Source organism: Enterobacter cloacae complex sp. IR53041 (assembly GCF_049238285.1).
In the GTDB taxonomy this organism is placed as follows: Bacteria; Pseudomonadota; Gammaproteobacteria; order Enterobacterales; family Enterobacteriaceae; genus Enterobacter; species Enterobacter roggenkampii.
Window position 1 is genome coordinate 1 of record NZ_JBMKHB010000012.1, and the last position, 56683, is coordinate 56683.

Consider the following 56683-nt stretch of genomic DNA (forward strand, 5'->3'; position numbering starts at 1 on the left):
GTCACTGTCGTTCTCAAAATCGGTGGAGCTGCATGACAAAGTCATCGGGCATTATCTGAACATAAAACACTATCAGTAAGTTGGAGTCATTACCGACGATCGCGTCATATTCCCCCTCTTTGCTCAGCCTGATAATTTCATCGCGGACGTTGCCAAAGCGAACCAGGCTGTCAATTTTCTCCGGCGAGATGTCGAACAGCCTTTTTAACGCGTTCATTTTCTTCCCGGATTCCTCAGTCATATATTCTTCGAACTTTTTAATATCGGCGTTAAAACCGCGCAGCAGGGATCGGCTGCTGGTCGGCAGAATATTGACCAGGGTAATCGACGCGCCCTCGGCCTTCGCGAGGTTAGCCGCGTGGCGAACCGCTTTGTCACTCAAATCCATTTCAAATACATCAACAGGCATCAAAATCTTCTTATACATAAGCCTGGCTCCTTATTCCGATGAAAGGGTTATTTCCTGTACCCAGAATGGCACCGGGAAAATAAACCAACCCTCAACGCTTCCCTGATGAAACTATCAGTTAATGAAAATAACGGTCTGCTTTGTCAATTGCTGTCGTGAACCGTCAGCACCCGACGCAATAAAGAAAAAAGTGTGAGTTTGATCAAAAACAAAAACATCTGATGCAGACAGGCGTATTTATATGCCCCGTGAACGGCAACCCTGAAATAACGCCGTAACGAACAGGTTAGAGAGGAGAAAATACCATGATGACATACGACCGTAACCGCAATGCAATCACCACCGGCAGCCGCGTCATGATTAGCGGCACAGGCAAAACTGGCGTGATTAAAGCGATCCACAGCGACGGGCTGGATGCCGCGCAGGTGCGCCGCAGCAAAACGGTTGAAGTGGAAGGATGCGAAGGTAAGTTCGAACCGATTGAGCTGATTCGCCTGGGTATGCACTAAACGGTGCGCAGACATGCCGCCGCGAACGGCGGCATGTGCTGAATTACCGTTGAGACACGTACTGCGCCACGGTCGCTTTCGCGCCCTTTTGCAGCAGCGTCTGGTATGCCTTCATCACCGCATCAACAAAGACGGCTTCACGCGGTAGCTCCTTGCCAAAGATGGCTTCAATGCCAAGCAGCGCCCTGACCCGGCTTTCCCCTTCCGCACTGCTCTTCACCGCCGCCTGAATCACTGCCAGCTGCGGATCGCTCACGTCAATCGCGTTACCCTGCTCGTCCACGCCGCCGACATAGCGCATCCACCCTGCCACGCCCAGCGCCAGCAGCGGGAAAGGCTTCTGATACACCAGGTGCCAGCGCACGGAATCCAGCATGCGCTGCGGAAGCTTCTGGCTGCCGTCCATTGCAATCTGCCAGGTCCGATGGCGCAGGGCCGGGTTGCTGTAGCGGGCAATCAGGAGATCGGCATAGCGTCCTAAATCGACGCCTTTGACCTTCAGCGTAGGCGCCTGCTCGTTAAGCATCAGCGCGTGCGCGGAGACGCGGTAGTTTTCATCTTCCATACAGTCGTTAATATGCTGATAGCCCGCCAGATAGCCCAGGTACGCCAGGAATGAGTGGCTGCCGTTAAGCATGCGCAGCTTCATCTCTTCAAACGGGATAACATCTGACACCAGCTCGGCTCCGGCTTTTTCCCACGCTGGACGGCCGGCCACAAAGTTATCTTCGATCACCCACTGACGGAACGGTTCACAGGCCACCGCCGCCGGATCGCGCACGCCGGTAAGCTGTTCAATTTTATCCAGCGTGTCTGGGGTGACCGCAGGCACGATGCGATCCACCATCGTTGACGGGAAAGTAACGTGGGATTCGATCCAGTCCGCCAGTTCACCGTCTACCGCACGGGCGTACGCGCAGGTGACATTCCGCATCACATGACCGTTCTCCGGCATGTTATCGCAGGACATCACGCTAAACGCAGGCAGACCCGCCGCCTTACGCCGCGCCAGCGCTTCCACGATCACACCCGGCGCAGATTTCGGCTGGTGCGGGTTTTGCAGGTCTGCGACGATAAAAGGGTGATCGAGCATCAGTTGCCCGGTCGCCGGGGAATGGCAGTACCCTTTCTCGGTGATGGTCAGCGAGACAATCGCCACCTGCGGTTCGCACATCGCGGCCAGCACGGTCTCGAGCCCGTCAACCTGCGCATGCAGCGCCTTTTTTACCACGCCAACCACGCGGGAGGTCCACGCATCGGCAGACATTTCCGCCACGGTATAGAGATTATCCTGCGCGTTCAGATCGGCAATCTGCTGTTCGCCGCCAATCAGGTTAACCTCACAGTATCCCCAGTCGCTACCGTGTTCCGCGGCGAGGATGTCGGCGTACACTGCCTGATGCGCACGGTGAAATGCGCCAAACCCTAAATGAACGATGCGTGCTTTAAGGCTGTCGCGATCGTACTGTGGCAGCGTCGCGTTGACCTGTAATAAGGTATTTTCCATGATTAAGACTCGTTAATTAGAAAGCTGTGGATCGCTGCCGCCCATGCTGAAGCGGCAGCGCCTGCTGACTACACCAACTAGAATGGTAGCTGGAGTAAAAAAAGTGAACTGCCATCAACCATACTGATACTGCCGTTTGAGTTTTTGATTTATATTAACTTTTCTTCATGTGGTGTGACACAAAATCAAAGTTGTGTGACAGGTAACGCAAGTTATAAACCATCAGCGTCGCGAGGAGACGGCACCGTAACCGACCGTCTCTCTCGGCGCAGACTCGGCTGCGTCTTGCACCGCGCTTAAATCACGGTCGCGCACTTCCGGCATCAGGATCGCCGAGATCAGTCCAATCACGGAATAGGCCACCAGCATGGCGACAATCGGCCACCAGGAGCCGGTCATATTGCAGAAAATCCCTGCCAGTACCGGACCAAAGCCCACCGCTACGAGACCGCCCGCCTCTTTGGAGATCGCCATACGGGTAAAGCGATTTCGCGAGCCAAACATCTCCGCCATGGTGATATTTTCCAGCGCAAACAGCCCCAGCACGGCGAAGTTATGGATAACGATGATGCAGAGCATGATCGTCCCCGGCGCATAGCTCTTATCGACGATGATCGACAGCATCGGATAGGCCAGAATAATGGCGGAGATATTGAGGATAATGTACGGCAGACGGCGCCCCACTTTATCGGAAAGCCAGCCCAGCAGCGGAATGGAGATAAACCCGAGAATGGAGCTGATCATCAGCGCATCGGTCGGGATGGCCTTATCGAACAGCAGCGTCTGGACCAGATAACCCGCGAGGAAGGTCTGGATGAGCCCCGAGTTGCCCGCCTGGCCGAAACGCAGGCCGGTCGCCAGCCAGAAGGATTTGCTTTTCACCATGGAACCCAGTGAGGTGTCCGGCTGCGCAGCTTGCACATCGTTCACTTTCTCAAAGACCGGGCTCTCCTTGAGGTTCATACGCAGCCAGATGGCGAAGATCATCACCACGACGCTGGCGAGGAACGGCACGCGCCAGCCCCTGGCGAGCAGCTGTTCACGATCGAGGGCAAAGAACATGATGGCCCAGATCGCCGTTGCGCTCAGCGTCCCGCAGTTAGTCCCCATCGCCACCAGCGAGGAGATGATGCCGCGTTTACCTTTCGGCGCGTACTCCGCCAGCATGGTCCCGGCCCCGGAGATCTCGGCCCCGGCACCGAGGCCCTGAATAATGCGCAGCATCACCAGCAGCACGGGGGCAAAAATCCCGATCTGCGCGTAGGTCGGCAGGACGCCAATCAGCGTGGTGCAGATCCCCATCATGGTGATAGTAATGAACAGCACCTTCTTACGACCAATGCTGTCGCCCATTCTGCCGAAGATAAAGGCGCCGACGATGCGCGCAATATAGCCTGCGCCGTAGGTGCCCATCGCGAGGATCAGCGCCATCGCGGCAGACTGTTCCGGGAAGAAGATCTCATGGAAGACCAGAGCGGCGCCCAGCGAGTAAAGCTGGAAGTCCATAAATTCCAGGGCGGTGCCCAGCCAGCCGGAAACGGCGGCTTTTACCAGATCGGATGTGGTTCTTTGAGGTTGTACTTGCGTCATAATGGCTATCTCTGAAAGGTAAGATGCGTACCACATAGCGCCTGTCTGCGCAGGCGCTTAACCGCGTAAATGATTATTGGCCAAACGTGAGCAAAACTTTGCAGCACTGCCGCTGGTCTTTCTCAAACAGTTCAATAGCGTCTTTAACGTGGTGATAGTCAAAGGTATGGGTGATCAGTTTTTCCGGGTCGATCAGCCCCCTCTTCAGCCAGTCGATAACGACCGGGAATTTGTTGGCGTTCAGGCGCGAGGAGAAGATCGCCAGCTCTTTGCCGGTGATGCCCTGCTGAACAATCTGGCTCGGCTCGCTGGAGAACCCCATCAGCACGATGCGCGCCGCCGGTGAGGCCAGGGTTATCGCTTCCTGCAAAATGGAGGGATGGCAGGCGGCATCAATGATTAACGTCGGTTTGATGCCTTTTTCCTCCAGCGCGGCCTGCAGCGACTGCTCGCCGTTATTAAAGACCCAATCCGCGCCGCTGCGCCGGGCCATCGCCAGACGCTCGTCTATGCGATCAACCACGATAACCTGCTTCACCTGATAGACGCCTTTCAGGGCCTGAACCGTAACCAGCCCCATCGGCCCGGCGCCATATATCAGCGCGACGTCCTGTTCAGTCGGTTTCGCCTGCCCCGTTACGTTGGCGGCGATGGTGAAGGGCTCAACCATGACGGCGTGCTTATCAGGAATGTCATCCGGAATGGGCCAGGCGTTTTGTGCGGGCACGACCGCATATTCGCTAAAGCCGCCGTCACGGTGAACGCCCAGCACCACCAGCGAGGTGCAGACGTTCGGTTTTCCCACGGAGCACGGGTAGCAGTGCCCGCAGCTGATTACCGGATCGACCGAAACGCGCTGGCCCAGGCGCGCGCTGTCAACGCCCTCGCCCACGGCGTCAATCACGCCAAAAAACTCATGGCCGATGACGCGCGGATACTTCGCAAACGGGTTATGGCCGCGGTAGATGTGGCTATCCGACCCGCATATCCCGGCCAGCTTGATACTGACGCGGACGTCACCTGCGCCAGGTACCGGGAGTTGACGCTCTTCAATTACCAGTTCGTTCGGCTGTTGAATCACTACGCTTTTCATCGTTTGCTCCTCGCTTACCAGTTCCACAGCGTGCCGTCTTCAAGACGGGCCACCGGCAGATAGGCCGGATCGTACGGGTATTTCGCCGCCAGCTTCTCATCAAATTCGATGCCCAGCCCCGGCTTGTCGCCCGGATGCATATAGCCGTTATCAAAGCGCCAGCTGTGCGGGAAGACCTCCAGCATCTGTTCGGAGTAGCCCATATATTCCTGCACGCCGAAGTTCGGCACCCACAGGTCGAAATGCAGCGCCGCGGCATGGCACACGGGCGACAGATCCGACGGACCGTGCGAGCCGGTGCGCACCTGATAGAGCGACGCGAAGTCCGCGATGCGGCGCATCCCGGTGATGCCGCCCGCGTGGGTAATGGTGGTGCGGATATAGTCGATCAGCTGCTCTTCGATGAGCTGCTTGCAGTCCCAGATGCTGTTAAACACTTCGCCTACCGCAATGGGCGTAACGGTGTGCTGGCGGATCAGGCGGAAGCAGGCCTGGTTTTCCGCAGGGGTGGGATCCTCCATCCAGAACATGCGGAACGCTTCGATACTCTTGCCGAAGCGCGCCGCTTCGATGGGCGTCAGGCGGTGGTGCATGTCGTGCAGGAGGTGCTCATTGAAGCCGAATTTACTGCGCACCGCGTCGAACAGCTTCGGCGTGAAGTCGAGGTATTTTTCGGTGGACCAGAGCTGCTCTTCCGGCCAGTCGCCTTTGGTCGCAGGCTCGTAGGCCAGCCCCTTCCCTTTGGCCATGCCGTAGGTGGTTTTCATGCCCGGCACGCCGCACTGCACGCGGATCGCCTTAAAGCCCATCTCTTTGTGACGGGCGTAATCTTCCAGCACGTCGTCAATGGTGTGGCCGGTGGTGTGACAGTAGACCATCACCCCTTCCCGGGAGGCGCCGCCCAGCAGCTGGTAGAGCGGCATGTTGGCCGCTTTGGCTTTGATATCCCACAGCGCCATATCCACGGCAGAGATGGCCGACATGTTAACCGGACCGCGACGCCAGTAAGCACCTTTGTAGAAGAACTGCCAGATGTCTTCGATGCGGTGCGCATCGCGGCCAATGAGCTGGGGGCAAAGGTGATCCTTCAGGTATGAGGCCACGGAGAGCTCGCGTCCGTTTAGCGTGGCGTCACCGAGACCGACAATCCCCTCATCGGTGGTGATTTTAAGGGTGACAAAGTTCCTCCCCGGGCAGGTAACAAACACGTCAGCCGCGACAATCTTCATAATTCCTTTCCTTACATCGTTCGTTGTGATGCCGGAAATTTACGCAACTACACTACTACCATACAAGTATAATGATCGTAAAATAAGCTAACGATCACAAAACCGGGGGCTCATGCGCGGCCCCATCCCGCCACAATAATCAGCATACCGCACAGGGCAATCAGCGCGCCGGCCCAGTCATAGACGCTGAGTTTGACGCCGTCCACCACGCGCAGCCACAGCAGCGCCGTGCAGACATAGACGCCGCCGTAAGCCGCATAAACGCGCCCGCTGGCCGCCGGATGCAGCGTTAACAGCCAGACAAACAGGGCCAGCGCAACGCTTGCCGGAATGAGCAGCAATACGGATCCACCCTTTTTGAGCCAGAGCCAGGGCAGGAAGCAACCGATGATTTCACACAGCGCAGTCGCAAAAAAAAGCAGCGTCGTTTTAAGCATATTTCACGTCAGGTGAGGATTTATTTAACCATCATACCTGATGATGCCCTTTACTTTTCCATACTTGCTCCGCGGGTATGCCGTCATTTCGCTTTAGTGTAGAATCTGTACGGGGTAACTTGATTATCTGCACCCATTTAAAAGGAAACGCTATGACCACATTAAGCAAACGCCTTTGTCTGACAGCCCTGCTGGCGCTGTCATCGTTCGCCTTTGCCGCCTCTGCGACAGCGGAAACCAGCAAGCTCATTATTGAGTCTGGTGACAGCGCGCAAAGCCGCCAGAACGCCGCGATGGACAAAGAACAATGGAATGACACCCGTAGCCTTCGCCAGAAGGTCAACAAACGTGCCGAAAAAGAGTGGGACAAAGAAGATGTCGCTTTTGACGCGCGCGATAAGTGTCAGCAAAGTGCAAACGTCAATGCCTACTGGGAGCCTAACACCCTGCGATGCCTGGATCGCCGCACTGGCCGCACGGTAGCCCCATAATGTCGGCGCCCTGCGACGTTAAACTCCGTCCGCTGGAGCGTGAAGACCTGCGCTTTGTCCACCAGCTCGACAACAATGCCAGCGTGATGCGCTACTGGTTCGAAGAGCCTTATGAGGCCTTTGTCGAGCTGTCCGATCTCTACGATAAGCACATTCACGATCAGAGTGAACGTCGTTTTGTGGTGGAGTGTGAAGGTGAAAAAGCCGGGCTGGTGGAGCTGGTTGAGATCAACCACGTTCACCGTCGGGCGGAGTTCCAGATCATCATCTCCCCTGAGCATCAGGGAAAAGGCCTTGCGTCACGCGCGGCCAGGCTGGCAATGGATTACGGATTCAACGTTCTGAATCTCTACAAGCTTTACCTGATTGTGGACAAAGAGAACGAAAAAGCGATCCATATCTATCGCAAGCTGGGCTTTATGATGGAAGGCGAGCTGATTCACGAGTTCTTTATCAACGGTGAATACCGCAACACCATCCGCATGTGCATTTTCCAGCATCAGCACCTGGCCGGACATAAACCGTCAGGCGCCAGCCTGCTGAAACCTACCGCGCAGTAAGATTGATGACAAACCGTGTCATAAACCATTGAGCTGCCTTTCTTGCCGGGTGGCGCTGTGCTTACCCGGCCTACAGGGTGCTTCATTGTAGGCCCGTGCAAGCGTAGCGCCGCCGGGCGAAACGCACAAAATGCACTTTACGCTCAGTAATATTCAATCGTGTTCTTGATGGTGTACTTGTGCTCAACGGCGGGTTTGACGCTGTCGTCCGTGATGGTCAGATCGCAGCTCACCGGGTTATTGTGGCGATCGTAGTCGCAGCTCTGCGTCACGTTGCCCAGCGGCTTGTCATTCAACATGCTGACTGCCGAGTAATCCATTCTTTTGCGCAGGTCTTTCGACGGCGTCGACTGGACGGACAGATGCTGATCCCCTGATACGGTGGTTTTGCCCAGCGGATAGCCATCCGCATCGTAGCGGTACTTCACTTCCATCTCTTTACCGTGCGCCGCCACCACAAATCCGTTGTCGTCGGTATCCCACGTTACCCCGGCTGACGGCAGTTCGGCCAGCTGGCATTTGCCCTGCAGCTTCACTTTGCGCTGCTGGGTTTCCGCATCAAGATAGTAATTGGCATCCAACACCAGCGCCACGCTGGTGTTGGCCTCCAGGTCGTGTAGCTCCAGCGTATCGAAACACCCTTCCGTCGAGACGGTGCCGGTGACCCGTTTGGACACTTCGCCCTTCTCGTTGAACAGCGTCTGGGTAAAGTCTTTGACCGGGCCGCGCAGCGGATCAAAATCAAATTCGTTTGAAAAACTCGCCATCTCGGGCGTAAACGACAGCGGCGCGGAGCTGTTGTCGCACCCCACCAGTGTTGCTGCCAGGAGCGTTATCGCTGCATATTTCTTCACATTCATTTCCGTACAGGGAGATTATTCCCAATCATATTAGCAAATACAGATGTTTACACGAAGCCTGCTAAAATTAATCTCTACACAGAGAAAAGGAGCTACAGATGAAACGGTTACCCTGGATTACCGCCCTGCTGTTAATGAGTGCCTCAACGGCCGCGCTTGCGGCACCGGATTCCTGCGAGCGCGTGAAAAGCGACATTCAGCAGAAGATCGTCAACAACGGCGTGCCTGAGTCAGGTTTTACGCTGAACATTGTGCCGAACGACCAGGCCGATCAGCCGGGCACGCAGGTTGTAGGCCACTGCGCTAACGACACCTTTAAAATTCTGTACACCCGCACAGGCAGCGGTGCGGCAGCTGAACCTCAGTAATTGAGCGTCAATTCCCTTTGATTTGATAAGGATTAAGATCTAATACCCCCAAATAAGTAACACTCACCCCATCATTAGCCCGGATATCATTTCGGGAGAAATAATACGCAATAATAATGATGGGGTGAGCCATGTCCGATGCTGAACATTACGACGGCGGAATTAGCCGTCGAACTCTCGTGAAATCTACGGCGATAGGTTCTCTGGCGCTTGCCGCTGGTGGGATCTCGCTTCCCTTTGGCCTTAAAAGCGCTGCCGCTGCGGTGAAGCACGCCGTCCAGCCTCCTGAAGATACCGTGGTGTGGGGCGCCTGCTCGGTCAACTGCGGCAGCCGCTGTGCGCTGCGTCTGCACGTCCGCGACAACGAAGTGTACTGGGTCGAAACGGATAACACCGGCGAGGATGTGTATGGCGATCACCAGGTGCGCGCCTGCCTGCGCGGACGTTCTATTCGTCGCCGCATCAATCACCCTGACCGTCTGAACTACCCGATGAAGCGCGTGGGCAAACGCGGCGAAGGCAAGTTCGAGCGCATCACGTGGGATGAAGCGCTCGACACGATCGCCGCCAGCCTGAAAGACGTGGTGGCCAACTACGGCAACGAAGCGGTGTATATCAACTACTCTTCCGGGATTGTAGGGGGCAATATCACCCGCTCCTCCCCTTACGCTTCTCTGGTGGCGCGCCTGATGAACTGCTACGGCGGCTTCCTGAGCCACTACGGCACCTACAGCACGGCGCAAATTGCCTGCGCGATGCCCTACACCTACGGCAGCAACGACGGCAACAGTACCTCGGACATCGAAAACACCAAACTGGTAGTGATGTTCGGCAATAACCCGGCGGAAACGCGCATGAGCGGCGGCGGGATTACGTACTATCTGGAACAGGCTCGCGAGCGGTCCAACGCGCGCATGATTGTTATCGACCCGCGCTACACCGACACGGCAGCCGGTCGCGAAGATGAATGGATCCCGATCCGTCCGGGAACCGATGCCGCGCTGGTGGCGGGTATTGCCTGGGTATTAATCGACGAAAACCTGGTCGACCAGCCGTTCCTCGACAAATACTGCGTCGGCTATGACGAAAAAACGCTGCCGGAAGGCGCACCCGCTAACGGTCACTACAAAGCGTATATTCTCGGCCAGGGCGATGACCACACGGCGAAAACGCCGGAGTGGGCCTCCCGCATCACCGGTATTCCCGCCGATCGCATCGTTAAGCTTGCCCGGGAAATCGGCTCCGCTAAACCGGCTTATATCTGCCAGGGCTGGGGACCTCAGCGTCAGGCGAACGGCGAGCTGACCTCCCGCGCTATCGCGATGCTACCGATCCTCACCGGAAACGTCGGGATCAACGGCGGGAACAGCGGCGCGCGTGAGTCCACATACACCATCACCATCGAACGTATGCCGCTGCCGGATAACCCGGTCAAAACGCAAATTTCCTGCTTCAGCTGGACGGACGCCATCGCCCGTGGGCCGGAGATGACCGCCCTGCGCGACGGCGTGCGCGGCAAGGATAAGCTGGACGTGCCGATTAAGTTCATCTGGAACTACAAGGACTTGAAGCGGTTACTCGTTAGAGTCACGAGAGACCTTAGTAGGCCTGAGGTCCTGCATTGAGTCAAGACCTTGTGTCATTCTTTGTGCCAGACTTGTGTCATTAGACGGGATGTCTAGACGGCTGGTCAGGACCCCCGGTGGCCTCTTTGTCAGGACTCAGGGTGGCACCGGGGAACATTGGTGTCTTAATTGTATTGAATGAGGTCTCTAACTTTTGGTCCAAAACTCATCGTTAGCTGCTCGCCAGCTCACAGCCGAACCCGAACTGTAAGCACGACCACCAGCACCAGCTTCAGCAGGAAGACGACAAGATAGACTTTATGCAGGTCCATGCGTCCTCCTGTGTCTATTGTACCACTGCACTAGATAGCTAGTACAAAATAAAGTCCAGACCGAAGGCCCAGACCATAGTTAATTAATCACATTGATAATCCACCACCTGAAGTCCTGCCAACATTCAGTCCAGCCTTACCCATGCTAGGAGTCTTAACCGGGGTGTCGTTCTGTGTCTCCACCACTGGTGCCGCATCAGGCTCTACAGGAAGCTCCACAGCAGGCGCAGGGACCGGAGGTGATACGGATGTACCACCACCAGCGGAGAAGCCCTTAGCGATGGACCGGAGGCCTTTACTAATGCTCTTACCCATTGCTGTTACGCTTCGGTCTTGGTGAACTTCAGGCGTTTGACTACAGGCAGGACTGCGGTTGCAGCGCCAGTGTCCAGCTTAACTGTCGTAGCAGCTTCAGCGACAACGAAGACCTTACCGAGGATTTCCAGAGAGTGAGACTGGGTGTCACCATCACGAGATAGGACGACCGTAATATTTTCACCGTCGTGACGGAAGCAGCCGAAGCTCAGGGCCGTGAAGCGCTTAGCCAGCATGAACACGCCTTTGTCTTCACCGTTGTAATACGCGATGTCGGTACCCAGCATATCAACGATAGCGTCTTCACCAGAGAAGCCCTGTTTAGCAGCCAGACGTGACAGTGCTTTCAGTTGGGACTCATGGGCGATGATGCCGTAATCAGACACTTCAGCGCCAAAGGATGACTCGGTGCTCTCGTACAGAGCGTCCATGATAGTGTCTGCCTTAGCGGTCAGGCTACCAGTCAGGACTGGCAGCTCTACGGTCTTCAGCAGCTTGGAGGACTCCAGAACGTCAACCATGCGAGCGTTGATGGTACGGACCACATTCTCACAGATGTTCATAGCGTCCTGCTGGAGTGTGCCCTGAGTGAAACCGGTGGATGCCTTCGCGTCCCACAGTTTAGTCTGCTCCGAGATGAGGATAGCTTGTTCGATAGGCTCGACGACAATCTCCTGACCAGACGGAACGGTCACGACTTCAGGTCGCTTACCACCACGGACAGGAACGACCACAGAGCGGTCAGCCAGAGTGTGAGCAATGATTGGGGTAGGCAGGCTATTGCGGGCAGGCAGGACTTCTACAGGGAACGGGATGTTCTCCTGAGCGGACTTAAGAACACCATTCAGCATGGTCTTAACCAGCTTAGCCAGCTCAAAGGCATAGACCTGCGGGTCAGCGTTAGTCGGCAGACCTTCATTAATCTGAATGTTGTCAGTGTCGGTGATGCGTACTGGCTCAATACCAAACTGATACGCGTCTTTAATCATGTTCATAATCTCTCTCCTTAATGAAATCTTGATGTCCCCAGCCACAGGTCAGGGACAGAATGGGTGTGTGTGTTCTTAGATGGAGTCCATCCAGTTGCTACCGGAATCAATATCAGCGATGACAGCAGCACGGGAACGACCAGCAGAATGGGTAGCGTTGCGGAGGTTCTCTCCATAAGCACGACGCTCAGCTTTGACCTGTTCGCGGCGCTGTAGCTCTTTCTGCCACTCTGCGTCTGTCATGTTCTCTTCACGCATACGGTCTGCCTGAAGTCTCTGCTCTTTGGCGATACGCTCGGCCTCAGCTCGTTTGTTAAGCTGGCGACGCTGGTAGGCTGTCATCAGTTCATTACTGAAGAAGTTGCCGATGGTCACGCCAGCTTCAGCCAGCGCTTCCAGCATTTCCATTGCCTCGCGGCTGGTGGACGGCAGTCCTGACAGATAGCCCGGAATCAGGGTCTTAATAGCGAATGACAGCGGATAGGGCTGACCGTCCAGACTCACAGTGTTTTCATAAAGGTTGATGTCGGTGACTGACAGCTTCCAGTTGTTGTTGTTGAACATCATAGGTAATTCTCCTCTTGAGAGTTGAGACTATCGGTATCGCAGACGCAGTAGCGCCTACGGGTCTCCCCGCATCGGTCATCTCAAAAGGTTTAAATTAAGGTTTACGGTCCGGAGATTTCCGGAGCGGTCAAGACTCCAGTTTCGCAAAGGCTCGGCGTAACTGATTATTCAAATCACGGTCCACCAGCATGGATATCAGCTCGTCTCGACTGTAGTAAGGGCGCTCGGGGTCTTCGACACCAAGTCTCAGCAGAGACAGCAGATGACGTGTAGGAAGACCACGGTAACGGAGGGTCGCTTTGCCGATAGGTGTGCGAGGGTCAATCATCTTAGAGTCCCTCCAGCTTGCCGGATTGGGCCTGCTTCAGGAGGTGCTCTTGCTTCTGCTGGTCGGTGCCAGTGAAGGCAATAAGGATGCCTCTCAGCCTATCGACTGTCGCAGGCTTACCGAAGACCTCCAGCCCCTTAGCATTGAACCGGAAGTTATAACCACCTGCTGAGAACTTCTGGTCTGACGGCTTAATGATACGAAAGCAGTCGGAATACTTCGGATTTACAGACCACTCGTTGCTGATTGGGTTCTTACGAAAGAGACCACGATGCTGAAGAAGTGCGGTCATTAGCTTCTGAGCGGGTAGACCATAGGTTTTGCAGTAGTCACCCCAAGTCACGCCTCGACGGTTAGCGGACTGAGCGGCGGCTCGGGTCTTCTGCTCTTCCAGTTGAAGGACTCGACGCTCTAACGTCTGAATATGGTCGTAACACTTGGCGCGGAGGTGAACGGAATAGCCAGCGACCAGAATAAAAGTATGCTTACGGTCGAGACGATACATTGTTCGGCTCTCACCTTTCGCGTCCTTGTATACTTCCTCGCCAACGCGCCCAAATTTGGACCCGTTAAGCTCGCTGCTCAAAGTTGAGCTGCCAGAATCTCGCTGCTCAGTTTTGGACCCGTTAAGCTCTTCGACCATATTACGAATATCTCGTAAAACGTGTTTATGTTCTTTTCCTGTCAGCTCCGCAATTTCAACTGAGGTCATGGACACAAGCTGGTCGAGGTTAATGATGCTGATTTCTTGTTGAGACATTTACGTGTACTCCTTTTGTTTGCACCCTGAAGTCGCACCCTACTGACCTACTCAAGCCCCCACGTAAAGGGAGACCAGCAGGCAACAGGACGCAAACAGAATGACTTGAGGTAATTGTGATGTGGTCTGCGATGACCATTGCGGTGATTGGTTCGGTCGGAAAAGTTTTCCGTTCGGATAAGGCGGATTTTCTGCCTATTCCTCAGCTTTGAGCACTGCTCAGTTTTGGGGACGTTAAGCAGGTTTCCATTTTCGCGACCTGTGATAGAGCCACCCGTTCACTCCGCAATTTTACCGGAGTGGTCCTCATGAAGGTGGAGACCCATGTTACTCTTTTTAACAAACCCGTTTTCTGGGTTGGTTAGATAGCGTCTGACAGAGGAGGTCTCTTCCAGCCATATAAAGGTGCGACCGCATGTCAAGACGAGCTGTAAGGACTCCAGATGGTGAGCGGTGATAAACTTAAGCCAATGAGATGACTGAAGAACGCTAACGAGCTGGAGGTCATACAGGAGGTCTGACAGAGGCGGTCACAGACCTTGACTACTTAGGAGAGATACTTAATGTCGGTTGACCAGATGCTCGCATGTTCTGACGCATCAGACTCAGAGGCAAGGTTGGTCTCCCTATAGTGATAGTTTAGGGGGGTGTCCCTATAGTGAGGGTGTATTCCAACCCAGAGCTGGCGCGGCTCTCAGGACAGGCACTGATCGTTGTAGTCCAGCCACGTGTAATCCTCTCGGTCCTTCAGAACCTTAGCCAGACTCACAGCCGTAGCCTGAAGCACGCTATTAACGTGGCGCAGGTAGCGAGGAGACGGTGAACGACCCGTGATGGCGGTGTATGACTTGGCAGTGTTGCGGGAGAAGATGTCGTTGGTGCCATATAAGGCAGAGAACAGGTACGCCTTAGATACCGGGAGTCCAGCACCAACAGCGCCACTGGTAGCCCGCGAGAGTCCTGTGAACACATCGTCAGCCCATGGGTACGCCTCAACAAGCTGAGAATAAGAGAGACATCCAGTCTCAATCAGCCACGCACGGACAGCCCGATTGTCGATGACCACAGGAGGCTTACCTGTGCGGGCCTTGGGTTCGTCATATGTCGGTGCTGGTAGCTGTTGCTGGTGGTCGGAATCGTCACCGAAGAAGGCCGCATTGTCAGACTCGGTGTAGCACTGAATTGTAATGGCCATGTATGGTCCTCCTCTTAAGGTTTTGATTGGGGTGGAGGACGGGCCGTCTCTCCTAAGGTGATAGTTAAGGGTCTGAACCCTAAACTCCCTAAGGTGAGGGGATATTTAAGTCGCTGAAAAGCAATGAAAATTTGGAGGACCTGAGTTAGGGAACCAGTTTAAATAAAGACACATAGACAGACTTAAAGTGGGACAGCCGAAGGCGGACCAGTGGGCCTATAGTCAGGAGGGATTATGATTATTATCACCCTCCATAACTTCAGTCCTGACTTCAGTAACACAAGGTTCAACCATCAGGAACAATCATGGTCTCCACCTTGTGTCTTCCTACTTAAAGAAGCGCCACTTTAAGCGCATCAGCCAGTCTCTTCACTGCGTGTCCCCGACCATACAAATCGTATGTGATGGACTGCGAGCTGTGACCTAAGATGCCTTGAGCATCCACCAGATTGACTCCACGCTCTTTCATTCTGGTCGCTAGCCAGTGCCTCAGACTGTGGAGAGAGACATCCGTAGCGTCTCCCAGAGCTTCAGTCAGGACCCTTGAGTTAAACCAGTTTGAGTAGGCGCTCGGAGTCATCCCGAAGAGAGGACCCTCGTCAGGCTGCGTGTCTACCCATGAGAGGAAGGACGCTAAGTCGAATCCATGCACACCATCGGTCAACGGCACAAGTCGGACTGAATGCTTGTTCTTCACTGACTTGCCGTCCCCATCTTCATTGATGTCGATACAGACCAGTCCATTGTCCAAGGTTACGATGTCACGTTTAGTCAGGTGGCAGACCTCAGCAGACCGAGCGCCAGTGACCACAGACACCAGAGACGCCCATCTACGGGCCTCTGAGGTCGTGTGAGCCGTATGTCGTGTGAACTGATACTCAGACTCAACACGGACCAGAAGTCTCTCCAACTCCTCGTCAGTGAACGCTCTGCGCTTGGAGTCAACATCCTTGGTCAGCTTCATCCGTTCGATAGGGTTACGGCCCTCCAGATGCCCATTCATAAGACCATAATCAAGACACATCTTCGCCTTGGTCAGCAGCTTGTTAATCGTCGACGGTCTCACCTCAGCAGCCAGCATAGAGTCCCTGACAGCCAGCCACCCAGAGCGGGACATCAGGTCCATGTCTTCAGGCAGGAACCGGGAGACAGTATTGAGTGAGGACGACAGGTCCTTGTAGCTGGATGTCTTCAGGGTCTGGACCTTCTCAGCTAGCAGCGAGGACACTAGGCTTGAAAAAACTACAGATGGTTGGCGCTCTCTCGTGAATACTTGTGGGCTGACCCCCTGCTCGATCCTCAGAATTGACGTAGAGTCGCCTATAGTTGAGTCATCAGTAAGGTTATTATCATCAATCAGCTTAATCAGACCAGAGGTATCACCAGTGTCTACCCTCTGCTGTGCTGCGGTCAGGACTTCAAGCGCTAACCTTATGCCCTTCTGCTGGTCCAGACTCAATGCTTGCGTAGCGGCTAGCTCCTTCAGGTTGGACTTCTCGTCGACCAGAGTAGCGACCTCAAGTCCATTCCAGTAATCGTCACTAGCGTCTGTCAGGAACTGCTCAGCCATAGACCGGAGATGCTCTGTAAGCTCCTGTAGTGAGACTTCAGGCCTATCCAACATGAAGGCCTTAGCGGTGGCTGCAAGCTCTCTCTGACGCATTGTGGCTACTCTCCTGTCTGTGCTGCGGGTCGATACTGAAAGAAACGGTGTGGTCTGTCCCTTGAGTCTGAAGCGGATAGTATATCGACCGTTAGCTCTACGGACTATCTGTGGCGTAGCGAGCCTTGCGAGCAAGTGCGGGACTGCAAGGTCCTTGATTTGTGTCAGCCTTGTGTCAGGACTTGAGGTGTAGACTTGCTGATACAGATAGGGAGACCCAGAGAAAGAACTGGATGCACATACAGTATTATCATGGTTAATGTCAGTCATATCAGGACCTTAAGTAGCGTTGAGTCAACTACTTCAAGTCCATCCATCCGTCTGACAGTGGAGTCCATCTGGAACTACGCGGGCAACACCCTCATCAACCAGCATTCCGATATCAATAAAACCCACGATATCCTGCAGGATGAAAGCAAGTGCGAAATGATTGTGGTCATTGATAACTTCATGACGTCGTCAGCGAAGTATGCCGATATCGTGTTGCCGGACCTGATGACCGTCGAGCAGGAAGACATCATTCCAAACGATTATGCGGGCAACATGGGCTACCTGATATTCCTTCAGCCCGTGACCGCGCCGAAGTTTGAACGCAAGCCCATCTACTGGATCATGAGCGAAGTGGCGAAACGCCTCGGGCCGGATATCCATCAGAAATTTACCGAAGGACGGACGCAGGAACAGTGGCTGCAGTATCTGTATGCCAAAATGCTCGAAAAAGACCCTCAACTGCCGTCCTATGACGAGCTGAAAAAAATGGGCATTTACAAGCGCAAAGATCCGAACGGCCATTTTGTGGCCTATAAAAAATTCCGTGAAAACCCGGAAGCCAATCCGCTGAAAACCCCATCGGGTAAGATTGAAATTTACTCCAGCAAGCTGGCGAAGATTGCGGCCACCTGGGAGCTGGAAAAAGATGAGACCATCAGCCCGCTGCCCGTCTACGCGTCAACCTTCGACGGCTGGGACGCGCCCGAGCGCGCGCGGTTCCCGCTGCAGCTGTTTGGCTTCCACTTTAAGGCCCGTACCCACTCGAGCTACGGTAACGTGGACGTGCTGAAAGCCGCCTGCCGCCAGGAGGTCTGGCTTAATCCTGTCGATGCCGAAAAACGCGGCATTAAGAACGGCGATACGGTGCGGGTCTTTAACGACCGCGGCGAGGTACGAATTGAAGCGAAAGTGACGCCGCGCATCATGCCCGGCGTCAGCGCTATGGGCCAGGGGGCCTGGCACGACGCCAATATGAGTGGCGATCGTGTCGACCACGGCTCATGCATCAACACCCTGACCACGCACCGCCCGTCACCGCTGGCCAAAGGCAACCCGCAGCACACCAATCTGGTACAGATCGAGAAGGTGTAACGGGTGAATGGCGTGACCGTGGTTTATTCTATGGTTTGTATTATCGGTTAACTCAGTCGCGCGGACACCCTCCGCGCGAGCAAGGAAGATGTAATGAAAGATGTCTCACATCGTGAATCGTTCGCGTTCAGCGCCCGGGTGCTGGGTGCGCTGTTTTATTTCGCACCAGACAGCGAGCAGGCCGCGCCGCTGGTGCAGGCCCTCACCGCAGGCGAATGGGTTCAGGACTGGCCCCTGCCGCCAGGAACGCTGCAGCCAGTCGCTGACACCTTTGCCGCGTCTGCCGATGAGCCGCTGAGGGACGCCTGGCAACGACTGTTTATTGGCCCTTACGCCCTGCCCGCGCCACCGTGGGGCTCCGTCTGGCTGGACCGCGAATCCGTGCTGTTCGGCGACTCGACCCTCGCGCTGCGCCAGTGGATGCGTGAGAACGCTATCGCATTTGAAATGCAGCAGAATGAACCGGAAGACCACTTCGGGACTTTGCTGCTGCTGACGGCATGGCTGGCCGAGAACGGCCGCGAGGCGGAGTGTGCTCAACTTCTGGCGTGGCACCTGCTGCCGTGGAGCACCCGCTTCCTGTCCGTGTTTGTCGACAACGCCAGGCATCCGTTTTATACCGCGCTGGGTAAGCTTGCGCAGCTGACGCTCGCGGACTGGCGATCCGGGCTCCTTATTCCGGTTGCTGAAAAGACGCTGTATCGCTAAGGGGTGTGGCTTGCTCGCGGGTAGCGGGCAAGCTGCAGTCAGAAGATGGCGTTTAAAAATTCATATCGAAACATGAGTCATGTTAAGATTAATGATATATAATGGCCTTTCCTAAAAAAATGATGCTATCTGTTGATACATACAAAATAAAAAAATGACTGGAAAACACCCTTCCGAAAATAAGTTTAAAAGGCTACTTATAACAGCCATAACATTTACCATTTTAGGTGCATGGATCTGGTATATGTCATGGACAACACGCATCTCCAATTATACCATTTTGCAAGAATCGGTTCCTGAATTGACCACGTATATTTCTGCTGGAGTCGTGATTGGCGCGCTTTTGGTTATACGTGCTTTTTTTGTGCACGCCTTTAACCAAACTTTAAAATACTTTGCCAATACTTTCTTATGCGGTTTTTGCCTTGGGTTTGTATTGAGCTTAAATGGTTATGATATTTATGTCTATCTCTTCCCGGACAAAATAATTGGCTATGAATCTGAATATGAGGTTGTCTTTCCGGGGCCTTCGAGAGGTAAGCATGGCCATTGTGAAGCGGGTCTCTGGTTAAAAGATCAGAACACCAACAGATGGATTCAGCTTTGTACAAACAAAGAATATCTGCACAGCCACCGTAAGCAGGGAATGACTGGGGTGTGGGTGACAGCCCGTGTGAATAATATTGGAAGTTACATTGTGAGTTATGAGTTTATTTATTTGTAGGCACGACCCTAACTATTTTAGTGGTGGATACGTGACGACTGTTCCTCTATTCTGCTTTTTCAGCGAGCAAGCCGGAGTCATTTTTAGTGGATAATCCCATACTTCAGAAAACCATCATTATCTTTATTCTCATCCTGTGGGTAATAGACGGAGTCAGGAAAAAGAAAAAAAAGCGTTATGACTCCGCTATAGCAGAGGCTAATGCCAGAGAACGCTATGAATGGCGCTATCTCAGATGGGGCTGGCAGGCAATACGAGTGGCGGCGGCAGTGTATATCTTTGTTCAGCTGATTCAGGTTTTACTGAGATAGATGGCAGAAGAAGGTAAGACGGGCAAGGAACATCTCACTGTCCAGGCCAACAGTAGCTGAGCCTCGGTGGTAGAAATTGTGAGTGTTCCCTGCCTGCCAGTAGCATGCGTTACGAGCCTTTCACCACTATTTGGTTATGTATCACCGACTGATTCCCCCTCACTCGCACTCTCTTTGCTCTGAATGAACCGAAGTGCCAGGTAGAGGTCTGGCGCCAGAATCATGTCATCATCATTCATTGTTGGCCGACTGTCTTTAAACCAGCGTGTTAACTCCGTTTTCCTGCCCGCAAGAATTAATTTAATCTGTCGACCTTTCAGATCGCGCTTTAACTCATTAATGGTTGCCAGGACACTGATGTCTGAATAGGTGAAGCAGGCAACGGCATCAATGACCACCCATTTAGGTTGTATGGCTGCACCATCAACCAGGTTCAATACCCGACGTTTAAAATAAGCCACATTAAAATAGGTCAACGGTGAGTTAAATCGATACATCAGCACGCCCGGGACCATTTTTATATCGGTGGTATTCCCTAACGAGTGAATCATTCCCTCTTCGTCAGTGCCCAGCAGGTGCTCAGAGGGGCGAAATACCGTACGAAGGAACTGCAACAGGCCAAGCAACACTGCAAGGCCGATCCCCTGGATAACGCCGATAATTAACACACAGCCAAACGTGAAGAAGGCCAGGCGAAAGGCCTGTTTATTTCTGCGCCTCAGGTTCCATAGCCCACGTAAATCAATCAATGACCACGATGCATACATTAGAACAATCCCTAACGCAGATACCGGAATGAATTGTAATGGCTGAGTGAAAAATACTACGATAATACCGATGACCAAGGCGGCGACCACGGAAACCAGCTGACTTTTCCCACCAACTGAATCATTCACCGCGGTCCGGGAATCGGCGCCACTGATAGCAAACCCCTGAGATAATCCCGACATAATGTTCGCAATACCCAGCGCACGGAACTCTGCATCCGCATTAATTTCGTAGCCATTTTTTGCGGCAAAACTGCGGGCGGTCAGCATCAGACTGACAAAACTGACCAACGCCAGGTTCAGCGCCGGGATCACCAAATCACGCATCGGCCCCGGCTGGAACGCCCCCCAGTGAACGACCGGTAAACCAGGCTGGAAGCCATCTCCCCCTATCGTGGCAATACCGTACTGTTGCGCAGAGGTCACCCATACCAGTGCCGTTGTTATTACAATGGCGATTAAAGGTGCTGGCCACTGGCTGCGATACGTTTTGATCACCATTAAAATAATTAACGTAAAAAGGGATATACCTACGGTTAATAAATGGCTATCTGAAAGTCGACCTGGCAAGGCGATTATTTTTTCAATAACCTGCGCTTCATCAAGCTTAATCCCCAACACCTTGCCTAATTGCCCGACGATAATCGTCACGGCTACGCCATTAAGTAAACCGGTAAGAATGGGATGAGAAAGCAGATCGGCGAGCGCGCCCAGGCGAAATTTACTGGCAAGCAAACACCACCCGCCCATCATCAATGTCATGATGATCGTCAGCTGCCAGTGCAGTTCGGGGTTTCCTGCAGAAAGCGGAAATACGACGGCCGCAATCACCGCGCAGGTTGTGGCATCTGGGCCCACAATAAGCTGGCGTGAAGAGCCAAACAGTGCGTAAGCTATCATCGGTAAAACGCAGGAATAGAGCCCTACAATTGCCCCCACCCCCGCCAGCTCAGCGTAAGCAATCGCAACAGGTAGCGCTACGGCCGCAACGGATAACCCCGCTTTAACATCATGTTTTAGCCAGCTTTTATCGTAGGCCAACAAATTTTGTAAACCGGGCATGTAGTTTAACAACAGTTTTCCGAACACATTATTCTCCGGACAGAGATATTACTCGCGTCATGTTGGCACATTTCTTAGTGAGGTTCTGGTTTTCAAATGCTCCGGACGGAGGCCGACACTGTTGCGAATCTAATAAAACGTTAACTCTTTTATTATTCTGACTGATGTTAAACGTAGTTCAGATACTGCGGCTTAACCGGGGTTGGCCGTGCCGGATGCCATGATGAAAGCAAGTGATGGAATAAATACAATGGTCATTATCAGTAAGTCTCGTTAATCGCTAATGTTGAATCATTTTGGCATAGATAGCAGGTTGTTACACACCATGAGATCGAGAGAGTCCATCACTCTTCCCGTCACCCAGCAGTACCGCCCCGCCATCTTAACCGGAGCGGCTTATAAACGTCGTTATCACATGCTCAAAAACTGTACGTTACCTTCAAACTCCCCGTCGGCGACGTTTTACGATGCACAATCGGGCTATCGCTCGCATCCCCCGTCAGCTGCGTCACGCCCGCTGAGGCAAGCACGCTCCAGCGCGAGGTGAGCTTGTGGGTCCAGTCAAGGTTCATCGACCAGGCATAAATCCCGGCCCCGGCGTCATGTCGGGCAAAGCCCGATGCGGCCGACTGGGCGGCGTTGACCCCGTAATACGTCTGCATATACTTGTCGGATCCCCAACTGCCGGTCAGCGCCAGCGTCACCGCATTTGTTGGTGAGGTATAGAGCGGGCTGCTCAAGCCGAAATGCACTGCCTCTCCGTTGTCTCTCTCAGACACCGGAACCTCAGCCTGCAGCTGCAGATTCAGCCAGTCGGTCACCTTGTACCCCAGCCCAGGTACCACGATAGCCGAGCCTTTAATCGCACCCATCCCCCGCAGCTCGTCGCTGCCGGAGCTGATGGAATCGCTGCTCACGTCTTTATCTTTACGGCCCGTTCGATAGCTCAGCGCTGCGCTGTAATCCAGGTTGCCAACATTGTTACCATAACCGATCCCTCGCGTGGTGCCGATAAAGAAGCCATTTGCCATGGAATAATCCACTACCTGAGCCGCTGAGGCGCGGGTTTTCTCTGAACCCGAGTAGCGCGGCCCCACATCCACGCCGCCCCCCAGGGTTAAGACGTTACCCTGACGCTGTTCTTCCGCCAGTACAGGCGTAGCCAGTAACGCCAGAACGACGCCCGGCACGAGGGTTTTCAGGCAGCGGTCCGAAAGTAAATGAGGGAACGTATGACGCAGTTCAATATTTCTCATTAAGGAAGTCCTTATGGATGCAAATGATGACGATGCAGGCGGTTAAACGCCGGAACGCCCATTTTGAAGCGTGACCCTAAGGTTCTTATGAGCCGAAAATGAAGAAAGACTGAAGCGCGCGCGGGCGCTGTCATCCGGACAGATTTCCTGCTACCGTTTTTTTCTTAAGAAATTCTTCATTCACGGTTGATACCGTTACCAATGTGAAAATTCTACTTATCGAAGACGACCTGGATCTCGGCAATGGCGTACGTATCGCCCTCTCAGATCAAGGGTTTGACGTCATATGGGTTCGCCGTAAAGAGGATGCGCTGCATCAGCTTGACGTCTGCGTGCCGGAACTTATTTTGCTCGACCTGGGGCTACCCGACGGCGATGGCATGAGCCTGATGACGCGTTTGCGCCAGCAGCTCAAGGGGATCCCCGTCATCATCCTGACGGCGCGAGGGACATTGCAGGATCGCCTGTGCGGCCTGGATGCCGGTGCGGACGACTATCTCGTCAAACCCTTTATTCTCGCCGAGCTGCTGGCGCGAGTGCGAGCCCTTGCGCGGCGCAGCTACGGTTTTGAGAATGAGGCGATAGAAATTCGCGGGCTCTCTCTTCATGTCCCGACGCGCCGCGTGACGGTGAGTGCGCGCCATATCGATTTAACGGCCAGTGAATACGCGCTGCTGGAAACGTTGATGCTGCGCGCGGACCGCGTGCTGACACGACGGTTTCTGGAGGAAAGGATATTCGGCAACAAAGAGAACCTCAGCAACGCGCTCGACGTGCATATGGGAAATTTGCGGCGGAAAATCGGCGACGGCTATGTGCGAACGGTCCGGGGCGTCGGGTACGTCATTGATACCGTCTCCATTCAAAAGGTGAGCGGTTAATGCAAAACGTCTGGTATCACCTGAGGCGCCCGACGCTGGTGCGCCGAATTATCATCGCCCAGATGCTTCTGCTGACCCTGCTGTGGTGTCTTTTTCTAACCTTCATTCTGTGGGAGGACCTGCGCAGCCCTCCCATCCTTACGGGCAGTAAAACGTACGAAACCGTTTTTACCCTGGCTGAGCGTATGGACGGACGTCCTCAGGATCGTACCGCCGTGCTGGAAGCCTTTAGCCAGGCCCTGCGGGAAGGTTACGGCGGAGGGGAAGATCCCGTGCTGTCGATTAACATCATCGTTCGCAAGAATAATGCCGTTATTTTTGCCTCCGACGGTGCGCCCGCGGGGATAACAAACACCCGGTTCGGCGAACTGGAGCACTTTCAGAGTGGAGATCGTACCTGGGCCAGCCGCACCCTCAAATCCCCGCACTCCGACGTGGAGGTCACCCTCTTCACGCCAGCCAGCGGCTGGAACTTCTTTATCTATCTGAACTCACGCGGGTACTACATCCTGCCGCTGCTGGTCTGCTTCCCGTTTCTGCTGTTTCCCGCGTGGCTCTCAATCCGCATTGCGATGCGTCCATGGAATAAGGTGGTCAATGAAATTACGTTACGCACGCCGGACGACCTCTCCCCTTTAAGAGCCGTACCGAAGCACCGGGAGCTTCGCCAGATGGTGGACGCGATCAACGACTTCCTTGCCAGGGTGCGTGAAAGCGCGGAAAGGGAGCGGATTTTCATCGCGGATGCCGCGCACGAGCTGCGTACGCCCCTCGCGGCGATGCGCATCAACGTGGAGGCGCTGCAGTCCTGGGTCATCAGCGAGAGCCAGAAGGAGCTGCTTGCGGGCGTGATTCGCAGCAACAGCCGCGCCGCGCGCCTCGTCAATCAGCTGCTGCTTATGATGCACAGTGAATCGCGCATTGATACGGCGATGGAACCCGTGCCGCTGACAACGCTTATTCAGGAACGAATGGCCGAGCTGGAACCGCTAGCGTCTGCGCGCAAAATTGAGCTGGAATTCTTTGCCGAGGATGACGTCTGGATCCAAGGCGTCAGGGAACGCCTGGTGTCGCTGATTGATAATCTCATTGAGAACGCCGTGAAGTACAGCCCCGAGGGCGGGCGGATTCAGGTCGACGTGAGCGCCTGCGATCGCGTCGTTCAGTTGCGCGTCTCCGATGCGGGCCCGGGTATTCCGCCTGAACTGCGGGAGCGCGTGTTCGACCGTTTTTTCCGCGATCCCAATCAGGTGCAAAGCGGCAGCGGGCTGGGGCTTGCCATCGTCAAAGCGGTGGCGCAGCAGCACAACAGCAGCGTAAACCTGAGTATGTCCTCGGAAGGCGGCCTCCTGGTGACGGTTGACTTCCCGAACCGCACGTTTAGCTAAAGCAGAACAGGGGGTTTGATCGCAAATGCCGCAGATTGCTTCAAAATAATTACCGTATTTGTTATATTGTTGTTTATTGCTTATTCACCTCTGCGGTGCCAAAAAGAACAAGATTCACCGCAACCCAGGACAGAGAAATGTTAGATTACCGCTTCCCGACAGCTTTGCAGATGGTTCTCAGCGTAGCGATGGCGGAGCAATTGGGTGAACGTTCGACAAGCGCGATTCTGGCCTACGGTCTGGAAGCAAACCCGAGCTTCATCCGCAAATTGATGGTTCCGCTGACGCGAGACGGCATTATCGTCTCAACGCTTGGCCGTAACGGCTCCATTCATCTTGGTCGCCCGCCGGAAGAGATCACCCTGCGCGACATCTACCTGTCGGTCATCGAAGATAAAAAACTGTGGGCGTCGCGCCCTGACGTACCGGCCCGCTGCGTGGTCAGCGCTAACGCCTGCTGGTACTTTAAATCGATTTCCGAAGAGGCCGAGCAGGCGTCGTTAGCGGTACTGGAGCGCCAGCGCCATACCGTAGCAAGTGCCCTGGAAGCGGTGAAAAACGCCGACAGCAGCGGCTGGGATCCGCTCCCCGACCTCATCGCCCAGTATCAAAAAACATCGTAACGTTTTACCTGATGCGAAAAAAAACCGCCTTCACTGTGAAGGCGGTTTTTTATTATCAGCAACGTCCCTACGCGGGCAGCACGTCCCTTTCCTCTTTCTTCCCACGCGTGACGAACTTACGCAGCGTCACGTAGAACACCGGCGTCAGGAACAGACCAAACAGCGTCACCCCCAGCATACCGGAGAACACCGTGATCCCGGTGACGCCACGTACTTCCGCACCCGCGCCGTGGCCGAGGATCAGCGGAATGGTCCCAGCAATAAAGGCGATGGAGGTCATCACAATCGGGCGTAAACGCAGGCGGCACGCCTCCAGCGCGGCTTCCATAATGCCTTTACCCTGAATTTCCAGCTCGCGGGCAAACTCCACGATAAGAATGGCATTTTTACAGGCCAGCCCCATCAGCACCACCAGCCCCACCTGCACGAAGACGTTGTTATCACCCCCGGTCAGCCAGACGCCAAACAGCGCAGAGAGCATGGTCATCGGCACGATGAGGATCACCGCCAGCGGCAGCGTCCAGCTTTCATACAGCGCCGCCAGCACCAGGAACGCCAGCAGCACCGCGACCGGGAAGACGATCAGCGCCGTGTTGCCCTGGGTGGCCTGCTGGAAGCTCAGATCCGTCCATTCAATGTTCATCCCGTTCGGCAGGATCTGCTTAGACATCGCGTCCAGCTGCGTCATCGCCTGTGCAGATGAGAGCACGCGCGGGTCGGCATCGCCAATCAGGTCCGCCGCCGGGTAGCCGTTGTAACGGATCACCGGATCGGGCCCGTAGGTGGTCGTGATGTTCACCATACTGCCAATCGGCACCATTTCGCCCTGGCTGTTGCGGGTACGCAGATTCGCAATATCTTCCACGCTGTCGCGGAACTGCCCGTCGGCCTGCGCCATCACGCGCCAGGTACGCCCGAACTGGTTGAAATCATTGACGTACGACGAGCCCAGATAGGTTTGCAGCGTCCCGAAAAGATCGGTCAGCGACACGCCCTGCGCTTTCGCCTTGTCGCGGTCAACCTGGACGTCCAGCTGCGGCACGTTAGCCTGGTAGGTTGAGATCGGGAAATGCATCCCCGGCGTCTGCATAATCGCTCCGGACATGGTGTTCACCGCATTTTGCAGCGCGCCATAGCCCAGACCACCGCGATCCTGAATGTACAGGGAATAGCCCGACCCCTGACCCAGCCCTAAAATCGGCGGCGGCAGAATAGAGAAGCCAAAGCCCTGCTGGATTTGCGCGATTTTCGCGTTAATCTCCGCGTTAATTTCCGCCGCGGAATGTTTACGCTGGTCGAACGGCTTCAGGCCAAAGAAGACCGTTCCGGTATTCGGCGTATTGGTGAACTGCAGCGCGTTCAGCCCCGGAAACGCGACCGCATAATCCACGCCTTCGGTATTCATCCCGATTTCGCTCATTTTGCGGATCACCGCATCGGTGCGGGCCAGCGAGGAGCCTTCCGGCATTTTCACGCCGCCAATCAGGTAAAGCTTGTCCTGGGTGGGAATAAACCCGCCGGGCACCGCTTTAAACATGACGCCTGCGGCACAGAGCAGCAGCAGGTAAACCACGAATACCGCGCCGCGTCGTCCCAGCGTTTTGCCCACCAGCCCCTGATAGCCGTTTGAGCTGCGGAGGAAAAAGCGGTTAAACGGACGGAAAATCCAGCCGAACAGACGATCGATAAGCCGGGTCGGGAAATCTTTCGGCGCGCCGTGCGGCTTTAACAGCAGTGCCGCCAGCGCCGGAGAGAGCGTCAGCGAGTTAATCGCTGAAATCACCGTCGATATCGCGATCGTCACCGCAAACTGCTTGTAGAACTGGCCGGTAACGCCCGACAGAAACGCCATCGGCACAAACACCGCGCACAGCACCAGCGCAATCGCGATAATCGGCCCGGACACTTCACGCATCGCCTGGTGCGCGGCCGCAAGCGGCGCAAGCCCCTCTTCGATATTTCGCTCGACGTTTTCCACCACCACGATGGCGTCGTCCACCACGATACCGATGGCGAGCACCAAGCCGAACAGGCTGAGGGTATTCAGCGAGAAGCCCAGCAGGTAGAGAATGCTGAAAGTACCCACCACCGACACCGGCACCGCGATCAGCGGAATGATCGACGCGCGCCAGGTTTGCAGGAACAGAATCACCACCAGCACGACCAGCACCACGGCTTCCAGCAGCGTTTGCACCACCGCACGGATCGAATCACGCACAAAGACCGTCGGATCGTAAGGTGCCGCCCACTTCATGTCTGCCGGGAAGCGCGTGGACAGTTCGTCCATTTTCGCGCGCACCGCGTTAGACAGATCGATGGCGTTCGCCCCCGGCGACTGGAAGATACCAATCCCGACCGCGTCTTTATTGTTCAGCTGGGAACGCAGGGCATAGCTCCCGGAGCCCATTTCAATCCGCGCCACGTCGCGCAGGCGGACGACCGTACCATCCTGCGTTGTTTTCAGGACAATATTGCCAAACTCTTCTTCGGTATGCAGGCGGCCCTGGGCGTTAATGGAGATCAGGAAGTCGCTCTCTTTCGGCAGCGGCTCGGCGCCAAGCTGACCGGCGGAGACCTGTACGTTTTGCTCCTGCATCGCCGTGACCACGTCCGAGGTGGTCAGCCCGCGCGCCGCCACTTTATTAGGGTCCAGCCAGACGCGCATCGCGTACTCACCGGAGCCGAAAATCTGGATCTGGCCGACGCCGGGCAGGCGCGCCAGCTCGTCCTTCACCTTCAGCGTGGCGTAGTTGCGCATATACAGAGAATCGTACTTACCGTTTGGCGAAAACAGATGCACCACCAGCGTCAGCGTGGGCGACTGCTTCTGGGTGGTAATGCCCAGACGCCGCACGTCCTCCGGCAGACGCGCTTCGGCCTGCGCGACGCGGTTCTGCACCTGAACCTGCGCCTGATCCGGGTCAGTCCCCGGACGGAAGGTCACGGTGGTCACCAGCACGCCGTCCGAGCCCGCGACGGATTTCATGTACATCATGTTCTCGACGCCGTTGATCGCCTCTTCCAGCGGCGTCGCCACGGTCTCGGCAATCACTTTCGGGTTGGCGCCCGGGTACTCCGCGCGCACCTGCACGCTTGGCGGCACGACGTCAGGGTATTCGCTCACCGGCAGCAGCGGGATGGCGATTAACCCTGTGATAAAAATCAGAATCGACAGGACGGCAGCAAAGATCGGCCTGTCGATAAAAAAGCGGGAAAAGTCCATGGGTTGGATTCTCAGGTCAAGGGATCAGTTGAGGGCGGCGCTGGCGGTCATGGCAACGGTTTTGGCGTTAACCGGCATACCCGGCATAAACACTTTCTGTAAACCCTCGACGATGACTTTGTCGCCAGGGTTCAGCCCCTGCCGCACGATGCGTAAACCGTCTGCCAGACGACCCGGCGTAATGTCGCGACGCTGCGCTTTCCCCTCTTTATCGACGATATAGACGTATTTACGATCCTGATCGGTCAGCACCGCCTTGTCGTCGATAAGCGTGGCTTTGAACTCCGCGCTGCCCGGCAGGCGTACGCGGGCAAACAGTCCCGGCGTGAACTGACGCTGTGAGTTATCCAGCAGCGCGCGCATGCGGATGGTCCCGGTGCTCGGCGTGAGCTGGTTATCCAGGAAATCCACTTTGCCCTGATGGGGATAGCCCTCCTCGCCCGTCAGGCCAATCTCAACCGGCAGCGCCGTGTGATTGCTGGACGCCCCCTGCCCGCTGCGGGCCAGGTTTTGATAGTGAAGGTAGGTTGACTCGTCCACGTCAAAGTAGACGTACACCGTCTTCTGCGAGACCAGCGTGGTGAGGACGCTGGCGGTATCGCCCGCAGTCACCAGGTTCCCGCTGGTGATCAGCGCCCGGCTGGCGCGACCATCGATAGGCGCGGTCACTTTGGTGAAGTCTAGGTTGAGCTGGGCTGCGTCAACCGCCGCCTGCGCGGCGCGAATGTCGGCCTGCGCCTGAACGGCAGCCGAGCGGCGCTGCTCCCACTCTTCCCGTGAGACCAGATGGGTATTGATCAGCTTATCGGTACGGTTAGCCTCACTTTGCGCCAGGCTGGCCTGCGTTTTAGCTCTCGCCAGGTTCGCCTGCGCCTGTTCCAGCGCGGCGCGATAGGTACGGTCATCAATGGTGAACAGCACCTCGCCCTTTTTCACTTCCTGGCCGTCGGTGTAATTCACCTTATCAATGTAGCCGGACACGCGCGGGCGCAGCTGAACGCTCTCCACCGCTTCAATCCGGCCGTTAAAGCTATCCCACTGGCTAATCGATTTCACCACCACGTCAGCGGCACTCACGGCAGGCGCAGGTGGCGCGGCATTTTGCGCGACGCTGTTATCGCATCCGACGAGCAGCACGGAGAGCAACATGGCCCCCAGCGCGCTCAGATGAGAATTACCCCAGGTTTTTTGCAGGCTCATTATTTTTATTCCGATAATTGTCGCCACCGGGCAAGACGCAGCAGGAGGCACCGCGCCACTTCCTTTGTCCGGGAGCTGTCTTAAGGCCATTTGTGTCGTTCATCGCCACAAAACTGTAACAGTTGCGAATACACTATTCGCGGCGATTGTAGGAAGGCGCTTAACTAAGTGCAAGAATAATTGTTGCACTTTATGTGCTATTTGAGTGGATGTGAAAAGACCCGTTTCGGTCAGGGATTTAAATGCAACAATAAAACTTGCAATTACTGCAAAAACGCGCCACCTTTAAATGCAACAGACAAAGATACTTTTTCATCCGCTGCGTGGGGGTAACCAGATGAACACTGGCGCATTTATGCATGATTTACTCGACTGGATCGACAACAACCTGGACAGCCGCCTGGACATTGAGACCGTCGCCAGGCGTTCCGGCTACTCGAAATGGCACCTCCAGCGCCTGTTCAAAGAGCATACGGGCTATCCCCTCGCCGGGTATATTCGCGCGCAAAAGCTGCAAAAATCGGTTGAGCGGTTATCCCACAGCGACGAACCGATTCTGAACGTGGCGATCGCGCTGGGCTTTGACTCCCAGCAGTCCTTCAACCGCAGCTTTAAGCGTCAGTATGGTCAGGCGCCCGGAGCATGGCGACGCAGTATGGGTGGCCCCGAAACGCAGCAGCTTCACCAGTAATGCATATTTTGCTGCAACGTCGATTTGTTGCTGCTATACTGTATATAAATACAGTATAGCGAGGTGCACGATGGCTGTTGAAACAAAATTTGTTGTCGTAAGAAAAGGTGAAGAGAAAATGACATTTGCCAGTAAGAAAGAGGCTGACGCTCACGACAAGCTGCTCGATATGGCAGACGCGTTCACCGACTGGCTGTTGCAAAGCAGAATGCAGATGGATGAAACGCAGGCTGAAAATCTTGGCCTGTATCTCGCCGAGCAGAAAGAGACCGTGCAGCATATTCTGCGTACCAGCAAGCTTCCCGATCTCACTGCTCCAGCTGTAGCGGATACAACTGACTCCGATGCGGCTGACACGAAAAAAATCAGGGCTGTGAAAGCGGCCTGATTGTCAGAAAATCATCACCGTTCTGGAAGCCGTATGTAGTATGGGGACTGCCTGCCTTGGCTTTTCTCCTTTTGATTTTTATGGTTTTGAAATACGGCTCCAGCCTTGGAAAAATATCACTAGTAGCATTTACTTCTCTGGTTGTGGTTGTGGTTGTGGTTGTTTAATATAGAGTTTTTCGAACTGATATGTTATCAGTATCAGTGGATAGAAAATATTTTATGTCCAAGTGATTAAGGGAAATTTAAAGAGTGAAGAAAAAAACAACTGGTGCGGCTCGATGGTTGCAGCCAGCTCTTATTGGAAATATCTTTGGTGGGTTCGCATGATAGATTAACTTTTAATCAACATTGCGAGTAGTGTTTATACAAATCCTGCCCTCCCCTTTGCACTACTTTGAAAACATTACCCGGTTCATTACACATGCGACTTTCATAAAAGTTATCCGTTGTTATATTATATAAACAGATAAGACGTATTCCATAAGTAATATCTTCGCGATCACGAGGAATTACTTCATGTTCCGTTCCATACCAATATAGTTTGGCTTTATCGCCCTTTGCAATAAATGGAGCGGGCTCACCAAAAGACTCTTCATACTCAAATGTAAGTTTTTCTCCACCACAAACCATATTAATCATGCATTTTGTATAGCTTGTGCTATAAGATAAGTCTGATCCAGTATTGGGTTCGTATACAGTTACACTTTTTCTCTCACGATATACAGATTCTATGGTAACTGTTCTGCGGTTAAGTTCCTTAGGTAACCTTAGGTTTAGCTCATAATCTTGTTTATGCTGGCAACTTGATGGTAAGTTTGTAAAGGGAAAAAATAAACCTTTTTCTTGCATAAGGTTTTTTCGCATCAAATCTCGAAATTGGATGAATTCAACTGAGTATGTATGAAAAAAAACAAGGAGTGTCAGGATAAAACCAAACAGGCTCAGTAATAAAAATGGTACATAACATATAAATATGTCTGTGCTGGATGAATAATATGCACCTATAGAAAGTGAAAATAAAATCAGACCAAGTAATACAGCTAAACATGCAGAACTTCCACGACTTCCTTTAGTATCCATTCTTCTGAACTCGATGCAATCGCAATCTCCTAGCCAGCATATCCTATAGCTATTAGGTGATATTTTATATGCTATAATAAAAAGATATCCGGTTTTGGGAATGCATTCAATTGAATTAAAATGTGGTGTAACTGGTCTCAGATCATAGTAACTTAAATAAAAGTAGAACTCATTGTAGGTGATTCTTACATATGAGGCATTGTTACCTTTCTCATCACACATCCTGTCGATTTTTACCTTATCAAAAGGCAACCTGAGGCACTTATACATATCTTAGCGACCTAAATTATGTTGGATATTTATATTTTAACACAAATTATATAACAAACAGTACATGAAAACAATTCATGCATTTTAAGCATAAATCCATGAAATATATTCACAAGATGAATTGTTCATTACCAGAAAACTGAACTTACCAACCTGAGCGTCAAAGCTGATAATTTCTCCGTTCCGTCTGACTTGCATCCAGCAGCGGACCTTTAATTATTGTCAATGTGATGGTATTTCAGCAAAATGAGGTTGCCTTTAAGTATGACATTTTTATACAGTCACCAACTATTGAATCTAGCTCCTGCAGAAGTTACTGACTCACAAAATAAAGGATACACGGGGTCGGGCTTTGCGGACTCCTCCACTGAATAAGCCCCGCAAACTGTATCGCAGCGTCTACAAAACTACGCGGCACCATTCTAATAATCCAGGTGCTGAATATCGCTGGAAATGTAATCGTAAAAGAGCCGGGGATGGACTACTGGCCAAGCGCGAGACTATGCATGGCGGATAGAAGCGTGGCCGAGACTACACACCATTGCTTTATTTTCCGATCAAAAAGATTGGCAAACCGTTGAATGAAATATTCAGCGAAGTATATGGCCGTCTTGATGCCACCGATCCTGTATTCTGGTTGGTCCCGCAGCATGAGCATCAGCGAAGGGAATTAGTCTGAATTGGCGAAAACAGTTTTTATCCGGGTCTGGTTGTTGATGAGAACGGAATTCTGCAACAGGTAAATACTTCAATTACGAAAAACGACGTTAAGGTTAAAACAACACCTCTTTCCTGCTACGGGTGCGGCCATCATCCGCAATGAGAGCTATTGCAAACTTCCGCTTTTCGCTCTTAGCAAACCAAACGTTACCTCCATACCTCTTCCCCAACGCTACCAACCACAAAACCTGGTAGCTATACAAACACGCCAGACTGTTAAGTTAATACGCTTTCCCCCTCTATGAGAAAATACACATGACCCCACACCCGCTACGCCAGATAATCGAATCCTGCGATCGCGCCATCACCACCAAAAACTATGACGCGCTGATGAAACACTACGCCGAAGATGCAGCTCTGGTGGTCAAGCCCGGAATGGTTGTTAAAGGCAAAGACAACATCCGCAGCGCGTTTGTTGCCATCTCGGATTATTTCCAGGACCAATTGATTGTGGAACAAGGAGAGATGCAGGTGATCGAAGGCGGTGACAATGCCCTCGTTATCATGGAAACCGTTTTGCGTTTTCCTGATGGTCAGGGTGGAATAACGGAAATGTCGCGCCGCGCGACCTATGTTTTTCGGCAGGAAAGCGACGGTCGCTGGCTTTGTACTATCGACAACTCCTACGGCACGTCGCTTCTGGATACCGGGAACCGATCGCGTTAATCACACTTTCAAAGGGGCGCTGCCGCCCCTCCACGCCAGCCCCTTAATGCGCAGTAATGCGCGGCTGCTTCACAAACTCAGTCAGCAGCCACACCATATCGTGCAGCAGGCCTGTCAGCTCCTTCACTACGTGAGCGGGCAGCGTTCCCCCCATAACGGCTTGCGTCAGCGCCAGAACATAGTCCACCTGCGTTAAGGTGTCCTGCCAGCAGTCGGGCACGCAGGAGTTGGTTTTCTCACCCATGATCAACTGTTCAATCAGGTATGGCGGAAGATCGGCATCGCAGAGTGCGCGCAGCCTGCGCAGAGCCTCAAGGAGACGCTCGCACAGCGCAGTACGGCTCGCGACATCATCGGTTTCGACCAGCACGCTCACCAGCGCGGCGCAGTTGTCGGCGACCTCAAAGAGATCGGCATCGGCCGGAAGCGGTCGGGAGATACGTTGCAGAATGACGTTTTCGTCAGATGGAAGGTAAGTCAGGGTTGGGATAGTAGCCATCGTAAGGCATCCTCAGTGTATAAATTGGGTGAACCACCCGATGAGTTCCTACGCTCGAGGGGGTAGCGCTGACAGAGGTAGGAATACCGCCCACAGAGAAAACGGCCAGCCTTGCGGCTGCTCCGTCAGCGCCACCGCAATTTTAACGAGATCGGCGCTGTCGCGACATATAAATATCGCTCTGTAGATGCGGGTTCCTACGCCCGATTGCGGATGTGCCGCAACGCAGGCACTTTACGACCGCGCCCCGCAGAGGAAAAGACATCACGCTGAATTTCATAAGGTTACTTTGCGGTTTGCGAGGCGCCTTCCAGAATGACAACGCTGCCCTAAATTTTAAGGATATCAATCACCGCTCTCGCTGGGCTTTGACTCCCGGCATTCCTTCAACCGCAGCTTTAAGCGTCAGTATGGTCAGGCGCCTGGGGCATGGCGGCGGAGTATTGGCTGTCGTGAAACGTTAACCGAACGTTTTTAGGATCAACGAACTTACCGTCGACGGTAACATAGGCGCTATTCACCACTTCTCCACTTTCTTTGTCTGTTAAGGCAATATGTGGTGCGTCGTGCAGTATGTTTTTATGACCCCACTCCATCAAAGAGAAAAGAATCGGCGCAAGGCTGCGGCTTTTGGCGGTAAGAACATACTCATACCGTTCACGCGCCCCTTCTTCCTGATAAGGGATTTTGCAAAGCAGGCCGAGTTCAGTCATTTTTTTTAACCGGTTCGCCAGCGTCTGCCGGGTGATTTTTGTATGATCCCGTATCGTTTCAAAGCGTGTTACCCCATAAAACGCCTCTCTCAGAATCAACAAAACCCATTGATCGCCAAGAAGCTCAGCGGCCGCCGCTAACCCACAAAGCTCAGGTAATAAGTACGGTAATGATTTATTTTTTGACATCTCTTCGTTTGCCTCGTAACCTGAGTATGATTTAAAGACTCAGTTATTTAAGGAGAATACAATGCCCTTCGTAAATGTGCAAACCATTAAAGGAATGATGAATTCGGAGCAAAAAAAAGAACTGCTACGTCGTATGACTGACCTTATTGTTGAAATTGAGGGAAACGGCGATCCTGAATTCCGGCGTTCAGTATGGATCCGTATTGACGAGCATGAACCGGAACAGTGGAGTCTTGGGGGAATACAGCCCACATCTGAAATGATTGCTGCAAAATTTGCCTCACCACAGCGGTCCTGATTTATTTTTAGTCATAGCTCACCGGCGGGCAGTTTGAATGTCCGCTCTCGTGATGTTATGCCGCCCTAAATTTTCAGCGTATCGATCACAGCCCTCAGGGCAGGCGACACGTTGCGGTGCGGATAATAGAGATACAACCCGTCCATGCGCAGGCTATAGCGCTGTAACACCCGGATAAGCGTTCCGCGCTCCAGATCGTCAGACACCAGCTCCACCGGGACATAGGCCAGCCCAAGCCCCAGCCGGGCGGCCTCGGCTTCCATGTAGCTGTCAAACAGCGCCCATTGCCCCTCTGGCCGATGGGTGATTTTTTTCCCGTCCTGCACCAGTTCCCACTGATAGTCACTACCGTCAGCAAACTGGTAGGCAATGCAGGGATGAGCCACTAAATCGGCTGGCGTCTGCGGAAAACCGTAGCGTCTGAAGTGTTCCGGGGCAGCCACCGCGGCCATTTCCATATCAGGCGTGATACGCACAGCAATCATTCCCTGCCCCACTTCCGGCCCCAGTCTGACACCCGCATCGAACCGCTCGGCGATAATGTCGACGAAGCGGCTTTCATTGATCAGTTCCAGCCTGATGTCCGGGTAACGCTGTTTAAAAATGGCGAGCTTTGGCAGCAGACATTTATCGATAGCGTGCTGGCTGGCATTAATACGCACCGTGCCGGACGGCGTCTGACGATAGTGTGCCAGGGTCGCCAGACCCGTATCGAGCGTATCGAATGCAGACTCGGCGGTCTGATAAAGCTGTTCCCCGGCATGGGTGAGCGAGAGCTTGCGCGTGGTGCGGACCAGAAGTTGAACGCCCAATCGCTCTTCCAGCTCGCGAACCGAGCGGCTGATCCCGGATTGCGCCAGCCCAAGCCGAAGCGCGGCCGCCGTGAAGCTCCCCTCCCGTACCACCTGCATGAACAGGTACAGCTCATTATAGTTTTCCCGTTTCGCCATCATCCCCACCCATTTATAACAATATGATATGAATCCTAGCAGCTTTCGCCCTCTAATCAGCACTATTTCTGCTAACTATAATGACCGCAACACAACAACCCAGGGTTCATTTCTATGAAAACATTTACCCAAAAACTGTCCGTTGCGATGCTGCTATGTGCATTATTAAGTGGAGTGACAACAATGAGTTATGCAGAAACCACCAACCCAAACGCGCCTGTTTCGATGGTGAGCACATGGGATAAAACCTTTGCCGAAAGTGACAAAGTCGATCACCGTAAGGTGTCCTTCCAGAACCGATACGGGATCACTTTGGTAGGCGATCTGTATCTTCCCAAAAACCGCGGCGACCGCAAGCTGGCGGCGATTGCGGTCAGCGGGCCATTTGGCGCGGTCAAAGAGCAGTCCAGCGGCCTGTATGCGCAAACCCTGGCAGAAAATGGGTTTGTAACCCTGGCGTTCGATCCGTCCTATACGGGCGAAAGCGGTGGCCAGCCGCGCAACGTAGCGTCTCCGGATATCAACACCGAAGACTTTAGCGCGGCGGTGGACTTCCTCGGTTTGCAGAAAGAGGTTGATCGTAACCGCATTGGTATTCTCGGCATCTGCGGCTGGGGCGGTATGGCGCTCAACGCAGCATCCATGGACACCCGCGTGAAGGCGGTCGCCACCAGCGTGATGTATGACATGAGCCGGGCGATGGGCCACGGCGTGGGCGACGGGAAAGATCGCTATTCAACGTCTGACCGCCGTGCCGTTCTGCAGTATCTGAACGCACAGCGCTGGAAAGATGCTGAGAACGGTACCTTCGCGCACGGCGGCCATGACATTTATGTCGATGAGAACGGCAAGGTGACGGCAGCTGAACGTATTCTGCCGGAGGCGTTACCTGACAACCCGAATCCGGTACTCAAAGAGTTCTTTGACTACTACCGTATGCCGCGCGGCTTCCATGCGCGCTCCGTCAACTCCACCGGCGCGTGGACCGCGACCACGCCATTATCATTTATGAATATGCCGCTGCTGAGCTACGGCAGGGAAATTACTATCCCAACGCTTATCGTAACCGGTGAAAAGGCACACTCCCGCTACTTTGCGGAAGATGCGTTTAAAGCGGTCGGCAGCAAGCAGAAGGAACTGGTGATTGTTCCGGGCGCAAACCATGTCGAGCTCTACGATAATGCTGCCGGGAAGATCCCCTTCGGCCAGTTTGAGCAGTTCTTCAAAACCAACCTGAAATAAACCTCTACGCCACCCGCCCTATACGGGTGGCTCTTTGTGAAATCTGACTATGTTTACACTGAGCCGCACCACATCACAGAACACAGAGCATGCACACTGGAGTGGCGTTTTTGCCATGACCCTGTGCGTATTTGTCTTGATTGCCTCGGAATTTATGCCCGTCAGCCTGCTTACTCCCCTTGCCAGAGATTTGGGCGTTACGGAGGGTCTCGCTGGCCAGGGGATCGCGATTTCCGGCGCGCTGGCGGTGCTGACCAGCCTCTTCCTTTCCCGGCTTGCCGGGAATATAAACCGCAAACACCTTCTTCTGGGCATGACGCTCCTGATGGCGCTCTCGGGGATGATTATCGCTTTCTTCCCAAACTATCTGGTTTACATGACAGCCCGCGTGCTGATCGGTATCGCTATAGGCGGGTTCTGGTCCATGTCTGCCGCAACGGCCATTCGCCTTGTTCCGCCGCATAAGGTTGCGCGCGCGCTGGCCATTTTCAACGGCGGTAACGCGCTGGCAACGGTGGTGGCCGCCCCGCTTGGCAGCTATCTCGGGGCCACTATTGGCTGGCGCGGCGCATTTCTTTGTCTGGTGCCCGTGGCGATAGTCGCGTTCATCTGGCAGTGTTTAAGCCTGCCTGACATGAACGCGCGTAAAAACGGTACATCACGAGGAAGTGTTTTTCGGTTATTCCGCCAGCCTGCCGTTTCCGTTGGTCTGCTGGCCTGCGGCCTGTTCTTTATGGGGCAGTTTGCGCTGTTTACCTATCTGCGCCCGTTCCTTGAAACCGTCACCCGGGTGAGCGGAGCCGGGCTGTCGCTAATTTTGCTCACCATAGGCGTTGCAGGTTTTGTGGGCACCCTTTTCGTTGCCCTGGTGCTTAATGCCGCGTTTTACATAACGCTGATCGCGATCCCTCTACTGATGGCGGTCATCGCAGTCGCGTTGATTCTCGCCGGGCATAACGTGTGGATTGTGGCCCTGCTGTCAGGCCTATGGGGGATGCTGGCAACATCAGCGCCGACGGGGTGGTGGACGTGGATTGCGCGAACGCTGCCGAAGGATGCTGAAGCAGGCGGTGGACTGATGGTCGCGGTGATCCAGCTCGCCATTGCGCTCGGCTCAACGGCGGGCGGTATAGCCTTCGATCGTTATAGCTGGCAGAGCTCGTTTGCATTGAGTGGCATAGTGCTCCTCTTTGCGGCAGCGCTAACGTTTCTGCTTTCGCGTCTTCACAAATAACGCGCCGGATGATTTTTTGACGCTTTTCTTCACCGATCGTGTATTGTTTTTAAACAATAACATCCTCTAAAGGACACCTGCGCAATGATCAGCATCCTCGGCAAAACCACCTCCATCAACGTTCGTAAAGTGCTCTGGACCTGCGAAGAAGCGGGCATAGCCTATCAGCAGGAAGATTACGGCAGTGGTTTTGCCTCAACGGAAACGGATGCCTTCCGCGCCCTGAACCCCAACGCCATGGTGCCGGTGCTGATTGACGGTGATTTCGTGCTGTGGGAGTCCAATTCCATCTGCCGTTATCTGGCGCGCAAGGCCGAACGTCACGATCTGCTGCCCGCAGAACCGCATGCCTGCGCCAACGTTGAGCGCTGGATGGACTGGCAGGCCACTGAATTTAACAACGCCTGGCGCTATGTCTTCCCGGCGCTGGGGCGTAAAAACCCGGACTTTAACGACCCTGAGCGCATTGCGGCGGGAATCAAAGAGTGGAACCACTGCATCACCATTCTGGAAAACCAGCTGCAGCGCACCGGGGCCTTTGCGGCGGGCGAGACGTTTACCCTCGCGGACGTGGTGCTTGGGCTGTCGGTGAATCGCTGGAAAATGACGCCGTTTGATAAGCCAGACGTACCCGCCATTGAGGCCTGGTTCGAGCGCCTTAACCAGCGTCCGGCATTTTTGCATCACGGCAATAACGGCATGATATAAAACTTAATGCCTGAATGAATACCGCAACGAGGCTGTTTTATTTAATTACGAAACCCTGATTGTCGTCAGAGGGAATAATAATTAAGCCATATCCTGGACAGCCCATTGCACCGCTTTGCTAGCCTGAATAGTCAGGCAAAGCTCAACCCGGAGGTATTCTTGCTGATTAAACTCAAGAAAGAACGAACGCACCAGGAGGATCGCCGGCTTGCTCTCTGGCTGGCGACCTCAGCAGGTTTGCTGAACGCCATCGCCCTCGGGGCATTTGGCTTTTTCCCCTCACACATGACCGGCAACACCTCACAGTTATCCAGCGAAGTTTCTTCTACCGATCTGAGCGATATGATTTTCTTCGGCTCGATAATTCTCTCTTTTGTGGCTGGCGCCATTATTGCGCGCACGATCGTGATATGGGGAATTATCCATAACGTCAGGCTGGTTTTTTGCCAGATCCTTTTTGTCGAGGGGATATTACTGACCGGCGTTTCCTTCTACGAAATGTATTTCCATGCGCTCACCAGCAATCGCGAAATTATTCTATTTCTCTGCTTTCTGATGGGCATTCATAATTCCACCTCCACGCAGCTTTCCGGCGGACGGGTAAGATCGACGCACATTACCGGCACGCTAACGGACGCGGGGATTTCCCTGGCCTCCGTCATGGTGGCGATGCTGCGCAGGGATTACTCCAAAGATACGGCGGCGCAAAAAAGCCAGCTAAAAACCCACTTAACCACCCTGTTTTCGTTCATTACGGGCGGCATCGCGGGGTTGCTGCTGTTCCGATGGATTGGCTTTAACGCCATGCTGGCGCTAGGCGTGATGCTCGCGTTTGTCGCCACCGTCTCAATAATCACCGTCTCGTCGCGGGTTCGACGGGTTCGCGCCCCTCTATGAAGGTAATGACCTGTACTCGGCATAAAAGCCCTTTAGATGTGACACTGTCACATTGAAAGATTCGCTTTAGGACTATTCTGCCCGCCCCACAATCAGGCCTTATGCCATAAGGCCTGACCTCAGGTTGCCACTAGTTTCATAGGGTTACTGATTTTCCCCCTTCGCTGGAACCCTTCCCAAACGCTTGCTATAGGTCAATTACCCCTGCCGAAACATGGCATAACAACAGGCAACCGGTGGTTGCTATAACGCATGCGCACAGGGAGACACACCGCAATGCACCCATTACTCAAACGTTCGCTGCTGTTTGTCGGCGCCATTATCGTGGTTCTCGCCCTCCTCGTCTGGGGGATCGGGCTGGAGACCCTCAGAGCGCGTCAGGTTGACCTGATCTATCTCGGGCAACAGCATATGATTCTGGTTTTCTCATCAATGTTCTTTGCCCTGCTGGTGGGTATTCCGGCCGGTATTCTGCTGAGCCGCCCGGCCGCGCGGGGTATCGCCGAATATGTGATGCAAATCTTCAACGTTGGCAACACGCTGCCGCCGCTGGCCGTGCTGGCGCTGGCGATGGTGGTGATTGGTATTGGCGATACGCCGGCCATCATCGCCCTGTTCCTCGCCTCGCTGCTGCCGATCGTGCGCAACACCTATGCCGGGCTGTGCTCGGTCCCGCCGTCGCTGCTGGAAGCGGCAAACGGCATCGGGATGACCAAATGGCAGCGTCTGCGCCAGGTGGAGCTGCCTGCCGCCTGGCCGGTCATGCTCTCGGGGATCCGCATCGCCACCGCCATTAACGTCGGTACCGCACCGCTGGCGTTCCTGATCGGTGCCAGCAGCTACGGCGAGCTGATTTTCCCGGGCATTTACCTGAACGATTTCCCGACCCTGATCCTCGGCGCGGCGGCCACCGCCCTGTTCGCCCTGATCCTCGATACCCTGCTGGCGGCGCTGGGTCGCGTGATGAGTCCCCATCTCGCTCGATAACAATAACAAGGAGCTTTTATGAGACTGATATCCAGCCTGGCGGCGCTGTGTGCCGCGGCGCTGTTCACCGGCCAGACCATTGCGGCCCCGCTGATTCTGGCGACCAAGAGCTTTACCGAGCAGCACATTCTCTCGGCGATGACCGTGCAGTACCTGCAAAAGAAAGGCTTTCAGGTGCAGCCGCAAACCAATATCGCCACGGTGATCTCCCGCAACGCGATGATCAACAAGCAGATTGATATGACCTGGGAGTACACCGGCACGTCATTAATCATCTTTAACCACATCAACAAGCGCATGTCGCCCCAGGAGTCTTACGAGACGGTGAAACGTCTGGACGCGAAGCACGGTCTGGTCTGGCTCAAGCCCGCCGACATGAACAACACCTATGCGTTCGCCATGCAGCGCAAGCGCGCCGAGGCGGAACATATCAACACCATGTCGGACATGGTGGCGAAGATTGAGCAGATCCGTAAAACCAACCCGGACAAAAACTGGCTGCTGGGCTTAGACCTGGAATTCGCCGGGCGCAGCGACGGCATGAAGCCGCTTCAGGCCGCCTATAAGATGGACCTGGACCGCCCGCAGATCCGCCAGATGGACCCCGGTCTGGTCTATAACGCGGTGCGCGACGGCTTCGTCGACGCCGGGTTGATTTATACCACCGACGGGCGCGTGAAGGGCTTCGACCTCAAGGTGCTGGAAGATGATAAAGGCTTCTTCCCGAGCTATGCCGTCACCCCGGTGGTGCGTAAGGACACGCTGGAGGCCAATCCGGGCCTGGAAGAGGCGCTCAACACCCTCTCGGCCCAGCTCAACAACGACGTTATCACCGAACTGAACAAGAAGGTGGATATCGACCATCAATCACCGCAGCAGGTCGCCCGTGATTTCCTGCGTAGCAAACAGCTGCTGTAGGAGGCGCTATGGAGACGATTCACTACATTCTGGACAACTGGGACTACCTCTTAACCCTGACGCTGCAGCATCTGTGGCTGGTCGCGCTGGCCGTGGGCCTGGCGATTATCATCGGCGTGCCGCTGGGCATTTTAATTGTCCGCCATAAATGGCTGGCAACGCCGGTGCTGGGGATCGCCACCATTGTGCTCACCATCCCGTCAATTGCGCTTTTCGGCCTGATGATCCCGCTCTTTTCGCTGATCGGTCAGGGCATTGGCGCCCTGCCCGCGATTACGGCGGTGTTCCTCTATTCGCTGCTGCCGATTGTGCGTAACACCCACACGGCGCTCGACAGCCTGCCGCCGGGCCTGCGAGAAGCGGGACGCGGCATCGGCATGACCTTCTGGCAGCGTCTGCGCTGGGTGGAAATCCCGATGGCGCTGCCGGTGATTTTTGGCGGCATCCGCACCGCCGTGGTGATGAACATTGGCGTCATGGCGATTGCCGCCGTGATTGGCGCGGGCGGTCTGGGCCTGCTGCTGCTTAACGGTATTGGCGGGAGTGATATTCGTATGTTGATTGCGGGCGCGCTGATGATTTGTCTTTTAGCGATTGTGCTCGACTGGCTGCTGCACCGTTTGCAGGTGGTTCTGACTCCAAAGGGGATTCGATAATGATAAAACTGGAAAACCTCACCAAACACTTTTCACAGAAGCACGGCCAGACCTTTAAGGCCGTCGACAACGTCAACCTGAACGTGCCCGAAGGGGAAATGTGCGTCCTGCTCGGCCCGTCCGGCTGCGGGAAGACCACCACCCTGAAGATGATTAACCGCCTCATTACGCCGAGCAGCGGGACGATCCTGATCAACGGCGAAGACACCAGCGGGATGGACACCGTCACCCTGCGCCGCAACATCGGCTACGTGATCCAGCAGATTGGCCTGTTCCCGAACATGACCATCGAAGAGAACATTACCGTCGTACCGCGCATGCTGGGCTGGGATAAAGCGCGCTGCAAAACCCGCGCCGAAGAGCTGATGGATATGGTGGCGCTGGATCCGCATAAGTTCCTGAATCGCTATCCGCGCGAGATGTCCGGCGGCCAACAGCAGCGCATCGGCGTGATCCGCGCCCTGGCGGCGGATCCTCCGGTGCTGCTGATGGATGAGCCCTTCGGCGCGGTGGACCCGATCAACCGCGAGGTGATCCAGAACCAGTTCCTCGAGATGCAGCGCAAGCTGAAAAAAACCGTCATGCTGGTCAGCCATGATATCGACGAAGCCCTGAAGCTTGGCGACCGTATTGCGGTGTTCCGGCAGGGGAAAATCGTCCAGTGCGCCAGCCCGGACGAACTGCTGGCGAAACCGGCGAACGAGTTTGTCGGCTCGTTTGTCGGTCAGGACCGCACGCTGAAGCGCCTGCTGCTGGTCTCGGCGGGCGACGTCACCGATCAGCAGCCGACCATTACGGTGCGGGGTTCGACGCCGCTGCCTGAAGCCTTTGCCACCATGGATGATAACGATATTCGCGCGATTACCGTGGTTGACGAGCACGGCAAGCCGCTGGGCTTTGTGAAGCGTCGCGAAGCGCGTAACGCCAGCGGGACCTGCGCCGACATCCTGCATCCGTTCCGCATGACCGGCAAAGCCGAAGACAACCTGCGCGTGGTGCTGTCACGCCTGTATGAGAGCAACACCAGCTGGATGCCGATCGTGGATGAGGACGGGCGCTACAACGGCGAGATTTCTCAGGACTATATAGCCGAGTATCTCAGTTCAGGTCGTACGCGTCGGGCGCTGAATATACATAGCGAGAGCTAATCTTTCCGGCCGGGCATCGCCCGGCTTTTCCGCACGCATACCTTTTGCTAACCCCGCGATTTCCCGCCACAATATTGTATCTTTCCCGTTTACTCGCGACCCATGCAACGTCTTCATACGTACCCCGACATCCGCGCGATGTTTCGTCGACTGCTGATTGCTACCGTCACCGGCGTGCTGGCCGCGCTGGCCGTTGCGGTGTTCCGCCACAGCATGTATCTGCTGGAGTGGTTGCTTCTCAGCAACGACAGCGGCAGCCTGGTGAATGCCGCCGCGTCGCTCTCACCCTGGCGGCGCGCGCTGACGCCCGCGCTGGGCGGGCTGGCTGCCGGGTTGCTGCTCTGGGGATGGCAACGGCTGACCGCCCAGCGGCCTCATGCCCCTACCGATTATATGGAAGCGCTGGAGACGGGCGACGGTCAGTTTGATTACGGCGCCAGCCTGGTGAAATCCCTTGCCTCGCTGCTGGTCGTGGCCAGCGGAAGCGCCATCGGGCGTGAAGGGGCGATGATCCTGCTTGCCGCCCTCGCCGCCTCCTTTTTTGCCCGGCGCTTTACGCCCAAATCTGAATGGAAGTTATGGATCGCCTGCGGCGCCGCGGCCGGGATGGCCAGCGCCTACCATGCTCCGTTAGCCGGAAGCCTGTTCATTGCGGAGATTCTGTTTGGCACCCTGATGCTGGCCTCGCTCGGGCCCGTGGTTATCGCGGCGGTAGTGGCGCTTCTCACCACGCAACTCCTGGCGCCGGGAACCGGCACGCTCTACGCGGTCCATCTGAGCGGCACACTCACCGCAGCTGATTATGCCCTGCTGGCCGCCATGGGGCTGGTGGCGGGTCTCTGCGGACCGCTGCTGATGTGGCTGATGGCGTTCAGCCACGGGCTATTCCTGCGCCTTAAGCTTTCGCCGCCGTGGCAGCTGGCGCTCGGCGGTGCGATCGTCGGGCTACTGTCTCTTCTGACGCCGAAGGTGTGGGGGAACGGCTACAGCGTGGTGCAGGCTTTTCTGCTCGCCCCACCGCTGCTGTCGATCGTTGCAGGCGTCTTTATCTGTAAACTGATGGCGGTGCTGGCGAGCAGCGGATCGGGCGCGCCGGGCGGGGTGTTCACGCCCACGCTGTTTGTCGGCATGGCGACAGGGATGCTGTTTGCACAGCTTTTCGCGCTGTGGCTGCCGGGCGCTGAGACGGCGATTCTGCTTGGGCTGGCGGGGATGGCGACGCTACTCGCCGCGACCACGCATGCGCCCATTATGTCGGCGCTGATGGTCTGTGAAATGACCGGGCAATATTTTTTACTGCCCGGTTTGCTGGTCGCCTGCGTGCTGGCGTCCGTGCTGTCGCGGACGTTACGCCACGACTCGATCTACGGTCAACACGCCACTGAGGGCAGAGAGATCGATGTACTGCGCTAGCTCGCGCTGCTCGGCGCGAGGCAGATAAGGCAGTTCACCCACCAGTGGTCCGGGTAGTTTAGCGCTCAGCACGTCGATGATCTCCGCATAGTGCGCCAGACCAGGGTTGATGCGGTTGGCCACCCAGCCAACCAGCGGCAGGCCGTCATTGGCAATCGCCTGCGCCGTCAGCAGCGCATGGTTAATGCACCCTTCCTGGATCCCCACCACCATCACCACCGGAAGCTGTTCCTGCACCACCCATTCCGACAGCGGGCGCAGATCGTTCATCAGGCTGCGCCAGCCGCCCGTGCCTTCCACCACCACGTGATCGACCTTCTCGCACAGGCTCGCCAGACCGTTGGACAGCAGAGGGTAATTAATCAGGCCGCTGTGCGCCACGCTGCTCTCCTCTTCGCTTAACGCAATAGGATTGATCGCGTGATAAGGCAGTTCCAGTGACGAGACGCTTTGCAGTACCAGGGCGTCTTTATTACGCAATCCCTCTGGCGTCTCTTTACTCCCTTTTGCGACCGGTTTGTACCCTGCCACGCGTTTACCGCTTGCTGCCAGCGCCTGCAGCAATGCGCGGGATACAACGGTCTTGCCGACAGAGGTATCTGTACCAGTAACAAAGAAACGCTTAAGCATGACTCACTCCACCTCTTGGGTATGCTTCGAAAATATAAACCAGGTAAATAATTCAGTGGAGGAAGTCTACGGGATGCGTGCGCTACCCGGCTTGAGATAGCGCAATTTTTCTTACATCTGCAAAAAAGAGTTAACCCTGTAACAGGCGGATCAACAGCGAGCCGTTATACATGGCATCTTTGACCAGCGCGGCGCCGGCCATCGTGCCCTGATTGGAAAACTGGGTACTTTCTACCGCAATGTTCCGGCTGTAGGCGGGAAGCGACTGCTGCTGAATACAGGCCGTAATCGCCGGGAAGAGGATCTCCGCCGCCTGGCTCAGCGGTGAGCCAATAAGGATTTTTTGCGGGTTGAAGAGGTTCACCATAATCGCCAGAATGCGGCCAACGTTATTCCCCACCCCGGTAATGATGTCCTTCGCCAGCAGATCGCCCTGACGCGCCGCGGCGCAGAGAGAATCCACCGTGAGGGGTTGTCCGTGCAGCGAGGAGCTCATGGACTGGCTGAGCCTGACCTGCGCCAGCTCCAGCACGCTTTCCACGCTGGCAATGGTCTCCAGACAGCCGTGGTTCCCGCAGTAGCAGCGCTTGCCGTATGGGTCGACCTGGGTATGGCCAATTTCCACCAGACTGCTGCTTCCGGCGTGGAGAAGACGTCCGTCGGTAATGACGCCTGCCCCGACGTTATGATCGATAACCACCTGAATCACATCCCTCGCCCCGCGTGACGCGCCGAACAGCGCCTCCGCCATGGTCCAGGCGCTGATGTCATGCTGAATATAGACCGGCACGCCGGTATGGTTTTTCAGCACTTCGCCCAGCGGCATCTCTTTAACATCGTCGTAAAACGGCATGCGGTGAACAATGCCATTTTCGGTATCAATAATACCCGGCATGGTGATGGCAATCGCCGTTAAGCGTTCAAGCTTCTGCTGGTGACGAATAAAGAAGCGATCGATATGCGAAACAATCGCGTCGAGGAGCGGTTCCCCGGCGTTGAGCGGCAGATCAAGACGGTCTTCCACCACCAGCTTGCTGCTGAGATCGCGCAGCGCAAGGAAGATCTCCCCCCGGCTGATGCGCAGCGACAGGTAGTGCCAGGCCTCCGTCTCCACCACCAGCCCGACCGCCGGACGGCCACGGCTGCCCGGCTCCTGAATTTCCGTCTCCTGAACCAGGTGCGCTTCCAGCATCTCGCGGACAATCTTGGTAATACTGGCGGGTGCCAGCTGTGCCAGGCGCGAAAGATCGATACGCGAAACCGGACCAAGCTGATCAATCAGGCGATACACCGCGCCAGCGTTGGTCTGCTTAATCTGATCAGTATGCCCTGGCTGACTATCAGCGACCACCTCGTACTCCCTTATTTTCGAGCTTCGAAATAAACTGTTGGCTATGGTGAAGCACTTGCAGGGCTGCCGTCAAATATTTACTTAGCCATGTGATTTACTGCACATTTTTGCCCACTTTTCCCTGAAAATGCCGCCCGGCGGAGGCGTTCATCAACTGCTGTTTGAAGCGCTGTGCGGCATGGCTCTGTTCGCGATGTTTTGCCCAGACCAGCCACATCTCTGAAACGGCATCCTCTTCGGCGATGGTCACCCAGCGCATTTCGCGCAGTTGTACCCGTTTAAAGGAGGCCGGAAGAATAGACACCCCCAGTCCGGCGGCGACCAGGCCGATAATGGTCATCGCTTCCCCGACTTCCTGGGTGATGACCGGGGCAAGATCGTAGCGGCGCATCAGCCCCAGGATATCGTCATACAGACCCGTTCCGACCTGCGGGTCAAAAAAGACAAACGGCTCGTTTGCCAGCTCTGCCAGCGAAACCGCCGGACGCGACGCCAGCGGGTGATCGTGCGGGATCATGGCCATCAGCGGCTCGCGCAGGATCACCTCCCACGCCAGCGAGTCCGGCAGCTGGGTATTACGCATCAGCCCCAGATCCAGCGAACCTTCATTGAGCGGCGCGATCTGCTCGCGGGTGTTGATCTCGCGCGTTTGAATATGAACATCCGGGAAATGGCGACGGAATGACGACAGGGTTTCCGAGACGGCGCTGATAAACGGTGCGGACGAGGTAAACCCGATGCGCAACTCTCCGGTCTCCCCGAGATAGAGCCGTTCTGCCCGGGCGGCGGCGTCCTCGACCATGCTCAGAATCTGTCGGCTATCGATGAGAAACTGCTTACCCGCCGCCGTCAGGCTCACGCTGCGGTTGGTGCGGGCCAGCAGGCGCGCCCCGACCTGCTGCTCCAGGATCTGAATCTGCTGGCTTAAGGGCGGCTGAGAGATGTTCAGCCGTGCCGCCGCGCGGCCAAAATGCAGCTCTTCAGCGACGGCGACAAAGTAGCGGAGATGACGCAGCTCGATATTCATATTTCTAAAGTATCATTTGAGATTATTAATATATTAGACAGAATATTTACATTTTCCTACCCTTATCAGGTGGTCATACCCGTCACCAGAAATCACGGGGATGTTTAAGCAAGGAAACTGTGTGAGTCGTACAACTGCCATTGATATCGATCCGGCGAGCGATATCGATGATTTACCTGCAACATCGCAGCCGGTTCAGTTCATTAAACGTGGTACCCCCCAATTTATGCGCGTCACGCTGGCGCTCTTCTCCGCCGGTCTGGCGACCTTCGCCCTGCTCTATTGCGTTCAGCCGATCCTGCCCGTGCTCTCCCATGAGTTTGGCGTTTCACCCGCCAGCAGCAGCGTATCCCTCTCTATTTCAACCGGGATGCTGGCGATTGGCCTGCTCTTTACCGGGCCGCTGTCCGACGCCATCGGCCGTAAACAGGTGATGGTAACCGCGCTGATGCTGGCCTCGGTCTGTACGCTACTCTCGACCATGATGACCAGCTGGCACGGCATCCTGGTGATGCGCGCGCTGATTGGGCTCTCGCTCAGCGGTGTGGCGGCAGTCGGGATGACCTACCTCAGCGAGGAGATCCACCCGAGCTTTGTTGCCTTCTCTATGGGGCTATACATCAGCGGGAACTCGATTGGCGGGATGAGCGGGCGTCTGCTGAGCGGGGTATTCACGGACTTCTTTAGCTGGCGTATTGCACTGGCGGTCATCGGCTGTTTCGCGCTGGCATCTGCCCTGATGTTCTGGAAAATTCTGCCGGAATCGCGTCATTTCCGCCCGACATCGCTGCGCCCGAAAACGCTGTTTATCAACTTCCGCCTGCACTGGCGCGACAAGGGGCTGCCGCGCCTGTTCCTGACCGGCTTCCTGCTGATGGGCTCGTTCGTCACGCTGTTTAACTATATTGGCTATCGCCTGATGCTCTCGCCGTGGCATCTGAGCCAGGCTCTTGTCGGTTTACTCTCGGTTGCGTATTTGACCGGAACGTGGAGTTCACCGAAGGCCGGGGCAATGACCGCCCGCTATGGCCGCGGCCCGGTCATGCTGTTCTTCACATCGGTGATGCTGGTCGGCCTGCTGCTGACGCTCTTCTCCTCCCTGTGGCTGATTTTTGCCGGCATGCTGCTCTTCTCCGCGGGTTTCTTCGCCGCCCACTCGGTCGCCAGCAGCTGGATAGGCCCACGCGCGCGTCGCGCCAAAGGTCAGGCATCGTCTCTTTATCTGTTTAGCTATTACCTGGGGTCCAGCATCGCCGGGACGCTCGGCGGCGTGTTCTGGCATCACTACGGCTGGAACGGCGTGGGCGGGTTTATTGCGGTGATGCTGTGCGCGGCGTTGCTGGTGGGGGGAAGCCTGCATAAACGTCTGAGATAATATGCTCGCGGGCGGACGTCCGTTTCCCTAAAAACGGCACCAGCGTACTGGTGCCGTTTTTCGTTCAGGAATCCCAGGCCTGTTCTATCTTACCGGCTTCAAACTGCGGAGGCGGTTTTCGGAAGCGGCGCGTGAGCCATGTCAGGTAAAGGATCCCCAGCGCCGCCCAGATGAGGCCAAGCGTCAGGGACGTCGCTTCGAGGTTTATCCACAGCACGCCGACCGTGACGGCACCAATGAGCGGCAGCAGGAGATAGTGGAACCGATCTTTCCACGTTTTGTTCATCCCCTTGCGCCGCCAGAAATGGTTGTACACCGAGAGATTAACAAACGTAAACGCCACCAGCGCGCCAAAGTTGATCAGCGCCGTCGCGGTCACGAGATCGAAGTACAGGGCCGACAGCGCCACTATCCCAACCATAATGACGTTCAGGGCCGGAGTCCGCCATTTCGGATGCACGTAGCCAAACACCCGCTCTGGAAACACGTTGTCACGCCCCATCACATACAGTAAGCGAGAGACGCTGGCGTGCGAGGCCAGGCCTGAAGCGAGCGTATTCACAAACGTGGTACACAGAAACACCGACTGGAAGAGCTTGCCGCCCACGTACAGCGCGATTTCCGGCAGCGCGGCGTCCGGGTTTTTGAAGCGCGCGATCGTCGGGAAAAAGAGCTGCATGAAAAACGAGGCAACAATAAATATCAGCCCGCCATACAAAGCGGTGAGGAAAATGGCTTTGGGGATCACCCGCGCCGCGTTTGGCGTCTCTTCCGACAGCGTGGTGACCGCGTCAAAGCCGAGGAAAGAGAAGCAGACGATAGTCGCGCCGGTAATAATCGGGATCAGGTGTGCGTTCTCGCTGATAAACGGCTGGAGCGACCAGACGGTGCCGACGCCCTCGCCCTTATGCAGACCGTGCACCACGAGTATGACAAACACCACCATGATGGCGATCTGCACCAGCACAAACAGGGTGTTAAAGTTGGCGACCAGATTCACACTCTTCAGGTTCGCCAGCGTCAGGATCGTCACAAACCCCACCACCCAGACCCACGGCGGGACTTCAGGGAACAGCGCGGAAAGGTAGATCTTCGCCAGCAGCACGTTGATCATCGGCAGGAAGAGATAATCCAGCAGCGATGACCAGCCGACCATAAAACCTAAATGGGGGCCGATCGATTTCTGCGTGTAGGTGTACGCGGAGCCCGCTTCCGGGAACTGTCGTACCAGTTTGCCGTAGCTGATGGCGGTAAACATGACGCCAGCCAGCGCCAGGAGATACGAGGCGGGCACGTGGCCGTTGCTGATACCGGACACAATACCGAAGGTATCAAACACGGTCATGGGGGTGAGATAAGCCAGCCCCATCATGACCACCTGCCAGAGCTTGAGGGAACTGCGCAGCCGGGTTCTGCCGGCCATGCGCGGCGAGTCAAGAGAGGTGTTAGTCGCCATAAACCGTCCCCCCCATGCTTACCGTGGTTTGCAATCGCGCTGTCCTTAACGCAAACCTGCTTAGCAAAGGGGGAAGTTGTAAAGAACACACGCGATCGTACCAGCGCAACGTCTCTGGCTCGCACTCACAGCAGGCGCCTGACTGGCCCCCTTCGCCCTGCGGATAGTTGAACATCTGCATCATTTCCTACCTCGTCACACAGTGTCGTTAAGAAAATCCCTGTGCCGCCTGCGCTCCATAACGCGACTCCCGGGAGAAAGCTGGCGTGCCAGCGAACAGTCAGGCCAGGCTCCGCGCAGGCCGTTTGGTGATACGTGTCAGATGAAACAAAGCGGCCCCTTACCGGGGCACGTCATCAGGCGTTTTTCAGCATCCACTCAATTTCCGTTTCGGTAATCAGGCGTTCGAACTGCAGCAATTCATCGTTTTTGCAGGCGTGATAGACGTGGCAGAAACGTTCGCCCAGCCGCTCGCGAAGGCTATCGTTTTGCATAAATTCCCACAGCGCATCGCTCTGACGAATCGGGAACGGCAGTCCGTCCTGCTCCAGACCATTGCCTTCCACTTCTTCCTGCAGGGGCAAATCGTTATCCAGCCCATGTAAAATGCCGGCAAAAATCGCCGCCATCACCAGATACGGATTCGCGTCAGCGCCCGCCACCCGGTACTCGACCCGATGGTTATGGCGATCGCCGCAGGGGATACGCAGGGCAACGGTGCGATTATTGTGTCCCCATGACGCCTGCGTCGGCACGTACATCCCCGGCTGGAAACGGCGGTAGGAGTTGACGTTCGGTGCCAGCAGCGCCATGGACGCAGGCATCAGGTCGATCATCCCGGCCAGCGCGCGTTTCAGCAGCGCGGAATCCTCGCCGTTGGCGTCTGCGAGCACGTTTTCGCCTCGGTTGTTTTGCATGCTGATGTGGATATGCATCCCGCTGCCCGCATGTTCTTCATACGGCTTTGCCATAAACGTGGCGTGCATCTTATGTTTTTCCGCCATCTGCCTGACGAGACGTTTAAGCGCCAGCGCATCATCGCAGGCATCGAGCACGTTTTCCGTATGGTGCAGGTTTATCTCAAACTGGCCCGGGGAGGCCTCAGCCACTGCCCCGTCGGCGGGGATCAGCTGCAGCTGCGCCAGTTCGTCAATATCGTTCAGCACGTCAGCAAAATGGTTAAGATTATCAACCGAGTAGACCTGACTCTGCGTGTTACGCACGTCGGTCCCCGGCGCGCAGGGTGGCTGCAGATAGCCGTCGGCATCGCGTTTACGGTCAAGTAAATAGAACTCCAGCTCTACCGCTACCACGGGGAACAGGCCGCGCTGGCGCAGCTGCTGCCAGAGTCGGTTGAGTACGTTCCGCGGCTCAACGTCAAAGGGAGCGCCATCTTCATCAACCATGGTGAGCTGCACCTGACCAATGTATTCCGGGTCGGCGGCGGAAGGCGTCAGGGTGCCCGGCACCGGCACGCAGATACAGTCCGGCTCGCCGAGCTCCTGCCCCAGACCCGCCTCTTCCACGACGTTACCTAAAATGTCCATGGCGAAAACCGATGCCGGGAAATAGCAGCCTTTTTCAAGCTTGCTCAGTCCGGCAACCGGGATGCGCTTGCCGCGAAAACAGCCGTTCAGGTCGGTCAGGAGGACATCAATAAACTGGGTGTCAGGATACTTTTCTAAATAGCGCTTCACTTCCTGCGTAAAGGCGCTGCCCCGCCTCTCATCCGTGTGCTGCACAAAGTTCTCAACTTCTACGATATTGGTTTCCATGATTTACCACCGTTTTTGGGATTTGCGTTCGCTGCTCTGGACTGTCAAATATAATGTCCACCCTATCGAATCTGTATGCAAATAAATTGTTTGTCAAATGTTAAATTAAGTTTGCAAAAGGCAGATCCCGTTGCTAGATTGAGAAAATATTGAACGAAAAGGCCGTTTATCAGGCGAAAATGGCCTAAATTTAGTCCACTTTGTGAGGGCGATCATGGAAAATATAATGAACAAGCCAGTTATTGGCGTGGTGATGTGTAGAAACAGGCTTAAGGGTCATGAGACCCAGACCCTGCAAGAAAAGTACCTGAATGCCATTATTAACGCGGGGGGTTTACCGATTGCCTTACCGCATGCGCTGGCAGAGCCAGAGCTGCTCACCGCTCTGCTGCCCACCCTGGACGGGATTTACCTGCCGGGCAGCCCAAGTAACGTGCAGCCGCACCTTTATGGTGAAAACGGCGATGAGCCTGACGCCGATCCCGGGCGAGATCTTCTGAGTATGGCGCTGATTGCCGCCGCGCTCGAAAGGCGCATCCCCATTTTCGCCATCTGCCGGGGGCTGCAGGAACTCGTTGTTGCAACGGGGGGGACGCTGTATCGCCGCCTGTTCGAGCAGAACGACCTGCTCGAGCACCGGGAAGATCCTGAACTGCCGGTTGAGCTACAATACGCCCCGTCTCATGAAGTTCAGGTTCAGGAGGGAGGACTGCTGTCTCAATTAATACCAGGCTGTAACACATTTTGGGTAAACTCGTTACACGGGCAAGGTGCACGGACGTTAGGACCACGGCTTCGCGTGGAAGCCCGCTCGACGGATGGGCTGGTCGAGGCGGTCAGCGTTCATGACCACCCTTTTGCCCTCGGCGTGCAATGGCACCCCGAATGGAACAGCAGCGAGTACGCCCTGTCCCGTATGTTGTTTGAAGGTTTTATCACCGCCTGTCAAAGCCACATTGCCGAGAAGCAACGGCTTTGACCACTACCGTAAAGGAAATGCAACTATGAGCGATGACGGACTGGCGCCAGGGAAACGTCTGTCTGAGATCCGCCAGCAGCTGGGTCTCTCGCAGCGGCGTGCCGCCGAACTGTCTGGGTTAACACACAGTGCCATCAGCACCATTGAGCAGGACAAAGTCAGTCCTGCTATCAGTACGCTGCAAAAGCTGCTGAAAGTTTATGGGCTGTCGCTCTCGGAATTCTTTTCGGAACCGGAAAAACCTGATGAACCGCAGGTGGTTATTAATCAGGAAGACCTTATCGAAATAGGCAGTCAGGGGGTTTCGATGAAGCTGGTTCATAACGGAAATCCGAACCGTACGCTGGCGATGATTTTTGAAACTTACCAGCCTGGAACCACGACCGGAGAGAGGATCAAACACCAGGGTGAGGAGATCGGTACGATACTGGAAGGTGAAATATTGTTGACCATTAATGGCCAGCAATATCACCTGGTTGCGGGGCAGAGCTATGCCATCAATACCGGCATACCGCACAGCTTCAGCAACACCTCGGCAGGCATCTGCCGCATTATCAGTGCCCACACTCCCACCACGTTCTAATTACCACTCAGTCCCGGCGTAAGCGCGCTTACGCCGGGAAATATAAAAACGATCGCTGTCGGCATTTAACGGGTTAATTCCCGGGATGCCCCACGGCTTCGTATTGCCTGAAACGGCCATGCCTTTATTTATCTGATTGCGAAAGAAAGGAGTGAATATGCATTTTCAGCACCTGACTTACTGGCAGGATAAAGCAAAAAACAGCGCCATTGAGACCCGGTTATTTATTAACGGTGCCTATTGTGACGCCGCCGATAATGCCACGTTTGACACCGTCAATCCAGCGACCCAGCAGACGCTGGCGAACGTCGCACGGGGCAAGCAGGCGGACGTGGACCGCGCGGTTCAGGCCGCGCGTGCGGTATTTGAGCGCGGTGACTGGTCGCAGGCGTCTCCGGCGCAGCGCAAGGCCGTGCTCAATACGCTCGCCGATTTAATGGAACGCCATAGCGAAGAGCTGGCCTTACTGGAAACGCTGGACACCGGTAAACCCATTCGCCACAGCCTGCGCGACGATATTCCCGGCGCGGCGCGCGCCATTCGCTGGTACGCCGAAGCGGCGGATAAAGTCTACGGCGAAGTGGCGCCTACGGGTCCGGGCGAGCTGGCGATGATCGTGCGCGAGCCCATCGGGGTTGTCGCGGCCATCGTCCCCTGGAACTTCCCGCTGCTGCTGGCCTGCTGGAAGCTGGGCCCGGCGCTGATCGCGGGCAACAGCGTGGTATTGAAACCGTCGGAGAAATCACCGCTCACCGCCCTGCGGCTGGCCGGGCTGGCGAAAGAGGCGGGCCTGCCTGACGGCGTGCTGAACGTGATAAGCGGTTACGGCCACGAAGCGGGCCAGGCGCTGGCACTGCATCCGGAGGTTGAGGTGCTGACGTTTACCGGCTCTACCCGTACCGGCAAGCAGCTGCTGAAGGACGCGGGAGAAAGCAACATGAAGCGCGTCTGGCTGGAGGCGGGCGGCAAAAGCGCCAACATTATCTTTGCCGACTGTCCGGACCTGGACAAGGCCGTGAGCGCGACCGCCGCCGGGATTTTTTATAACCAGGGGCAAGTCTGTATCGCCGGCACCCGCCTGCTGCTCGAAGACAGCATCGCTGATGACTTCCTGGCAAGGCTGAAGGCGCGGGCCCGCCACTGGCAGCCGGGCGATCCGCTCGACCCCGACAGCACGATGGGGATGCTCATCGACGCCGCGCACGCCGATACCGTCCACACGTTTATTCGCGAGGGAACCCGGAAAGGTACGCTGCTGCTGGACGGGCGGGAACAATCGTGGCCTTCCGCAGTCGGTCCAACCATTTTCGTCGACATCGACCCTGCCTCCCCGCTCTGCCGGGAAGAGATTTTCGGGCCGGTGCTGGTCGTCACCCGTTTTAAAACCGAAGAGGAAGCCTTAACGCTGGCCAACGACAGTGAATATGGGCTTGGCGCGGCGGTATGGACCCGCGATCTCTCCCGCGCGCACCGCATGAGCCGCCGCCTGAAAGCTGGCTCGGTCTTCGTCAATAACTATAACGACGGTGATATGACCGTCCCCTTTGGCGGCTATAAGCAGAGCGG

At 55.3% G+C, this 56683-nt stretch carries 53 protein-coding genes and 3 pseudogenes (1 of these 56 cut by a window edge); 30 read left to right on the forward strand and 26 right to left on the reverse strand.

Going from position 1 to position 56683, the window contains the following annotated elements:
• Positions 1–79: IS1 family transposase (locus ACOTXF_RS10535; RefSeq protein ID WP_001401901.1), on the forward strand; the 79-nt coding region annotated here is incomplete at its 5' end.
• Positions 80–94: 15 nt separating this feature from the next.
• Here the strand turns inward: ACOTXF_RS10535 and ACOTXF_RS10540 are convergent.
• Positions 95–427: pseudogene (locus ACOTXF_RS10540) on the reverse strand (universal stress protein); the annotation flags it as partial.
• Positions 428–714: 287 nt separating this feature from the next.
• On the opposite strand from ACOTXF_RS10540, the gene ydfZ reads away from it, so the two are divergent.
• The gene (gene ydfZ / locus ACOTXF_RS10545; RefSeq protein WP_014883679.1) at positions 715–918 is read left to right on the forward strand and encodes a putative selenium delivery protein YdfZ; all 204 of its coding nucleotides are present in this window, start codon (positions 715–717) and stop codon (positions 916–918) included.
• 43 nt (positions 919–961) lie between these two features.
• Here ydfZ and ACOTXF_RS10550 read toward each other — a convergent pair whose 3' ends face one another.
• From ACOTXF_RS10550 to ACOTXF_RS10570, 5 genes are all read right to left on the reverse strand, one after another.
• A complete protein-coding gene (locus ACOTXF_RS10550; protein WP_232926779.1) occupies positions 962–2425 on the reverse strand; it encodes a mannitol dehydrogenase family protein in 1464 nt (487 codons plus the stop codon).
• A 222-nt stretch (positions 2426–2647) separates the two neighbouring features.
• On the reverse strand, positions 2648–4015 hold the full coding sequence (locus ACOTXF_RS10555; RefSeq protein WP_249577559.1) for an MFS transporter: 1368 nt from the start codon (positions 4013–4015) through the stop codon (positions 2648–2650).
• A 73-nt stretch (positions 4016–4088) separates the two neighbouring features.
• Positions 4089–5108 (reverse strand): Zn-dependent oxidoreductase, encoded by a 1020-nt coding sequence (locus ACOTXF_RS10560; protein ID WP_025911408.1) that lies wholly within the window; start codon positions 5106–5108, stop codon positions 4089–4091.
• A 14-nt stretch (positions 5109–5122) separates the two neighbouring features.
• Complete coding sequence (gene manD / locus ACOTXF_RS10565; protein ID WP_316937136.1) at positions 5123–6337, reverse strand: D-mannonate dehydratase ManD; 1215 nt, start codon at positions 6335–6337, stop codon at positions 5123–5125.
• Positions 6338–6447: 110 nt separating this feature from the next.
• On the reverse strand, positions 6448–6774 hold the full coding sequence (locus ACOTXF_RS10570) for a YnfA family protein (RefSeq protein ID WP_008502413.1): 327 nt from the start codon (positions 6772–6774) through the stop codon (positions 6448–6450).
• Positions 6775–6926: 152 nt separating this feature from the next.
• Here ACOTXF_RS10570 and ACOTXF_RS10575 point away from each other — a divergent pair, with 152 nt between their 5' ends.
• Together ACOTXF_RS10575 and speG are read left to right on the forward strand one after the other, a co-directional pair.
• Entirely contained in the window at positions 6927–7265 is a 339-nt protein-coding gene (locus ACOTXF_RS10575) for a DUF1283 family protein (RefSeq protein WP_008502414.1), read from the forward strand.
• Positions 7265–7825 carry a spermidine N1-acetyltransferase gene (gene speG / locus ACOTXF_RS10580; protein ID WP_025911414.1) on the forward strand — a complete coding sequence of 187 codons (561 nt, stop codon included), beginning with the start codon at positions 7265–7267 and terminating at the stop codon, positions 7823–7825. The genes ACOTXF_RS10575 and speG overlap by 1 nt, the downstream gene beginning before the upstream one ends.
• 143 nt (positions 7826–7968) lie before the next feature.
• Here the strand turns inward: speG and ACOTXF_RS10585 are convergent, their stop codons facing one another.
• On the reverse strand, positions 7969–8685 hold the full coding sequence (locus ACOTXF_RS10585) for a YnfC family lipoprotein (RefSeq protein ID WP_008502416.1): 717 nt from the start codon (positions 8683–8685) through the stop codon (positions 7969–7971).
• Positions 8686–8783: 98 nt separating this feature from the next.
• On the opposite strand from ACOTXF_RS10585, the gene ACOTXF_RS10590 reads away from it, so the two are divergent.
• Positions 8784–9053 (forward strand): DUF1161 domain-containing protein, encoded by a 270-nt coding sequence (locus ACOTXF_RS10590; RefSeq protein ID WP_021241220.1) that lies wholly within the window; start codon positions 8784–8786, stop codon positions 9051–9053.
• Between the two features lie 131 nt (positions 9054–9184).
• Positions 9185–10612: pseudogene (locus ACOTXF_RS10595) on the forward strand (molybdopterin-dependent oxidoreductase); the annotation flags it as partial.
• A 658-nt stretch (positions 10613–11270) separates the two neighbouring features.
• Here the strand turns inward: ACOTXF_RS10595 and ACOTXF_RS10600 are convergent.
• The 5 genes from ACOTXF_RS10600 to ACOTXF_RS10620 all read right to left on the reverse strand — a co-directional run bounded on the left by ACOTXF_RS10600 (position 11271) and on the right by ACOTXF_RS10620 (position 16767).
• A complete protein-coding gene (locus tag ACOTXF_RS10600; protein ID WP_219379873.1) occupies positions 11271–12260 on the reverse strand; it encodes a hypothetical protein in 990 nt (329 codons plus the stop codon).
• Between the two features lie 69 nt (positions 12261–12329).
• The gene (locus ACOTXF_RS10605) at positions 12330–12821 is read right to left on the reverse strand and encodes a hypothetical protein (RefSeq protein WP_016239248.1); all 492 of its coding nucleotides are present in this window, start codon (positions 12819–12821) and stop codon (positions 12330–12332) included.
• A gap of 329 nt (positions 12822–13150) precedes the next feature.
• Complete coding sequence (locus ACOTXF_RS10610) at positions 13151–13909, reverse strand: Rha family transcriptional regulator (RefSeq protein WP_045295918.1); 759 nt, start codon at positions 13907–13909, stop codon at positions 13151–13153.
• A gap of 694 nt (positions 13910–14603) precedes the next feature.
• The gene (locus ACOTXF_RS10615) at positions 14604–15104 is read right to left on the reverse strand and encodes a hypothetical protein (protein ID WP_096221633.1); all 501 of its coding nucleotides are present in this window, start codon (positions 15102–15104) and stop codon (positions 14604–14606) included.
• Positions 15105–15435: 331 nt separating this feature from the next.
• Positions 15436–16767, reverse strand: a complete 1332-nt coding sequence (locus ACOTXF_RS10620) for a site-specific integrase (protein ID WP_241031169.1) — start codon at positions 16765–16767, stop codon at positions 15436–15438.
• Positions 16768–17094: 327 nt separating this feature from the next.
• On the opposite strand from ACOTXF_RS10620, the pseudogene ACOTXF_RS10625 reads away from it, so the two are divergent.
• The 4 genes and pseudogenes from ACOTXF_RS10625 to ACOTXF_RS10640 all read left to right on the forward strand — a co-directional run.
• Positions 17095–18129 (forward strand): annotated as a pseudogene (locus tag ACOTXF_RS10625) (molybdopterin dinucleotide binding domain-containing protein); the annotation flags it as partial.
• A 93-nt stretch (positions 18130–18222) separates the two neighbouring features.
• Entirely contained in the window at positions 18223–18837 is a 615-nt protein-coding gene (dmsD, locus tag ACOTXF_RS10630; RefSeq protein WP_045414953.1) for a Tat proofreading chaperone DmsD, read from the forward strand.
• 154 nt (positions 18838–18991) lie between these two features.
• Positions 18992–19561 (forward strand): hypothetical protein, encoded by a 570-nt coding sequence (locus ACOTXF_RS10635; protein WP_045414955.1) that lies wholly within the window; start codon positions 18992–18994, stop codon positions 19559–19561.
• 86 nt (positions 19562–19647) lie between these two features.
• On the forward strand, positions 19648–19872 hold the full coding sequence (locus tag ACOTXF_RS10640; protein WP_032651684.1) for a hypothetical protein: 225 nt from the start codon (positions 19648–19650) through the stop codon (positions 19870–19872).
• Positions 19873–20006: 134 nt separating this feature from the next.
• Here the strand turns inward: ACOTXF_RS10640 and ACOTXF_RS10645 are convergent, their stop codons facing one another.
• Positions 20007–21728, reverse strand: coding sequence for a SulP family inorganic anion transporter (locus tag ACOTXF_RS10645; protein ID WP_232926777.1), 1722 nt, complete (start codon positions 21726–21728; stop codon positions 20007–20009).
• A gap of 392 nt (positions 21729–22120) precedes the next feature.
• Entirely contained in the window at positions 22121–22957 is an 837-nt protein-coding gene (locus tag ACOTXF_RS10650) for a MipA/OmpV family protein (RefSeq protein ID WP_045414962.1), read from the reverse strand.
• A 203-nt stretch (positions 22958–23160) separates the two neighbouring features.
• Between ACOTXF_RS10650 and ACOTXF_RS10655 the strand changes: the two genes are divergently transcribed.
• The 3 genes from ACOTXF_RS10655 to ACOTXF_RS10665 all read left to right on the forward strand — a co-directional run bounded on the left by ACOTXF_RS10655 (position 23161) and on the right by ACOTXF_RS10665 (position 25849).
• Positions 23161–23838: a response regulator gene (locus ACOTXF_RS10655; protein WP_021241213.1), complete on the forward strand. Its 678-nt coding sequence runs from the start codon at positions 23161–23163 to the stop codon at positions 23836–23838.
• The gene (locus tag ACOTXF_RS10660) at positions 23838–25226 is read left to right on the forward strand and encodes a sensor histidine kinase (protein WP_047747528.1); all 1389 of its coding nucleotides are present in this window, start codon (positions 23838–23840) and stop codon (positions 25224–25226) included. The genes ACOTXF_RS10655 and ACOTXF_RS10660 overlap by 1 nt, the downstream gene beginning before the upstream one ends.
• A gap of 137 nt (positions 25227–25363) precedes the next feature.
• A complete protein-coding gene (locus ACOTXF_RS10665; RefSeq protein WP_421635262.1) occupies positions 25364–25849 on the forward strand; it encodes an RrF2 family transcriptional regulator in 486 nt (161 codons plus the stop codon).
• A gap of 67 nt (positions 25850–25916) precedes the next feature.
• Here ACOTXF_RS10665 and oqxB read toward each other — a convergent pair whose 3' ends face one another.
• Complete coding sequence (oqxB, locus tag ACOTXF_RS10670) at positions 25917–29072, reverse strand: multidrug efflux RND transporter permease subunit OqxB (RefSeq protein WP_048967388.1); 3156 nt, start codon at positions 29070–29072, stop codon at positions 25917–25919.
• A 24-nt stretch (positions 29073–29096) separates the two neighbouring features.
• On the reverse strand, positions 29097–30272 hold the full coding sequence (locus ACOTXF_RS10675) for an efflux RND transporter periplasmic adaptor subunit (protein ID WP_021241209.1): 1176 nt from the start codon (positions 30270–30272) through the stop codon (positions 29097–29099).
• A gap of 337 nt (positions 30273–30609) precedes the next feature.
• Between ACOTXF_RS10675 and ACOTXF_RS10680 the strand changes: the two genes are divergently transcribed.
• Both ACOTXF_RS10680 and ACOTXF_RS10685 read left to right on the forward strand, forming a co-directional pair.
• Positions 30610–30963: a helix-turn-helix domain-containing protein gene (locus tag ACOTXF_RS10680; protein ID WP_021241208.1), complete on the forward strand. Its 354-nt coding sequence runs from the start codon at positions 30610–30612 to the stop codon at positions 30961–30963.
• 70 nt (positions 30964–31033) lie between these two features.
• A complete protein-coding gene (locus ACOTXF_RS10685; protein ID WP_045414973.1) occupies positions 31034–31351 on the forward strand; it encodes a YebG family protein in 318 nt (105 codons plus the stop codon).
• Between the two features lie 344 nt (positions 31352–31695).
• Here the strand turns inward: ACOTXF_RS10685 and ACOTXF_RS10690 are convergent, their stop codons facing one another.
• On the reverse strand, positions 31696–32433 hold the full coding sequence (locus tag ACOTXF_RS10690; protein WP_232926776.1) for a hypothetical protein: 738 nt from the start codon (positions 32431–32433) through the stop codon (positions 31696–31698).
• 1245 nt (positions 32434–33678) lie between these two features.
• On the opposite strand from ACOTXF_RS10690, the gene ACOTXF_RS10695 reads away from it, so the two are divergent.
• Complete coding sequence (locus tag ACOTXF_RS10695; protein WP_023292569.1) at positions 33679–34089, forward strand: YybH family protein; 411 nt, start codon at positions 33679–33681, stop codon at positions 34087–34089.
• Positions 34090–34132: 43 nt separating this feature from the next.
• On the opposite strand, the gene ACOTXF_RS10700 is transcribed toward ACOTXF_RS10695, so the two are convergent.
• Together ACOTXF_RS10700 and ACOTXF_RS10705 are read right to left on the reverse strand one after the other, a co-directional pair.
• Entirely contained in the window at positions 34133–34588 is a 456-nt protein-coding gene (locus tag ACOTXF_RS10700) for a hypothetical protein (RefSeq protein WP_234115202.1), read from the reverse strand.
• Between the two features lie 398 nt (positions 34589–34986).
• Complete coding sequence (locus tag ACOTXF_RS10705; protein WP_023292571.1) at positions 34987–35490, reverse strand: winged helix-turn-helix transcriptional regulator; 504 nt, start codon at positions 35488–35490, stop codon at positions 34987–34989.
• A 61-nt stretch (positions 35491–35551) separates the two neighbouring features.
• Between ACOTXF_RS10705 and ACOTXF_RS10710 the strand changes: the two genes are divergently transcribed.
• Positions 35552–35788 carry a tautomerase family protein gene (locus ACOTXF_RS10710; RefSeq protein ID WP_021241201.1) on the forward strand — a complete coding sequence of 79 codons (237 nt, stop codon included), beginning with the start codon at positions 35552–35554 and terminating at the stop codon, positions 35786–35788.
• A 65-nt stretch (positions 35789–35853) separates the two neighbouring features.
• Here the strand turns inward: ACOTXF_RS10710 and ACOTXF_RS10715 are convergent, their stop codons facing one another.
• Positions 35854–36738 (reverse strand): LysR family transcriptional regulator, encoded by an 885-nt coding sequence (locus tag ACOTXF_RS10715; RefSeq protein ID WP_045415147.1) that lies wholly within the window; start codon positions 36736–36738, stop codon positions 35854–35856.
• Positions 36739–36852: 114 nt separating this feature from the next.
• On the opposite strand from ACOTXF_RS10715, the gene ACOTXF_RS10720 reads away from it, so the two are divergent.
• From ACOTXF_RS10720 to clcB, 9 genes are all read left to right on the forward strand, one after another.
• The gene (locus tag ACOTXF_RS10720) at positions 36853–37980 is read left to right on the forward strand and encodes an alpha/beta hydrolase (RefSeq protein WP_150319546.1); all 1128 of its coding nucleotides are present in this window, start codon (positions 36853–36855) and stop codon (positions 37978–37980) included.
• Positions 37981–38029: 49 nt separating this feature from the next.
• Positions 38030–39214, forward strand: a complete 1185-nt coding sequence (locus ACOTXF_RS10725) for an MFS transporter (protein WP_232926775.1) — start codon at positions 38030–38032, stop codon at positions 39212–39214.
• Positions 39215–39298: 84 nt separating this feature from the next.
• Entirely contained in the window at positions 39299–39922 is a 624-nt protein-coding gene (locus tag ACOTXF_RS10730) for a glutathione S-transferase family protein (protein ID WP_048963159.1), read from the forward strand.
• Positions 39923–40081: 159 nt separating this feature from the next.
• Positions 40082–40819 carry a YoaK family protein gene (locus ACOTXF_RS10735; RefSeq protein ID WP_032651667.1) on the forward strand — a complete coding sequence of 246 codons (738 nt, stop codon included), beginning with the start codon at positions 40082–40084 and terminating at the stop codon, positions 40817–40819.
• Positions 40820–41095: 276 nt separating this feature from the next.
• A complete protein-coding gene (osmY, locus tag ACOTXF_RS10740) occupies positions 41096–41806 on the forward strand; it encodes an osmoprotectant ABC transporter permease OsmY (protein WP_025911451.1) in 711 nt (236 codons plus the stop codon).
• Between the two features lie 18 nt (positions 41807–41824).
• Positions 41825–42724 (forward strand): osmoprotectant ABC transporter substrate-binding protein OsmX, encoded by a 900-nt coding sequence (gene osmX / locus ACOTXF_RS10745; protein ID WP_023292578.1) that lies wholly within the window; start codon positions 41825–41827, stop codon positions 42722–42724.
• An 8-nt stretch (positions 42725–42732) separates the two neighbouring features.
• Positions 42733–43380, forward strand: a complete 648-nt coding sequence (osmW, locus tag ACOTXF_RS10750) for an osmoprotectant ABC transporter permease OsmW (protein ID WP_006808875.1) — start codon at positions 42733–42735, stop codon at positions 43378–43380.
• Positions 43380–44528, forward strand: a complete 1149-nt coding sequence (osmV, locus tag ACOTXF_RS10755) for an osmoprotectant ABC transporter ATP-binding protein OsmV (protein WP_008502444.1) — start codon at positions 43380–43382, stop codon at positions 44526–44528. The genes osmW and osmV overlap by 1 nt, the downstream gene beginning before the upstream one ends.
• A 102-nt stretch (positions 44529–44630) precedes the next feature.
• On the forward strand, positions 44631–45941 hold the full coding sequence (gene clcB, locus ACOTXF_RS10760) for a voltage-gated ClC-type chloride channel ClcB (protein WP_063846361.1): 1311 nt from the start codon (positions 44631–44633) through the stop codon (positions 45939–45941).
• Here clcB and bioD read toward each other — a convergent pair.
• The 3 genes from bioD to ACOTXF_RS10775 all read right to left on the reverse strand — a co-directional run bounded on the left by bioD (position 45876) and on the right by ACOTXF_RS10775 (position 48949).
• Positions 45876–46571 carry a dethiobiotin synthase gene (gene bioD / locus ACOTXF_RS10765; protein ID WP_021241191.1) on the reverse strand — a complete coding sequence of 232 codons (696 nt, stop codon included), beginning with the start codon at positions 46569–46571 and terminating at the stop codon, positions 45876–45878. The genes clcB and bioD overlap by 66 nt on opposite strands.
• Before the next feature lie 130 nt (positions 46572–46701).
• A complete protein-coding gene (gene mlc, locus ACOTXF_RS10770; RefSeq protein WP_047746066.1) occupies positions 46702–47922 on the reverse strand; it encodes a sugar metabolism global transcriptional regulator Mlc in 1221 nt (406 codons plus the stop codon).
• 94 nt (positions 47923–48016) lie between these two features.
• Positions 48017–48949: a LysR family transcriptional regulator gene (locus ACOTXF_RS10775; protein ID WP_048963161.1), complete on the reverse strand. Its 933-nt coding sequence runs from the start codon at positions 48947–48949 to the stop codon at positions 48017–48019.
• A gap of 121 nt (positions 48950–49070) precedes the next feature.
• On the opposite strand from ACOTXF_RS10775, the gene ACOTXF_RS10780 reads away from it, so the two are divergent.
• Positions 49071–50324: an MFS transporter gene (locus ACOTXF_RS10780; RefSeq protein WP_047746070.1), complete on the forward strand. Its 1254-nt coding sequence runs from the start codon at positions 49071–49073 to the stop codon at positions 50322–50324.
• 64 nt (positions 50325–50388) lie between these two features.
• Here the strand turns inward: ACOTXF_RS10780 and ACOTXF_RS10785 are convergent, their stop codons facing one another.
• From ACOTXF_RS10785 to ACOTXF_RS10795, 3 genes are all read right to left on the reverse strand, one after another.
• Complete coding sequence (locus ACOTXF_RS10785) at positions 50389–51780, reverse strand: APC family permease (protein ID WP_023292582.1); 1392 nt, start codon at positions 51778–51780, stop codon at positions 50389–50391.
• Positions 51770–51964 carry a hypothetical protein gene (locus ACOTXF_RS10790; RefSeq protein ID WP_047746071.1) on the reverse strand — a complete coding sequence of 65 codons (195 nt, stop codon included), beginning with the start codon at positions 51962–51964 and terminating at the stop codon, positions 51770–51772. Before ACOTXF_RS10790 ends, ACOTXF_RS10785 begins: the two co-directional genes overlap by 11 nt.
• Positions 51965–52136: 172 nt before the next feature.
• On the reverse strand, positions 52137–53555 hold the full coding sequence (locus ACOTXF_RS10795) for a glutamine synthetase family protein (protein ID WP_008502452.1): 1419 nt from the start codon (positions 53553–53555) through the stop codon (positions 52137–52139).
• 214 nt (positions 53556–53769) lie between these two features.
• Between ACOTXF_RS10795 and puuD the strand changes: the two genes are divergently transcribed.
• The 3 genes from puuD to puuC all read left to right on the forward strand — a co-directional run.
• A complete protein-coding gene (gene puuD, locus ACOTXF_RS10800) occupies positions 53770–54534 on the forward strand; it encodes a gamma-glutamyl-gamma-aminobutyrate hydrolase (RefSeq protein ID WP_023292584.1) in 765 nt (254 codons plus the stop codon).
• A 25-nt stretch (positions 54535–54559) separates the two neighbouring features.
• On the forward strand, positions 54560–55117 hold the full coding sequence (gene puuR / locus ACOTXF_RS10805; protein ID WP_008502454.1) for an HTH-type transcriptional regulator PuuR: 558 nt from the start codon (positions 54560–54562) through the stop codon (positions 55115–55117).
• 157 nt (positions 55118–55274) lie between these two features.
• A protein-coding gene (gene puuC / locus ACOTXF_RS10810) for an aldehyde dehydrogenase PuuC (RefSeq protein WP_048963164.1) crosses the window boundary here: on the forward strand, positions 55275–56683 show its 5' portion. 85 nt of this gene lie beyond the right edge of the window; 1409 of the gene's 1494 nt are visible here — the first part of the coding sequence; it begins with the start codon at positions 55275–55277; its stop codon lies off the right edge, out of view.

What these genes read in the sequence shown, in the direction of transcription:
- ydfZ (WP_014883679.1), top strand. Translation starts at nt 715, where the DNA reads ATGATGACATACGACCGTAACCGCAATGCAATCACCACCGGCAGCCGC.
- ACOTXF_RS10550 (WP_232926779.1), bottom strand. Translation starts at nt 2,425, where the DNA reads ATGGAAAATACCTTATTACAGGTCAACGCGACGCTGCCACAGTACGAT.
- ACOTXF_RS10555 (WP_249577559.1), bottom strand. Translation starts at nt 4,015, where the DNA reads ATGACGCAAGTACAACCTCAAAGAACCACATCCGATCTGGTAAAAGCC.
- ACOTXF_RS10560 (WP_025911408.1), bottom strand. Translation starts at nt 5,108, where the DNA reads ATGAAAAGCGTAGTGATTCAACAGCCGAACGAACTGGTAATTGAAGAG.
- manD (WP_316937136.1), bottom strand. Translation starts at nt 6,337, where the DNA reads ATGAAGATTGTCGCGGCTGACGTGTTTGTTACCTGCCCGGGGAGGAAC.
- ACOTXF_RS10570 (WP_008502413.1), bottom strand. Translation starts at nt 6,774, where the DNA reads ATGCTTAAAACGACGCTGCTTTTTTTTGCGACTGCGCTGTGTGAAATC.
- ACOTXF_RS10575 (WP_008502414.1), top strand. Translation starts at nt 6,927, where the DNA reads ATGACCACATTAAGCAAACGCCTTTGTCTGACAGCCCTGCTGGCGCTG.
- speG (WP_025911414.1), top strand. Translation starts at nt 7,265, where the DNA reads ATGTCGGCGCCCTGCGACGTTAAACTCCGTCCGCTGGAGCGTGAAGAC.
- ACOTXF_RS10585 (WP_008502416.1), bottom strand. Translation starts at nt 8,685, where the DNA reads ATGAATGTGAAGAAATATGCAGCGATAACGCTCCTGGCAGCAACACTG.
- ACOTXF_RS10590 (WP_021241220.1), top strand. Translation starts at nt 8,784, where the DNA reads ATGAAACGGTTACCCTGGATTACCGCCCTGCTGTTAATGAGTGCCTCA.
- ACOTXF_RS10600 (WP_219379873.1), bottom strand. Translation starts at nt 12,260, where the DNA reads ATGAACATGATTAAAGACGCGTATCAGTTTGGTATTGAGCCAGTACGC.
- ACOTXF_RS10605 (WP_016239248.1), bottom strand. Translation starts at nt 12,821, where the DNA reads ATGATGTTCAACAACAACAACTGGAAGCTGTCAGTCACCGACATCAAC.
- ACOTXF_RS10610 (WP_045295918.1), bottom strand. Translation starts at nt 13,909, where the DNA reads ATGTCTCAACAAGAAATCAGCATCATTAACCTCGACCAGCTTGTGTCC.
- ACOTXF_RS10615 (WP_096221633.1), bottom strand. Translation starts at nt 15,104, where the DNA reads ATGGCCATTACAATTCAGTGCTACACCGAGTCTGACAATGCGGCCTTC.
- ACOTXF_RS10620 (WP_241031169.1), bottom strand. Translation starts at nt 16,767, where the DNA reads ATGCGTCAGAGAGAGCTTGCAGCCACCGCTAAGGCCTTCATGTTGGAT.
- dmsD (WP_045414953.1), top strand. Translation starts at nt 18,223, where the DNA reads ATGAAAGATGTCTCACATCGTGAATCGTTCGCGTTCAGCGCCCGGGTG.
- ACOTXF_RS10635 (WP_045414955.1), top strand. Translation starts at nt 18,992, where the DNA reads ATGACTGGAAAACACCCTTCCGAAAATAAGTTTAAAAGGCTACTTATA.
- ACOTXF_RS10650 (WP_045414962.1), bottom strand. Translation starts at nt 22,957, where the DNA reads ATGAGAAATATTGAACTGCGTCATACGTTCCCTCATTTACTTTCGGAC.
- ACOTXF_RS10660 (WP_047747528.1), top strand. Translation starts at nt 23,838, where the DNA reads ATGCAAAACGTCTGGTATCACCTGAGGCGCCCGACGCTGGTGCGCCGA.
- ACOTXF_RS10665 (WP_421635262.1), top strand. Translation starts at nt 25,364, where the DNA reads ATGTTAGATTACCGCTTCCCGACAGCTTTGCAGATGGTTCTCAGCGTA.
- oqxB (WP_048967388.1), bottom strand. Translation starts at nt 29,072, where the DNA reads ATGGACTTTTCCCGCTTTTTTATCGACAGGCCGATCTTTGCTGCCGTC.
- ACOTXF_RS10675 (WP_021241209.1), bottom strand. Translation starts at nt 30,272, where the DNA reads ATGAGCCTGCAAAAAACCTGGGGTAATTCTCATCTGAGCGCGCTGGGG.
- ACOTXF_RS10680 (WP_021241208.1), top strand. Translation starts at nt 30,610, where the DNA reads ATGAACACTGGCGCATTTATGCATGATTTACTCGACTGGATCGACAAC.
- ACOTXF_RS10685 (WP_045414973.1), top strand. Translation starts at nt 31,034, where the DNA reads ATGGCTGTTGAAACAAAATTTGTTGTCGTAAGAAAAGGTGAAGAGAAA.
- ACOTXF_RS10690 (WP_232926776.1), bottom strand. Translation starts at nt 32,433, where the DNA reads ATGGATACTAAAGGAAGTCGTGGAAGTTCTGCATGTTTAGCTGTATTA.
- ACOTXF_RS10695 (WP_023292569.1), top strand. Translation starts at nt 33,679, where the DNA reads ATGACCCCACACCCGCTACGCCAGATAATCGAATCCTGCGATCGCGCC.
- ACOTXF_RS10700 (WP_234115202.1), bottom strand. Translation starts at nt 34,588, where the DNA reads ATGGCTACTATCCCAACCCTGACTTACCTTCCATCTGACGAAAACGTC.
- ACOTXF_RS10705 (WP_023292571.1), bottom strand. Translation starts at nt 35,490, where the DNA reads ATGTCAAAAAATAAATCATTACCGTACTTATTACCTGAGCTTTGTGGG.
- ACOTXF_RS10710 (WP_021241201.1), top strand. Translation starts at nt 35,552, where the DNA reads ATGCCCTTCGTAAATGTGCAAACCATTAAAGGAATGATGAATTCGGAG.
- ACOTXF_RS10715 (WP_045415147.1), bottom strand. Translation starts at nt 36,738, where the DNA reads ATGGCGAAACGGGAAAACTATAATGAGCTGTACCTGTTCATGCAGGTG.
- ACOTXF_RS10720 (WP_150319546.1), top strand. Translation starts at nt 36,853, where the DNA reads ATGAAAACATTTACCCAAAAACTGTCCGTTGCGATGCTGCTATGTGCA.
- ACOTXF_RS10725 (WP_232926775.1), top strand. Translation starts at nt 38,030, where the DNA reads ATGTTTACACTGAGCCGCACCACATCACAGAACACAGAGCATGCACAC.
- ACOTXF_RS10730 (WP_048963159.1), top strand. Translation starts at nt 39,299, where the DNA reads ATGATCAGCATCCTCGGCAAAACCACCTCCATCAACGTTCGTAAAGTG.
- osmY (WP_025911451.1), top strand. Translation starts at nt 41,096, where the DNA reads ATGCACCCATTACTCAAACGTTCGCTGCTGTTTGTCGGCGCCATTATC.
- osmX (WP_023292578.1), top strand. Translation starts at nt 41,825, where the DNA reads ATGAGACTGATATCCAGCCTGGCGGCGCTGTGTGCCGCGGCGCTGTTC.
- osmW (WP_006808875.1), top strand. Translation starts at nt 42,733, where the DNA reads ATGGAGACGATTCACTACATTCTGGACAACTGGGACTACCTCTTAACC.
- osmV (WP_008502444.1), top strand. Translation starts at nt 43,380, where the DNA reads ATGATAAAACTGGAAAACCTCACCAAACACTTTTCACAGAAGCACGGC.
- clcB (WP_063846361.1), top strand. Translation starts at nt 44,631, where the DNA reads ATGCAACGTCTTCATACGTACCCCGACATCCGCGCGATGTTTCGTCGA.
- bioD (WP_021241191.1), bottom strand. Translation starts at nt 46,571, where the DNA reads ATGCTTAAGCGTTTCTTTGTTACTGGTACAGATACCTCTGTCGGCAAG.
- ACOTXF_RS10775 (WP_048963161.1), bottom strand. Translation starts at nt 48,949, where the DNA reads ATGAATATCGAGCTGCGTCATCTCCGCTACTTTGTCGCCGTCGCTGAA.
- ACOTXF_RS10785 (WP_023292582.1), bottom strand. Translation starts at nt 51,780, where the DNA reads ATGGCGACTAACACCTCTCTTGACTCGCCGCGCATGGCCGGCAGAACC.
- ACOTXF_RS10790 (WP_047746071.1), bottom strand. Translation starts at nt 51,964, where the DNA reads ATGATGCAGATGTTCAACTATCCGCAGGGCGAAGGGGGCCAGTCAGGC.
- ACOTXF_RS10795 (WP_008502452.1), bottom strand. Translation starts at nt 53,555, where the DNA reads ATGGAAACCAATATCGTAGAAGTTGAGAACTTTGTGCAGCACACGGAT.
- puuD (WP_023292584.1), top strand. Translation starts at nt 53,770, where the DNA reads ATGGAAAATATAATGAACAAGCCAGTTATTGGCGTGGTGATGTGTAGA.
- puuR (WP_008502454.1), top strand. Translation starts at nt 54,560, where the DNA reads ATGAGCGATGACGGACTGGCGCCAGGGAAACGTCTGTCTGAGATCCGC.